Origin of the sequence: Streptomyces sp. NPDC001373, from assembly GCF_042895815.1 — a bacterium.
In the GTDB taxonomy this organism is placed as follows: Bacteria; Actinomycetota; Actinomycetes; order Streptomycetales; family Streptomycetaceae; genus Streptomyces.
The window spans coordinates 1-55,285 of record NZ_JBIAWQ010000011.1; the positions used below are offsets into that span (position 1 = coordinate 1).

The 55,285-nt window shown below is 74.0% G+C and carries 53 protein-coding genes and 2 pseudogenes (1 of these 55 cut by a window edge); 26 read left to right on the plus strand and 29 right to left on the minus strand.

Translation table 11 applies throughout. The features are described from left to right. Positions 1–100 precede the first annotated feature (100 nt). A pseudogene (locus ACFY15_RS23765) lies at positions 101–340 on the plus strand (Scr1 family TA system antitoxin-like transcriptional regulator); the annotation flags it as partial. Further along, positions 337–519, plus strand: coding sequence for a DUF397 domain-containing protein (locus tag ACFY15_RS23770; RefSeq protein ID WP_390687780.1), 183 nt, complete (start codon positions 337–339; stop codon positions 517–519). The pseudogene ACFY15_RS23765 and the gene ACFY15_RS23770, both read left to right, overlap by 4 nt. Here the strand turns inward: ACFY15_RS23770 and ACFY15_RS23775 are convergent. Together ACFY15_RS23775 and ACFY15_RS23780 are read right to left on the minus strand one after the other, a co-directional pair. Beyond that, entirely contained in the window at positions 516–854 is a 339-nt protein-coding gene (locus ACFY15_RS23775; protein ID WP_390687781.1) for a hypothetical protein, read from the minus strand. The genes ACFY15_RS23770 and ACFY15_RS23775 overlap by 4 nt on opposite strands. Before the next feature lie 353 nt (positions 855–1,207). Beyond that, on the minus strand, positions 1,208–1,876 hold the full coding sequence (locus tag ACFY15_RS23780; RefSeq protein WP_390687782.1) for a DUF4097 family beta strand repeat-containing protein: 669 nt from the start codon (positions 1,874–1,876) through the stop codon (positions 1,208–1,210). Positions 1,877–2,118: 242 nt separating this feature from the next. Here ACFY15_RS23780 and ACFY15_RS23785 point away from each other — a divergent pair, with 242 nt between their 5' ends. Continuing rightward, a complete protein-coding gene (locus ACFY15_RS23785) occupies positions 2,119–2,490 on the plus strand; it encodes a VOC family protein (protein WP_390687783.1) in 372 nt (123 codons plus the stop codon). A 316-nt stretch (positions 2,491–2,806) separates the two neighbouring features. After that, entirely contained in the window at positions 2,807–3,205 is a 399-nt protein-coding gene (locus ACFY15_RS23790) for a VOC family protein (protein WP_390687784.1), read from the plus strand. Positions 3,206–3,241: 36 nt separating this feature from the next. Here ACFY15_RS23790 and ACFY15_RS23795 read toward each other — a convergent pair whose 3' ends face one another. Further along, positions 3,242–3,541, minus strand: coding sequence for a hypothetical protein (locus tag ACFY15_RS23795; protein ID WP_390687785.1), 300 nt, complete (start codon positions 3,539–3,541; stop codon positions 3,242–3,244). Between the two features lie 134 nt (positions 3,542–3,675). Between ACFY15_RS23795 and ACFY15_RS23800 the strand changes: the two genes are divergently transcribed. Both ACFY15_RS23800 and ACFY15_RS23805 read left to right on the plus strand, forming a co-directional pair. After that, entirely contained in the window at positions 3,676–4,020 is a 345-nt protein-coding gene (locus ACFY15_RS23800; protein WP_390687786.1) for a type II toxin-antitoxin system RelE/ParE family toxin, read from the plus strand. Between the two features lie 22 nt (positions 4,021–4,042). Beyond that, entirely contained in the window at positions 4,043–4,402 is a 360-nt protein-coding gene (locus ACFY15_RS23805) for a helix-turn-helix domain-containing protein (RefSeq protein ID WP_390687787.1), read from the plus strand. Between the two features lie 66 nt (positions 4,403–4,468). On the opposite strand, the pseudogene ACFY15_RS23810 reads toward ACFY15_RS23805, so the two are convergent. The 6 genes and pseudogenes from ACFY15_RS23810 to ACFY15_RS23835 form a co-directional block, all read right to left on the minus strand. Continuing rightward, positions 4,469–4,849 (minus strand): annotated as a pseudogene (locus ACFY15_RS23810) (amino acid transporter); the annotation flags it as partial. 143 nt (positions 4,850–4,992) lie between these two features. Continuing rightward, the gene (locus ACFY15_RS23815; protein ID WP_390687788.1) at positions 4,993–6,489 is read right to left on the minus strand and encodes an aldehyde dehydrogenase family protein; all 1,497 of its coding nucleotides are present in this window, start codon (positions 6,487–6,489) and stop codon (positions 4,993–4,995) included. After that, a complete protein-coding gene (locus ACFY15_RS23820) occupies positions 6,486–8,228 on the minus strand; it encodes an amidohydrolase family protein (protein ID WP_390687789.1) in 1,743 nt (580 codons plus the stop codon). The genes ACFY15_RS23815 and ACFY15_RS23820 overlap by 4 nt, the downstream gene beginning before the upstream one ends. Before the next feature lie 341 nt (positions 8,229–8,569). Continuing rightward, a complete protein-coding gene (locus tag ACFY15_RS23825) occupies positions 8,570–9,691 on the minus strand; it encodes an LLM class flavin-dependent oxidoreductase (RefSeq protein ID WP_390687986.1) in 1,122 nt (373 codons plus the stop codon). Positions 9,692–9,826: 135 nt separating this feature from the next. Continuing rightward, on the minus strand, positions 9,827–10,636 hold the full coding sequence (locus ACFY15_RS23830; RefSeq protein ID WP_390687790.1) for an SDR family NAD(P)-dependent oxidoreductase: 810 nt from the start codon (positions 10,634–10,636) through the stop codon (positions 9,827–9,829). Between the two features lie 10 nt (positions 10,637–10,646). Next, the gene (locus ACFY15_RS23835) at positions 10,647–11,675 is read right to left on the minus strand and encodes a TIGR03619 family F420-dependent LLM class oxidoreductase (protein WP_390687791.1); all 1,029 of its coding nucleotides are present in this window, start codon (positions 11,673–11,675) and stop codon (positions 10,647–10,649) included. Between the two features lie 282 nt (positions 11,676–11,957). On the opposite strand from ACFY15_RS23835, the gene ACFY15_RS23840 reads away from it, so the two are divergent. Further along, positions 11,958–12,617 (plus strand): hypothetical protein, encoded by a 660-nt coding sequence (locus ACFY15_RS23840; RefSeq protein ID WP_390687792.1) that lies wholly within the window; start codon positions 11,958–11,960, stop codon positions 12,615–12,617. Here ACFY15_RS23840 and ACFY15_RS23845 read toward each other — a convergent pair. After that, a complete protein-coding gene (locus ACFY15_RS23845) occupies positions 12,589–13,485 on the minus strand; it encodes a L,D-transpeptidase family protein (protein ID WP_390687793.1) in 897 nt (298 codons plus the stop codon). The genes ACFY15_RS23840 and ACFY15_RS23845 overlap by 29 nt on opposite strands. 886 nt (positions 13,486–14,371) lie before the next feature. On the opposite strand from ACFY15_RS23845, the gene ACFY15_RS23850 reads away from it, so the two are divergent. After that, a complete protein-coding gene (locus ACFY15_RS23850; protein WP_390687794.1) occupies positions 14,372–14,812 on the plus strand; it encodes an NUDIX hydrolase in 441 nt (146 codons plus the stop codon). Between the two features lie 7 nt (positions 14,813–14,819). On the opposite strand, the gene ACFY15_RS23855 is transcribed toward ACFY15_RS23850, so the two are convergent. The 3 genes from ACFY15_RS23855 to ACFY15_RS23865 form a co-directional block, all read right to left on the minus strand. After that, the gene (locus ACFY15_RS23855; protein ID WP_390687795.1) at positions 14,820–15,389 is read right to left on the minus strand and encodes a DUF6434 domain-containing protein; all 570 of its coding nucleotides are present in this window, start codon (positions 15,387–15,389) and stop codon (positions 14,820–14,822) included. Positions 15,390–15,398: 9 nt separating this feature from the next. Beyond that, positions 15,399–16,034: a hypothetical protein gene (locus ACFY15_RS23860; protein WP_390687796.1), complete on the minus strand. Its 636-nt coding sequence runs from the start codon at positions 16,032–16,034 to the stop codon at positions 15,399–15,401. Between the two features lie 131 nt (positions 16,035–16,165). Further along, entirely contained in the window at positions 16,166–17,008 is an 843-nt protein-coding gene (locus ACFY15_RS23865; RefSeq protein ID WP_390687797.1) for a trypsin-like serine peptidase, read from the minus strand. A 91-nt stretch (positions 17,009–17,099) separates the two neighbouring features. On the opposite strand from ACFY15_RS23865, the gene ACFY15_RS23870 reads away from it, so the two are divergent. Continuing rightward, positions 17,100–17,243, plus strand: a complete 144-nt coding sequence (locus ACFY15_RS23870; protein ID WP_390687798.1) for a hypothetical protein — start codon at positions 17,100–17,102, stop codon at positions 17,241–17,243. 57 nt (positions 17,244–17,300) lie between these two features. Here the strand turns inward: ACFY15_RS23870 and ACFY15_RS23875 are convergent, their stop codons facing one another. Continuing rightward, positions 17,301–18,521 (minus strand): amidohydrolase family protein, encoded by a 1,221-nt coding sequence (locus tag ACFY15_RS23875; RefSeq protein WP_390687799.1) that lies wholly within the window; start codon positions 18,519–18,521, stop codon positions 17,301–17,303. A 153-nt stretch (positions 18,522–18,674) separates the two neighbouring features. On the opposite strand from ACFY15_RS23875, the gene ACFY15_RS23880 reads away from it, so the two are divergent. The 3 genes from ACFY15_RS23880 (at position 18,675) to ACFY15_RS23890 (ending at position 23,134) form a co-directional block, all read left to right on the plus strand. After that, positions 18,675–21,662: a BTAD domain-containing putative transcriptional regulator gene (locus ACFY15_RS23880; RefSeq protein WP_390687800.1), complete on the plus strand. Its 2,988-nt coding sequence runs from the start codon at positions 18,675–18,677 to the stop codon at positions 21,660–21,662. A 189-nt stretch (positions 21,663–21,851) separates the two neighbouring features. Continuing rightward, positions 21,852–22,058, plus strand: a complete 207-nt coding sequence (locus tag ACFY15_RS23885; protein WP_042809668.1) for a hypothetical protein — start codon at positions 21,852–21,854, stop codon at positions 22,056–22,058. Between the two features lie 347 nt (positions 22,059–22,405). After that, positions 22,406–23,134, plus strand: a complete 729-nt coding sequence (locus ACFY15_RS23890; RefSeq protein ID WP_390687801.1) for a class I SAM-dependent DNA methyltransferase — start codon at positions 22,406–22,408, stop codon at positions 23,132–23,134. Here the strand turns inward: ACFY15_RS23890 and ACFY15_RS23895 are convergent. Both ACFY15_RS23895 and ACFY15_RS23900 read right to left on the minus strand, forming a co-directional pair. Next, complete coding sequence (locus ACFY15_RS23895) at positions 23,131–25,359, minus strand: HEAT repeat domain-containing protein (RefSeq protein ID WP_390826037.1); 2,229 nt, start codon at positions 25,357–25,359, stop codon at positions 23,131–23,133. The genes ACFY15_RS23890 and ACFY15_RS23895 overlap by 4 nt on opposite strands. 43 nt (positions 25,360–25,402) lie before the next feature. Beyond that, positions 25,403–27,313 carry a LamG-like jellyroll fold domain-containing protein gene (locus ACFY15_RS23900; RefSeq protein ID WP_390687802.1) on the minus strand — a complete coding sequence of 637 codons (1,911 nt, stop codon included), beginning with the start codon at positions 27,311–27,313 and terminating at the stop codon, positions 25,403–25,405. A gap of 163 nt (positions 27,314–27,476) precedes the next feature. Between ACFY15_RS23900 and ACFY15_RS23905 the strand changes: the two genes are divergently transcribed. Further along, complete coding sequence (locus ACFY15_RS23905) at positions 27,477–28,253, plus strand: hypothetical protein (protein WP_390826038.1); 777 nt, start codon at positions 27,477–27,479, stop codon at positions 28,251–28,253. 525 nt (positions 28,254–28,778) lie between these two features. On the opposite strand, the gene ACFY15_RS23910 is transcribed toward ACFY15_RS23905, so the two are convergent. Next, positions 28,779–30,632 carry a FadD3 family acyl-CoA ligase gene (locus ACFY15_RS23910; RefSeq protein ID WP_390826039.1) on the minus strand — a complete coding sequence of 618 codons (1,854 nt, stop codon included), beginning with the start codon at positions 30,630–30,632 and terminating at the stop codon, positions 28,779–28,781. A 98-nt stretch (positions 30,633–30,730) separates the two neighbouring features. Between ACFY15_RS23910 and ACFY15_RS23915 the strand changes: the two genes are divergently transcribed. The 5 genes from ACFY15_RS23915 to ACFY15_RS23935 all read left to right on the plus strand — a co-directional run bounded on the left by ACFY15_RS23915 (position 30,731) and on the right by ACFY15_RS23935 (position 34,417). Next, entirely contained in the window at positions 30,731–31,882 is a 1,152-nt protein-coding gene (locus tag ACFY15_RS23915) for a lipid-transfer protein (protein WP_390687805.1), read from the plus strand. A gap of 25 nt (positions 31,883–31,907) precedes the next feature. Beyond that, entirely contained in the window at positions 31,908–32,366 is a 459-nt protein-coding gene (locus ACFY15_RS23920; RefSeq protein ID WP_390687806.1) for a Zn-ribbon domain-containing OB-fold protein, read from the plus strand. Continuing rightward, positions 32,363–33,139 carry an enoyl-CoA hydratase/isomerase family protein gene (locus ACFY15_RS23925; protein WP_390687807.1) on the plus strand — a complete coding sequence of 259 codons (777 nt, stop codon included), beginning with the start codon at positions 32,363–32,365 and terminating at the stop codon, positions 33,137–33,139. Before ACFY15_RS23920 ends, ACFY15_RS23925 begins: the two co-directional genes overlap by 4 nt. Positions 33,140–33,391: 252 nt before the next feature. Further along, complete coding sequence (locus ACFY15_RS23930; protein ID WP_390687808.1) at positions 33,392–33,838, plus strand: SRPBCC family protein; 447 nt, start codon at positions 33,392–33,394, stop codon at positions 33,836–33,838. A 75-nt stretch (positions 33,839–33,913) separates the two neighbouring features. Further along, positions 33,914–34,417, plus strand: a complete 504-nt coding sequence (locus ACFY15_RS23935) for a hypothetical protein (protein WP_390687809.1) — start codon at positions 33,914–33,916, stop codon at positions 34,415–34,417. Positions 34,418–34,438: 21 nt separating this feature from the next. On the opposite strand, the gene ACFY15_RS23940 is transcribed toward ACFY15_RS23935, so the two are convergent. The 4 genes from ACFY15_RS23940 to ACFY15_RS23955 form a co-directional block, all read right to left on the minus strand. Further along, on the minus strand, positions 34,439–34,888 hold the full coding sequence (locus ACFY15_RS23940; protein ID WP_390687810.1) for a hypothetical protein: 450 nt from the start codon (positions 34,886–34,888) through the stop codon (positions 34,439–34,441). A gap of 159 nt (positions 34,889–35,047) precedes the next feature. After that, complete coding sequence (locus tag ACFY15_RS23945; RefSeq protein WP_390687811.1) at positions 35,048–35,545, minus strand: peptidylprolyl isomerase; 498 nt, start codon at positions 35,543–35,545, stop codon at positions 35,048–35,050. 147 nt (positions 35,546–35,692) lie between these two features. Next, complete coding sequence (locus ACFY15_RS23950) at positions 35,693–38,167, minus strand: PQQ-binding-like beta-propeller repeat protein (RefSeq protein ID WP_390687812.1); 2,475 nt, start codon at positions 38,165–38,167, stop codon at positions 35,693–35,695. 193 nt (positions 38,168–38,360) lie between these two features. After that, entirely contained in the window at positions 38,361–39,251 is an 891-nt protein-coding gene (locus ACFY15_RS23955) for a VOC family protein (protein WP_390687813.1), read from the minus strand. Between the two features lie 340 nt (positions 39,252–39,591). On the opposite strand from ACFY15_RS23955, the gene ACFY15_RS23960 reads away from it, so the two are divergent. Beyond that, the gene (locus tag ACFY15_RS23960) at positions 39,592–40,239 is read left to right on the plus strand and encodes a TetR family transcriptional regulator (RefSeq protein ID WP_390687814.1); all 648 of its coding nucleotides are present in this window, start codon (positions 39,592–39,594) and stop codon (positions 40,237–40,239) included. Positions 40,240–40,293: 54 nt separating this feature from the next. On the opposite strand, the gene ACFY15_RS23965 is transcribed toward ACFY15_RS23960, so the two are convergent. Together ACFY15_RS23965 and ACFY15_RS23970 are read right to left on the minus strand one after the other, a co-directional pair. After that, positions 40,294–40,779, minus strand: a complete 486-nt coding sequence (locus tag ACFY15_RS23965) for a nitroreductase family deazaflavin-dependent oxidoreductase (protein WP_390687815.1) — start codon at positions 40,777–40,779, stop codon at positions 40,294–40,296. After that, complete coding sequence (locus ACFY15_RS23970; RefSeq protein ID WP_390687816.1) at positions 40,779–42,041, minus strand: acyl-CoA dehydrogenase family protein; 1,263 nt, start codon at positions 42,039–42,041, stop codon at positions 40,779–40,781. Before ACFY15_RS23970 ends, ACFY15_RS23965 begins: the two co-directional genes overlap by 1 nt. Before the next feature lie 157 nt (positions 42,042–42,198). Between ACFY15_RS23970 and ACFY15_RS23975 the strand changes: the two genes are divergently transcribed. Together ACFY15_RS23975 and ACFY15_RS23980 are read left to right on the plus strand one after the other, a co-directional pair. Then, positions 42,199–43,410 (plus strand): acetyl-CoA acetyltransferase, encoded by a 1,212-nt coding sequence (locus ACFY15_RS23975; RefSeq protein ID WP_390687817.1) that lies wholly within the window; start codon positions 42,199–42,201, stop codon positions 43,408–43,410. 187 nt (positions 43,411–43,597) lie between these two features. Next, positions 43,598–44,437, plus strand: a complete 840-nt coding sequence (locus ACFY15_RS23980) for a PhzF family phenazine biosynthesis protein (RefSeq protein WP_390826040.1) — start codon at positions 43,598–43,600, stop codon at positions 44,435–44,437. A 27-nt stretch (positions 44,438–44,464) separates the two neighbouring features. Here the strand turns inward: ACFY15_RS23980 and ACFY15_RS23985 are convergent, their stop codons facing one another. Continuing rightward, positions 44,465–45,040 (minus strand): hypothetical protein, encoded by a 576-nt coding sequence (locus tag ACFY15_RS23985; protein ID WP_390687819.1) that lies wholly within the window; start codon positions 45,038–45,040, stop codon positions 44,465–44,467. 65 nt (positions 45,041–45,105) lie between these two features. On the opposite strand from ACFY15_RS23985, the gene ACFY15_RS23990 reads away from it, so the two are divergent. Further along, positions 45,106–45,771, plus strand: coding sequence for a pyridoxal 5'-phosphate synthase (locus ACFY15_RS23990; protein ID WP_390687820.1), 666 nt, complete (start codon positions 45,106–45,108; stop codon positions 45,769–45,771). A gap of 157 nt (positions 45,772–45,928) precedes the next feature. Here ACFY15_RS23990 and ACFY15_RS23995 read toward each other — a convergent pair whose 3' ends face one another. The 3 genes from ACFY15_RS23995 to ACFY15_RS24005 all read right to left on the minus strand — a co-directional run bounded on the left by ACFY15_RS23995 (position 45,929) and on the right by ACFY15_RS24005 (position 47,630). Beyond that, positions 45,929–46,339: a Zn-ribbon domain-containing OB-fold protein gene (locus ACFY15_RS23995; protein WP_390687821.1), complete on the minus strand. Its 411-nt coding sequence runs from the start codon at positions 46,337–46,339 to the stop codon at positions 45,929–45,931. Further along, the gene (locus ACFY15_RS24000) at positions 46,336–46,788 is read right to left on the minus strand and encodes a DoxX family protein (protein WP_390687822.1); all 453 of its coding nucleotides are present in this window, start codon (positions 46,786–46,788) and stop codon (positions 46,336–46,338) included. Before ACFY15_RS24000 ends, ACFY15_RS23995 begins: the two co-directional genes overlap by 4 nt. 68 nt (positions 46,789–46,856) lie before the next feature. After that, a complete protein-coding gene (locus ACFY15_RS24005) occupies positions 46,857–47,630 on the minus strand; it encodes a maleate cis-trans isomerase (RefSeq protein WP_390826041.1) in 774 nt (257 codons plus the stop codon). 171 nt (positions 47,631–47,801) lie between these two features. Here ACFY15_RS24005 and ACFY15_RS24010 point away from each other — a divergent pair, with 171 nt between their 5' ends. The 3 genes from ACFY15_RS24010 (at position 47,802) to ACFY15_RS24020 (ending at position 52,555) form a co-directional block, all read left to right on the plus strand. Beyond that, the gene (locus ACFY15_RS24010) at positions 47,802–48,959 is read left to right on the plus strand and encodes a flavin-containing monooxygenase (protein ID WP_390687824.1); all 1,158 of its coding nucleotides are present in this window, start codon (positions 47,802–47,804) and stop codon (positions 48,957–48,959) included. Between the two features lie 255 nt (positions 48,960–49,214). Next, positions 49,215–51,449, plus strand: coding sequence for an acetate--CoA ligase family protein (locus tag ACFY15_RS24015; RefSeq protein ID WP_390687825.1), 2,235 nt, complete (start codon positions 49,215–49,217; stop codon positions 51,447–51,449). A 293-nt stretch (positions 51,450–51,742) separates the two neighbouring features. Further along, positions 51,743–52,555 carry an enoyl-CoA hydratase/isomerase family protein gene (locus ACFY15_RS24020; RefSeq protein WP_390687826.1) on the plus strand — a complete coding sequence of 271 codons (813 nt, stop codon included), beginning with the start codon at positions 51,743–51,745 and terminating at the stop codon, positions 52,553–52,555. A 128-nt stretch (positions 52,556–52,683) separates the two neighbouring features. On the opposite strand, the gene ACFY15_RS24025 is transcribed toward ACFY15_RS24020, so the two are convergent. Further along, positions 52,684–53,475, minus strand: a complete 792-nt coding sequence (locus ACFY15_RS24025; protein ID WP_390687827.1) for a VOC family protein — start codon at positions 53,473–53,475, stop codon at positions 52,684–52,686. Positions 53,476–53,689: 214 nt separating this feature from the next. Here ACFY15_RS24025 and ACFY15_RS24030 point away from each other — a divergent pair, with 214 nt between their 5' ends. After that, complete coding sequence (locus tag ACFY15_RS24030) at positions 53,690–54,307, plus strand: flavin reductase family protein (RefSeq protein ID WP_390687987.1); 618 nt, start codon at positions 53,690–53,692, stop codon at positions 54,305–54,307. A 51-nt stretch (positions 54,308–54,358) separates the two neighbouring features. Here ACFY15_RS24030 and ACFY15_RS24035 read toward each other — a convergent pair whose 3' ends face one another. Further along, a protein-coding gene (locus ACFY15_RS24035; protein ID WP_390687828.1) for a Zn-dependent alcohol dehydrogenase crosses the window boundary here: on the minus strand, positions 54,359–55,285 show its 3' portion. The gene runs 150 nt beyond the window's last position; only the last 927 of its 1,077 coding nucleotides appear in the window; its start codon lies beyond the right edge, outside the window — the gene reads right to left on this strand; its stop codon occupies positions 54,359–54,361.

Below are 55,285 nucleotides of genomic sequence, written 5' to 3' on the forward strand. Positions count from 1 at the left end.
CAAGCTCCGCTGCTCGACCACCCGCATCACGAGCCTTGTTCAGGCTGTCCTCACCCTGCATCTGGCCAGCTCAGGCTGAAGATGGAAAAGGCTCAATGTCGACCTGCAGATGATGCCGCTGGTCAGCCCCCATCACGCAGGTCTCGGCGGCCCTTTCTGCGTCCTGGAAACCACGGAGCACGAGTGGGCCGGCTATAGCGAGGGCCAGCAATTGGGCCGCGTTCTCTTCGACCCGAAAGACATCAGCGTGCTCCACCAGCGGTATGCCAAACTTCGCATCCAGGCCCTCAATCCTGAGGACAGCACGGGCCTGTTGATGCGAAGGCGAGGCTCCCTGTGAACAGCTCCCAGCTCCGGTGGTTCAAGAGCAGCTACAGCAGCGGGGACGGCGACAACTGCGTCGAGGTCGCCACCTGCACCGACACCGTCCACATCCGGGACTCGAAGCTCACGGCCGGCCCGGAGCTGAAGGTCGGCCCCGCCACCTGGACCGCCTTCCTGGACGGGGTCACCGCCTAAGGCGGCGGAATCGGCCCCGGCGCCGCCACTCCAGGGGCCGGACGCCAGAAGCGCCCGTCAGGCAGGGCCTGACGGGCGCCGAGGAAGTAGTCGGCATCGCGCTGGAACCGGACACCCGGCACGGCGCGGCGGACGTGCGCCCACATACTCGGCGCCACACGGTACTCGCCCGCCACCATCCAGGGATCGTCCCCCAGCACGAAGAGGTGCCTGATCTTCAGGAACTGGTCCCGGGACAGCGAAACGGACTCGACTATCTCCTCGTCCGCGTCACCGAAGCCGGTCAGGTCCCAGACGAGGTTGTAGCCGTCGGCGAATGGATAGTCGCTGCTCACCGACTCAAGCTAGGCCGCGGCCGCGTGCACCCGCACCTTCTTTTACAGCGGGACGGGGGCTTCGGCCGGGGCTGGGGCGGTGCACCCCGCATCGGGGTCGGTGGAGTGTCGGAGGCTTCCCGCCAGTCCACTGTCCTTCCGGTCCGGCCCGCCGGGCATCCGGCCCCGGCTGCGAGCCACCCGGCCACCCCGGGCAGACGGCCGCCCCAGATCGCTACGCGCTCCCCCATATCCCGGCGTCTGACAAGGCCGTCTGGGGCTGATACCCGCGCCGAAGGACGACCAGGACGTCATTCGGTGCCGATAGCCGCAGCTCAGGGTGACCGGAGGCCGGGATTGGGCTGTTCGGGGTGTCAGTTGCTGCGGGCGGTGATGTCGCCGTAGGCGGTGGTCGCCTGGATGGTCAGGGCGGCGGCGCCTTCGGCGTTCTGGAGGGAGTTGCTGATCCGGCCGTAACCGGTGCCGGCGTCCAGGGAGGCGGTGACGCCACGGGCGGCGCCAACCGTGATGTTGCCGTGCTGGGTGGTCAGGGTGACCACACCGCCGGTGGCCTCGGCGATGGCGATCTCGCCCTTCTGGGTGCTGAGATCCGCCGGGCCGCCCAGGCGGCCGAGGGAGATGTCGCCGGACTGGACGGTGACGCGGGCGGAGGCGGTCTCCTCCAGCTGGACCTGGGACTGGGCGGCCTCGATGACGACGTCACCCAGCCGACCCGCGCCCTGGAGCTCGGCGGCGGCCACCTTGGCCTCGACGTGCGAGCCGGCGGGCAGCTGGACGGTGACCTCCACGAAGCCGGAGTTGCCGGTGACCGGGTTCTTCGCCGGGGCGGCGACCACCCGGAGGACCCCGTCGGCGTACGCGACCTCGATCAGCTCGGCGGCCTTCACGTCGCGGCTCTTCGAGGGATCCGCGGGGCGGACCTCGACGGTGGCGTCCTTCCGGTCCCCGGCGGTGATCTGCACGCGACCCGCAGGGATGTCGAGGACGGCGGAGACCGGGGTGGCCGTGGCGAACGTCTGCATGATGCTCTCCTTCATCGGTATCGCGCGCCCTTCCGGCCCGCTACTTTCTGACACGAGAAACGCTACGTTGCATTCCAAGACCTGACAACATCTTCGTTGCGAAAGATCTAGATAAATGCAGGTCAGACTCCTGCAATCGTTGCAACGGCCCTGAATTCAACGCAACGAACTGATGTCGCACATTGCAATGGAGTGCAGGTAAACGCTATGCCCGAGAGCATGAGGACGGCTAGTGTGCGTCCATGGCTTCTCTCATACGGCACATCACCCTCGACTGCCACGACGCTTACGCCCTGGGCCAGTTCTGGGCGGAGGTCCTCAACGGGACCCTCGACAAGGACGACAAGCCCGGTGACCCGATGGCACTGCTCACCACGGAGGGCGGGACGCTCCTGTTCATCCAGGGGCCCGACACCAAGTCCGTGAAGAACCGGGTGCACTTGGACATCCAGCCGCAGGACCGTTCCCGCGACGAGGAAGTGGAACGCCTCCTGGCCCTCGGCGCCACGCTCGTCGGCGACCACCGCAAGCCCGACGGAACCGGCTGGGCGACCCTCGCCGACCCCGAGGGCAACGAGTTCTGCGTGGAACGCAGCGCGGCCGAGCGGAACTAGCCCACACAAAAGGCCCCGACCTCCCTGAGGAGGCCGGGGCCTTGATTGAGCGCTGGGCAGGCCTTGCACCTGCATCCCCCCACAGGAAGTGGGGTGCCTTTCCTTGGACCACCAACGCCAGTCTCACCGCCGGTTTCCCGGCTGCAAGCTCGAGATCGACTTTACACGAGAACCAGCCCTGAAACCATCACAGCCGATCAAGAAGCGGAATCCGCCCGCCATCTGACGATCCCACCATCCCCGAAGCCCCCGCGCCACCTGACAGATCGGCCCGGCACCCCACCCCGAACGCCCCCGGCCGCCGTAGCCTCCCGGCATGATCGATGCACACACCCACGTACGCGTCGCCCGCCCCTCCCGCGACCTCGTCGCCGCCGAGCGGTTCTACGTCGACGGGCTCGGGCTCGACGTCCTGTGGCGGACCTCGGGGCACGTTCCCGGGGAGCACGACCTCGTCATGGTCGGCCCGGCCGGCGGCGGGTGGCACTTCGAGCTCACCCGTGACCCCGAGAACCCGGTCGACCCCTCCCCCACCGTGGACGACCTGTTCGTCGTCTACCTCGGCCAGGCCCCCGACGCGGCCCTCGTGAGCCGCCTCGTCGCCTGCGGTGGGGAGCAGGTCCCGTCCCACAACCCGTACTGGGACGAGTACGGCGTCACCGTCGCCGACCCCGACGGCTACCGCCTCGTCCTCTGCTCCCGCACCTGGGGCTGACCGGCCCCCGCCGCCGACGGCGCGGGGGCGGGCGCGTCAGCCCGCCGACGGGGCGTGGGGCAGGCCGCCGCTCAGGGCGGTGTCCGCGCCCGCGAGGGAGCCCTGGGTGGACTTGGTGGCGCTGCCGGCGGCCGCGGTGGTGACGGCGAGGGCGGTCTTCGTGTCCTGCACCGCCTGGCCCGGGTGACCGGCGATGTCGACGACGCGCTCGACGACGGGCTGGGCCTGGCCCTCGGCGACGGGGCCGTCGGCGGCGTGCGCGGCGACGGGGGTGAGGGTGAGGGCGGCGCCGCCGGTGAGGACCAGGGCGGACAGGGTGCGCTTGATGGCAGTCATGCCCCGCCCAACGACCCCGCCGCACCCCGGGTCACCGCCCACCCTCTCGTTGGTGTGACGCTCCGCCACACCAGGACCCTCGGATATGCCTCTTGCGTAATATGCCCCTCCTGGCATACTCGGAGGGAAGGTGTGTGGACTGGGAAGTGATCGTCGTGGAGCCCGCCCTCTCCTGGCTGCACGCCCTGCGTCAAAACGACCGCCCTACGCTCCTCCAGATCAGCAAGGCCATCACAGCGCTGCGACAAGAGGGTCCGGCGATGGGACGCCCGCTCGTGGACACGGTCAAGGGGTCCCGTCTGCCCAACCTCAAGGAGCTCCGTCCCGGATCGGCCGGTGGCAGTGAGGTGCGGCTGCTGTTCGTCTTCGATCCGCTGCGGCGCGCGGTGTTCCTCGTCGGGGGCGACAAGGCCGGCGACTGGCACGGCTGGTACCTGTCGGCGGTTCCCCGGGCCGAGAGGCGTACGAGGATTACCTGACGGAACTGGAGGAGGACACCGCATGAGCCACAGCCAGGGCAAGGATCGGATGACCGAGGGTGGGCCGAAGGCCGCCCGCTGGGACGACCTCGTCGAGGAGTTCGGCTTCTCCGCCGCAGAACGGGAAGAGGTCGACCGGGGCGCGGCGGAAATGATCGCCGCGGTCCGTGCGCACCGCCTGGCAGAGGTCCGCAAGCGCCGGTACACGACGCAGGTCCAGGTGGCCGAGGCCATGGGGGTCACCCAGGCGCGGGTTTCCCGGATCGAGAACGGCCAGCTGGAGCGCAGTGAGGTCGAGACCCTTGCCGCGTACGTCCGCGCCCTGGGCGGCAAGCTGAAGATCGTGGCCGAGTTCGGGGACGAGCAGTACGTCCTCGGGTGACGGGCGCCCCGGCCAGGGTGCCGCGGCCGGACCGGCGGTTCCCCAGCGGGGCCGCGGCGCACGCCCTCAGTCCTCCACCCCCAGCGAGGGCGTGGACTTCGTCAGGACCTCGCCGCGGAAGAAGGCCGGGCTGCGGCGTTCGGTGATCAGCATGATGACCACGCCCAGGGCCGGCAGGCCGACGCCGATCACGAAGACGCTGCCGACGCCCAGGCCGGGGATGGCGGAGCCGGAGCCGTACGACGGGTCCCAGGCGTCCGTGAGGGTCTTGCTGAAGACCGCCGCCAGCAGCAGGCCGCCCAGGACCGGGAAGACGCCCTTGAAGAACAGGTCGCGGGCGGAGCGGCGCAGGTCGCCCCGGAAGTACCAGGCGCGGGCGAAGGCCGTCAGGGAGCAGTAGAAGCAGATCATCAGGCCGAGCGCGAAGATCGTGTCGGTGAGGACGTACGCGGGATTGCATGATCGTTCCACGTCCACGGGCTTGATTCGCAGGCCCCGGACACGGTGTTCCGGAATGCGGAAACCGCACCGGCGACCGAAATGTCCGTTTGGAAAATTTCCCGAAACAATTTTCCGAGGCAGCTTTCCGCCTAACCCGCCCACACGATCGACTGCACCTCGCTGTAGGCGTGCAGCGCGTACGAGCCCACGTCCCGGCCCACCCCCGACCGCTTGAAGCCGCCGAACGGCGCCTCCATGTTCCGGCCGATCGTGTTCACCCCGACCCCGCCCGCCCGCAGCCGCCGCGCCACCCGGAAGGCGCGCGCCGCGTCACCGGACCACACGTAGCTGATCAGCCCGTAGTCGCTGTCGTTGGCCAGGGCCACCGCCTCGTCCTCGCCCCCGTCGAAGGGGACGACCACGACCACCGGCCCGAAGATCTCCTCCCGCACCACCCGCATGTCGTTGGTGCAGTCCACCAGCAGCGTCGGAGCCACGTAGAAACCGCGCCCCTCCCCCACCACCGGCCGCTCCCCGCCGTACGCGATCCGCGCCCCCTCCTTGCGGCCCAGCTCCACGTACGACTCCACCCGGTCCCGGTGCGCGGCCGAGATCACCGGCCCGACCACCGTCCCCTTCACCGCCGGATCCCCGACCTTCATGAACGCCAGGTACCCCGTCAGCTTCTCCACCAGCTCCGCGTATACCGACCGGTGCACGATCACCCGGGTCGGCGCCGTGCAGATCTGCCCGCTGTAGAAGGAGAAGGTGGTGCCGATGCCCGTTACCGCCGCGTCCAGGTCGGCGTCCTCGAGGACCACCGCCGCGCCCTTGCCGCCCAGCTCCATCAGCTGCCGCTTCATGGACCGCCCGCAGACCTCCGCGATGCGCTGCCCCACCCCCGTCGAACCGGTGAAGGACACCATGTCCACGTACGGGGAGTCCACCGCCGCCTCGCCGACCTCCACGGCCTGCCCCGAGACCACGTTCACCACCCCCGGCGGGATCCCGGCCTCCGCCAGCGCCTCCGCCATCCGGAACACCGACAGCGGGTCCTGCGGGGCCGGCTTGACCACCACCGTGTTCCCCATCGCCAGCGCCGGCGCCACCTTGCCCGCCGGATTCGCCCACGGGTTGTTGTACGAGGTAACGCAGGTGACCACCCCGACCGGCTGGCGCACCTCCAGCGCGCCCAGCACGCCCGCCCTCCCCATCGGTCCGGCCTCGGTGACCTGCGGCGGAAGGCCGCGCTCCACCGGCTCCAGCGCACCCCTCGCGTACCGCCGGAACCGTGACACCCCCACCCCGACCTGCATCCCGCGCGCGATCCCCGTCGGGGCACCCGTCTCCGCCCGGGCCAGCTCCGCCCACGGCTCGAACTCCCGCTGGATGACGTCCGCCGCCCGGTCCAGGATCGCCGCCCGCTTCTCGGGCCGCGTACGGGACCAGCCGCCGAAGGCCTCGGCCGCGGCGCGGGCGGCCTCCTCGACCTGCGCCCGCGAGGCCTCGGGGGCCAGGCCCACCACGGACTCGTCCGCCGGGTTCACCACCTCGTAGTGGCCGCCGTCGGGCTCGACCCACTCCCCGCCGATGTACAGCCGCTGCGCCCTTGCCTCCGCCCGCGTCCGCGTCCGCTCCCCGCTCATCGGGTGCTCACCGTCCTCGTGTCCCGGCCCGACCGGAGGACGATGCCCGGGACCGCGCCGGTCACCTCGTCGTCGCGGATGGTCTCGACCCCGTTGACCCGTACCGACACGATCCCGATCGCCCGGGAGTCCAGGCGCGGGCTGTCCCCGGGCAGGTCGTGGACCAGGGTGGCCGGCCCGGCCTCGATGCGCTCCGGGTCGAAGAGGACCAGGTCCGCGTGCCAGCCCTCGGCGATCCGGCCGCGCTCGCGCAGCCCGAACAGCCGGGCCGGGTCGTCCGTCAGCATCCTCACCGCCTGCTCCAGCGGCACCAGCCTGCGGCCGCGCAGGCAGTCACCGAGGAACCGGGTCGTGTACGGGGCCCCGCACATCCGGTCCAGGTGCGCGCCCGCGTCGGAGCCGCCGAGCAGGACGTCCTCGTGCTGCCAGGTCTCGGCGCGCAGGGCCCAGGTCGCCGGGTCGTTGTCGGTGGGCATCGGCCACAGGACGGTGCGCAGGTCGTCGTTGGCGCAGATCTCGACGAGGCACTGGAAGGCGTCCTGTCCGCGCTCGGCGGCGATGTCGTTCACGACGCGCCCGCTGAGCCCCTCGTTCTCCTTGCTGTACGTGTCGCCGATGACGTACCGCCCGAAGTTCGCGAGGCGCCGGAAGACCCCGGCCTCCTTGCTGTCGGCGCGGCGCAGCATCTCGGCGCGGACGTCCGGGTCGCGGAGCCTGGCGATCCGCTCGGGGACGGGGAGCCCGAGGACCTCGCCCCAGCCCGGGATGAGGTTGAGGGCGCAGAAAGTGCCGAGGGACATGTTCATGGGGGTGAGGATCGGCATGGTCAGCGCCACGATCCGGCCGCCGGCCCTGCGGGCGCGCTCGCTGGGGACCAGCTGGCGCGGGACCCGTTCGGGGACGGCGGCGTCGATCGTGAGCACGTTCCAGTTGAGGGGCCGGCCGGCGGCCGCGCTCATGTCGACGAGGAGGTCGATCTCCTCGTCGGAGAACTGGTCGAGGCAGCCGGCGACGATGGCTTCGAGCTGGGTGCCCTCGTGCTCTCCGACGGCCCGGGAGAGCGCGAGGAGCTCGGCGGGCCCGGCGTGCCGGGAAGCGACGGGGTTGCCGTCGCCGTCGGCATGGGTGGAGGACTGGGTGGTGGACAGGCCCCAGGCACCGGCGTCCATGGCCTCGTGGAGCAGGGCCAGCATCCGGTGCAGCTGGTCGGGGGTGGGGGCGGCGGCGCCCGTGGCGTCCTCGCCCATCACATGGCGGCGCAGGGCGCAGTGGCCGACCATGAACCCGGCGTTGACGGCGATCCGCCCTTCGAGCGCGTCGAGGTACTCGCCGAACCCCGCCCAGGACCAGTCGACCCCTTCTTCGAGAGCGGCCAGGGCCATGCCTTCGACCTTGCTCATCATGCGGCGGGTGTAGTCGGCGTCCTCGGGGCGGTCGGGGTTGAGGGGGGCCAGGGTGAAGCCGCAGTTGCCGCCGGCGACGGTGGTGACGCCGTGGTTCATGGAGGGGGTGGCGTACGGGTCCCAGAAGAGCTGGGCGTCGTAGTGGGTGTGGGGGTCGACGAACCCCGGGGTGAGGACCAGCCCGGTGGCGTCCTCGCTGGTGCGGGCCTCCTCGTCGACGGTGCCGGGGGCGGCGACGACGGCGATGCGGCCGTCGCGTATGCCGACGTCGGCGACGCGGGCGGGGGCGCCGGTGCCGTCGACGACGGTCGCTCCGCGGATGAGGTGGTCGAGCATGGGGTTCCCTTCCGTCCTGGTGTCCCTGTGCCGTTGCCCTGCCGAGCCGGGGGGTGCGGTGTCACGGTGCGGTGCGGGGGGGCGGTGCGGGGGGTGCGGTGTCGCGGTGCGAGGGGGCGGGGGGCGGGCCGCTGCGCGGGGCGGGGTCCCCTGCCCGCCCTTCGCCCGTTCCCCCGGGGCTCCGCCCCCGGACCCCGGTGCAGGCGCTTCGCGCCCGGTGCGCTCGAACGCCGCGCGGGCTGGACCTGTCCAGCCCCGCCGGCGCTCGATGCGCTGGGGGTCCGGGGGAGGAACGGCGAAAGGGCGGGGCGGGGAGAAACACCCCCCGGCCCGGCCCCCCGCTACGCGGACTGGCGGAAGCGGGTCGTGCGGTGGACCGGGTCCGTGTCGATGTGCGGGATGACGTGCTCGCCGATCAGCTTGATCGTCGTCATCGTGTCCTCGTACGACACCCCGGTCGGCAGGCCGAAGGACAGCTGGTCCGCCCCCGCCTGCTCCCACCGCTTGCACTGGGCCCGCACCTCCGACGGGTCACCGCAGATCAGCAGTTCCTCCGCGATCAGGAGCTCGATGATCTCCGCGTTGTACTCCGGCAGGGTCTCGGGCCACTGCGGGATCGCCTCCGGCCGCGGGAACGTGTCGTGGTAGCGGAAGACCAGCGACTGGAAGCGGTTCATGTTCGCGTTGACCGCGATCTCGACCGCCTTCTCGTGCGTCTCCGCACAGATCGCGGTCGAGGTGACCATGACGTTGTCGTTCACGAAGGCGCCGATCGCCCTGGCCTCCTGGATCGCCGTCTTGTACTGCTCCAGCACCCACTCCATGTCGGAGACCTTCTGGACGCTGAAGCCCAGCACCCCGAGGCCCTTCTTCGCCGCCATCGCGTACGAGGAGGGGGAGCCGGCGGCGTACCACATGGCCGGGTGGGCCTTGCCGTACGGCTTGGGGAAGATCTTGCGCGGGGGCAGCGACCAGTGCTTGCCCTGGAACCCCTCGTACTCCTCCTGGAGGAACATCTTGGGGAATTCCGCGATGGTCTCCTCCCAGATCTCCTTGGTGTGGTTCATGTCCGTGATGCCGGGCAGGAAGCCGAGGATCTCGTGGCTGCCGGCCCCGCGCCCGGTGCCGAACTCGAAGCGGCCCTTGGAGAGGTGGTCGAGCATGGTGACCTTCTCGGCGACCTTCACCGGGTGGTTCACCGGGGCGAGCGGGTTGAAGATGCCGGAGCCGAGGTGGATGCGCTCGGTGGCGGCGGCGAGGTAGCCGAGGAAGACCTCGTTCGCCGAGAGGTGGGAGTACTCCTCCAGGAAGTGGTGCTCGGAGGCCCAGGCGTACTTGAAGCCGGACTGGTCGGCCTGGATGACGTACTGGGTCTCCTCGAGCAGCGCCTTGTGCTCCGCCTCGGGGTCGACCTTGGACCGCGCCTCAGGCACGTATCCCTGCACGAAGAGCCCGAATTCCACGGGGTTCACCGTCCTTAGGTTTCTGACGTTGCGTCAGATTCGATGGGTCCGACTGTTCCACCGCGCGGTGGGGGCGTCAAGAGCGGTGGCGGGCACATCTGATGAGCCGTCAGATATGGGCTGGGGCGGGGTCCCTCAGAGGATGCTGACCCCCGCCATCCAGCCCCCGTCGATGACGAACGGCTGGCCGGTGATGTACGAGGAGTCCTCGGACGTCAGGAACAGCGCCAGCCTCGCGATCTCCTCCGGCCGCCCGACCCGCCCCAGCGGCACCACCCGCCGGTACAGGTCCGCCATCGACTCCCGGGCCTCGTCCGTCAGCCCGGCCGGGTCCAGCAGACCCGGGTTGGCCATGGGGGTGTCCACCGCGCCCGGGCACATGGCGTTGACCCGGATGTTCTTCGCGGCCAGCTCCAGCGCCGCCACCCGCGTCAGCCCGAGGATCGCCGCCTTCGTCGCCGCGTAGGCGCCCACGTACGCCATGCCCGTCAGGCCCGTGTACGAGGAGGTGTTGACGATCGTGCCGCCGCCCGCCGCCTCGATCTCCGGGGCGATCGCCTTGATCCCGAGGAAGGCGCCGACCTGGTTCACCTGCACCACCTGCCGGAACTCCTCCAGCGGGGTCGAGGTCAGCTCGTTGAACCGCAGGATGCCCGCGTTGTTGACCAGCCCGTCGACCCGGCCGAAGGCCTCCTTCGCGACGGCCACGGCGGCCGCCCAGTCCTCCTCCCGGCTCACGTCCAGCCGGACGTACCGCACCCGGTCCCCGCCCCACTCCTCGGCGGTCTCCTCCGCGATCTCCTCGGCGACGGCGGCACCCTGCTCGTCGAGCACGTCGCCGAGCACCACCCTCGCCCCCTCGGCGGCGAAAAGCCGCGCCTCCTGCTCCCCCTGGCCCCGCGCCGCACCGGTGATGACGACGACACGCCCGTCCAGCTTGCCCATGGCTGCTCCCTCAGTCGGTCGGATCGGTCGGACGGGCCGGGCCGACGGGGGCGCCCGGGTCGATCGGGCCGCTCCCGTCGCCCGGGCCGCTCCGGCCGTCGAGCAACGGGGCCACCTCGGCCCCGAACGCCGTGATCTGGTCCACCAGCTCGGCGCGGTCGCGGCTGCGGAAGCGGACCTGGATCTGGTCCACGCCCAGCGCCCGGTACTCCCGCAGGGACTCGGCGAGCGCCTCCGCCTTCCCGGTGAGCGTGCGCCGGCCCGTGTCCCAGCCGGGCTCGCCGACGTAGAGGGGCTCGGCGATCGCCCCCACCTCGAAGGGTCCCTCCACCCCGGCCGCCTCCCGCAGTTCGCGGATCCGGGCGACCTGCGCGGGGATCCGGTCGCGCGGGTCGCCTTGCGGGAGCCAGCCGTCCCCGCGCACGGCGGCCCGGCGGACCGCGGCGGGCGAGGACCCGCCGACCCAGACGGGTATCCGCCGCTGGGCGGGGCGGGGCAGCTGGCCAAGGTCCCGGAAGGAGAACCGTTCCCCCTCGAACTCGGGGAACTCCTCCGGGCCGAGGGCGGCGCGCAGCGCGTCCAGGGTCTCGTCGAGGACCGGCCCGCGGCCCTCGAAGTCCGCCCCGAGCACCTCGAACTCCTCCCGCACGTGCCCGGCCCCGACCCCGAGCACCAGGCGGCCTCCGGAGAGGTGGTCGAGGGTCGCGTACTGCTTGGCGGTGGCCAGCGGGTGGCGCAGGCCGACGATCGCGACGTGGCTCAGCAGCCGCACCCGCTCGGTGACGCCCGCCAGGAAGGCCAGGGTGGCCACCGGGTCGTACCAGACGGTGCCCATGGGCCCGGCGAGCCTGCGCGGGATGGCCACGTGGTCGCAGGTGGCCAGGTACCCGAAGCCGGCCCGGTCGGCGGCCCGCGCCACCGCGACGAGATCCGCCGCGCCGGCCGAGGCCTCCCAGGGCTCGGCGTAGATGGTGCTCTGCGACTGGACCGGGAGCTGCATCCCGTACGCCAGCCGGCCTTCCGGAAACACGCGTGCCATGGCCGTCCGTCCCCGTCTCGTGGTGGTGGATCGTGAGGGTGGTGGATGGTGGTGGTGGATGGGGGTGGTGGTGGATGGTGGTCGCCGCCGTCGTCGCCGTGTTCTTCGCCCTCGTCCCCGGCCGTGCGCGGTGCGGGGGCGGTGGCGACCGCCGGAACGGCGCACCTGCGTCGCCGGGTCATCGTCGTAGCTGACGGGCCGTCAGGCAAGGCGTCGGGCGGGACCGGAGGGAACAGGCGCGACCGTTGGCCCCGCGCGGCGCAGCGCCTAGGGTGTGCGCCCGTGGAACTGACACTGACCCTCGTCAGCGGGCTGGCCTGGACCCTCGTGTACGTCGAGGCGATCCGGGTCGGACTCCGGGACCGTACGTACGCCGTCCCCGTCGCCGCCCTCGCGCTGAACCTCGCCTGGGAGGCCACCTACGCCGTCGGCGACCTCCGCTCCGGCCTCTCCCCGCAGGGCGTGGTCAACGTGGTGTGGGCCGCCGCCGACCTGGTGATCGTCTCCACGTACCTGCGGTACGGGCGTGCCGAACTGCCCGCCTTCGTGACCCGGCCGGTGTTCGCGGCGTGGAGCGCGCTCGTCTTCGCGACGGGCTTCGCCGTGCAGTGGCTGTTCCTCGCGCAGTTCGGCGCACACGACGCCTCCCGCTACGCCGCCTTCCTGCAGAACCTGCTGATGTCGGGGCTGTTCCTGGGCCTGTACGCCGCCCGGCGCGGCCCGCGCGGGCAGTCGCTGCTGATCGCCGTCGCCAAGTGGCTGGGCACCCTCGCGCCGACCGTGCTGTTCGGGGTGATGGAGGGGTCCGGCTTCATCCTGGGGCTGGGCGCGCTGTGCTCCGTCTTCGACCTCGCGTACATCGGGCTGCTGGCCCTGGGGAAGCGGTGGGACGCGGGACCTGAGGGAGCAGCGCTCAGAAGCCGGCCGGACCCATCGCGATGACCGGGTGGGCCGCCGGGTCCAGGGTTTCAAGGAGCTGCTTCATCGCCGCCTTCGGCAGACCGACGCAGCCATGGGAGGGGCCGTCGTGGTCCACGTGGAGCCAGATGTTGCCGCCCCTGCCCTTGCCGTCCGGCATGACCGGGTCCAGCGGGGACACGCCCTGGCGGCGGTTGTAGTCGATGGCCACGACGTAGTCGAAGGAACCGGCGAGGGACTCACCGTTCACCCCGAGGCCCGTGGCGACGAAGCCGGAGTCCCGGTCGTACGGGAGCTTGGTGCCGGGCGGCGCGGAGAGCAGGCCCCCCGCGTCGCTGAGGGAGAACACGCCCTGCGGGGAGGTCAGGTCCCCGTACGCGCGCTCGGTGGACCAGCCCTTGGCACCGTTGCGGGCCGGCCACTGCGCTGCCCGGACCCAGTCCGCGCCGGGCGCGGGGCGGGTGTACAGGGCGGCGGTGGACTCCGAGGAGTCCTTGGCCTTGCCTGTGACGAGGACCAGCTGGCGCGCCTCGGCCGGGATACGGGCCCGGGTGGACTCGCTGAGGGCGGCCGCCGGGAGCCCCTGGAGGACGTCGGGACGCCGGCCGCCGCGCGCGGCGTGCTGCGGGGCATCGGCGTGGACCTTGGGGCGGCCGTCGGAACGGGCCGGCGGCACGGGCGCGCCGGGCTGCTCGTAGAGGGCGTGCACCCATCCGGCCCCGAAGAGCAGCAGCCCGGCGGTGGCCACCAGCACCAGCGCCCGGGACGGCCGCCCGGCCGCCGCCCCCCGCCGCCGGGCGGACCCACGGCGCCGCCCGCCGCGTTCCGGCGTACGGGCACGGGGGCTGGAGGCGGGACCGGTTCCGGATCCGGCGCGGCGGTGCTTGCTCATCCCACCGACGGTACATCAGCTGATCACGTCCACCGGCGATCCGGGTTCCGCTTCCAGGAGGGGTTACCCCGATGGGGGGTTGGGGTGGGGCGGCGGTGGGGATGTCGGGCGGTGGCTTCGGCCGGGGGTGGGCGGTGCACCCTGCGCCGGGGCCGGTACCCGCACCGAGGGACGACCAGGACGCCATCCGGCACCGCAGGACGCGTCAGCTCGCTACGCGCTCCTCCGATGTCGGCGACTGCGGCAGTCGTGGGTCGATGGCGGCGGCAGATGACGAGCAGAGGGCATACAAAAGACCCCACCCTCCATAAGGAGGATGGGGTCTTGATTGAGCGCTGGGCAGGCCTTGCACCTGCATCCCCCCACAGGAAGTGGGGTGCCTTTCCTTGGACCACCAACGCCAGTCCCACCGCCGGTTTCCCGGCTGCGAGCTCGAAATGAACTCTACCCCGAAGATCAGTTCCAGACCACCCCTGACCGCCGACAAGCGGAGGCTGACGGCAATCTGATTGCGCCGCCACCCCCGCGGTTGGCTTCGGGGCATCATTTTGTGCAGGTATGGGCCTGGACTGACCGTCAGATGCCAGGAAAGGAGGAGTGACTGGCGGTCGGGCGACCGGTGGCGACCGATGGCGCCCGGGTGCTCCTTTGCCGCGACCGCCGTCCGTCAGACGCCGAGAAGTGGAACCCCATGACGATCCGAGGCCCCGGAAGGACAGTGGACCGGCGGGAAGCCCCCGACACCCCACCGGCCCCGGCACAGGGTGCACCGCCCGCCCCCGGCCGAAGCCCCCGGCCGACATCCACACCACCCCGGGCCCTTGAGCCCACCCCGCCCCATTCCCGACCCCTCCCGCCCGCCCCGTCCCCGCCGTACGCTGCGTTGATGAGAACTCCACGTCAGGCAGCGCGCATTGTCGTCCTCTCCCCCGGCGGATCGGTGTTCCTGTTCCGGGAGAACAACGTCGAAGTCGGCATCCACTGGTTGCCCCCGGGCGGCGGGATGGATCCCGGTGAGACCCCCGAGGAGTGCGTGCGGCGGGAGCTGCGCGAGGAGACAGGGTGGACCGACCTGCAGCCGCAGCGGCTGCTGTGCACCTGGGAGCACGACTTCACCCACGAGGGCATCCCCGTCCGGCAGCACGAGCACATCTACGTCACCACGGGCCCACGCCGGGAGCCCGTGCTCGAAGACCCCGGCATCCACTGGCAGTGGGTCTCCCCGGAGCGGCTGGCCGCCCTCGGTGAGCCGCTCTGGCCCCCGCGTCTGCCTGACCTCCTCGCCGACGCCTCGGCCGCGCCGGTCCACCTGGGTCTGGTGGGGTGACGGGGGGTCAGCGCGGCGCCGAGCGGTGGGTGCGCCAGGCGGCCAGGGCCTCCCCCCTCGCGCCGGCGGGGTGGTCGGCGTGCCAGGCGCGCAAGAGGTGGTTGAACTCGAACTGTGCGCCGATCTCCCGGGGTTCGGCAGCGGCCGCCCGGGTGGCGTGCCAGTGGGCGACCGCTTCGCCCAGGGTGCGGCCCGCGTTCTCCGCGACGTACACGCGCATGCACCCGTCGAAGTGGAACGCCGGGCCGATCTCCCGCCGGAAGAACTCCCGTAGCACCTGGCTGCACGGCTGCCCCTCGGGGATGACCGTCGAACCGTCCACCGGGGCGGACAGCCGGCGGGCCGCCGCGGGGCGGCGGGGCGGGGCCGCGGAAAGCGGCCTGCCGTCGAGCGCGGCCCGCAGCCGCTCCGTGAGTGCGGCCTTCCCGCCGCCGCGCGGTACGTCGAGCCGCCGGGCGAGCGCGTTCAGCTCGGCCAGCGTCCAGTACCAGCGGGCGGGTTCGTCGCCGGTGAGGGCGGGCGTGAGGGGCGGGCGCCCCTCCGTGGGGTCGACCGACAGCCCGGCATTCGAATCCATGTTCCCATGCTAGGCCCCGGACGTGACGGCACCCGGGGCGCTGAGGCGGTAGCCGCCCGCCGTCAGCCCCACGTCGGGCGTCGTGGTCGAGCAGCGCGGCATGTCCTGGTCACCGACCGGGGCGATGATGCCGATGCGCGCCGCGTCGCCGCCGCCCGGGCGGGGGACGTGGAAGCTGAGGCCCATGCGGGCGGGCAGGGGCTTGCGGTGGAGGTACTCCTGCCACGCCGGTCCGGCGTCGACGAGCCGGCCCGTCACGGACACCTCGGTGCCGTCCACGCGCAGGCAGTCGACGCGGAAGTCGCCCCAGTTGAAGTTGGCCGGCTCCCCGTCCTTGGGGGGCGAGTAGTGCTGGATGCGGAAGGCGCCCCAGGAACGGTCGGCCGTGGAGGGTCCGGACGGCGTTCCGGGCCCCGGCTGCGTGAACAGGCCGTGGGCGTCGACGGAGATCCGGACGTCGTCGCGGGGGTCTCCGTAGGCCATGCGGCCCCAGCCGCTGATGCCGCCCACGGCGGGAACCGCCGCACCCGGGGCGGCGGCCGGAACCGGAGGCGAGTCCGCCGCCGAGGCGGGAAGGCACGCCGTGGCGGCGAGGGCGGCGGCAAGGGCGAGGGGAACGGCGAGGCGCAGGGCGGTCCGGTGCACGGCGGTGGTCTCCTCCGGGAGCGGCGGTCGGGTCGTTCCCGATCCTGCTCGGAAGGCCCGTGCCGGTCATCGGGCGCGGGAGGGAGGCGTCCTCCCCCGCGCGGGGGAGGACGGGTGCGCCGGGCGGAGGGTCAGCGCTTGGGAGCGGTCGCCCTGGCGTAGAGCTGGGCGGCGTAGTCGCCGAGGACGGTGCTGGTGGAGACGTCGTCCGTGTCGCCGCCCGTCAGAATGCCGATGATCTTGCCGTCGCGGCCGAGCCAGGCGCTGCCGCTGGTCCCGCCCGGGAAGTCGGAGCAGTCGAAGCGCTGCTCGCGCTCGCTGGTGCGGACGGCGACGGCCGTGCAGGTGCGGGGGACCTTGCGGTCGGCGGGGTAGCCGGTCACCGTGACCTCCTCGCCCGCGCGGCCGGTGGTGTCGAGGGGGGCGCCGCCGGTGAGGTCCTCGATGTTGCGGCCCTTGTCGTCGGGGGCGACGCGGGCGAAGGCGAGGTCGTAGTCGTCGTCCGTGTCGTCGGCCCAGCGCTTGTCCTCGTAGACCTGCTCTATCTTCCAGACGCCGTACGGTGCGACACCGTTCGCGTACGCGGGTGCGAATACCGCACCGCCGTCGCGGGTCTGTTCGCCCTCCAGGAGGCAGTGGCCGGCGGTGATGAGCAGGTTCTTGCCGGGGCTGCGGACGACCGTGGCGGTGCAGAAGTGGTCGCCGTCCAGGCCACCGGTGAACAGGGCGCCGGTGAAGGTGGCGGCGTTGCCCGGCTTGGGCGTGACGGGGGTCGACTGGGGCTTGCCCAGCTGGGGCTTGGACGCTTGCGAACGCGAAGGCCCACTCGGCGATCCGGAGGGTGCGGCCGACTTGGCGTGCACGGGGGCGGCCCCTTCGGGCGGCGGCACCAGCTCGGCGACGGCCGCCGAGGCGCCCAGCGCCGCCACGGCGCACAGCACCGCCGTCACCACGGACCGCTTGTCCACCGCCATGATCCCTCCCGCTTTGCCCTGGCGAAGCATGCCCCGGCGACGGGCCGTGGTGCAAGGTCCTGACCTCGCGTGGCGCTGGGATGGCGGGATCTTGGCTCCGGTGAAGGCCTTCGCGCTGATCGAGGACGCGAGCCGCTTCGCGGCGCTGCGCCGCCCGGACCGCTTCCCGGAAGTGCTGCCGGCGCGCGTCCGCCCGGTGGTGACGGGCGGGCGCGCGGCCTCCGCCGCGGGCTGAGGCCGGCGCCGCTCCGCGCCGGCAAGGGGGTGGGGGCCTGGCCCCGTTGCCGCCGCCTCAGGCCCCCGGCCACAGCCCTTCCGGGGTGAGCCCCAGCAGGTCGATGGCGTTGCCGCGCACGATGCGCTCCACCACCTCCGCGTCCAGGTGCCCCATCTGGGCCTCGCCCACCTCGCGCGACTTGGGCCAGGTGGAGTCCGAGTGCGGGTAGTCGGTCTCGTAGAGGACGTTGCCGACACCGATGGAGTCCAGGTTCCGCAGGCCGAAGGCGTCGTCGAAGAAGCAGCCGAAGACGTGTTCCGCGAAGAGCTCGGACGGCGGGCGGTGGACCTTGTCGGCGACACCGCCCCAGCCACGGTTCTCCTCCCAGACCACGTTCGCGCGTTCCAGGATGTAGGGGATCCAGCCGATCTGACCCTCGGCGTACATGATCCGCAGGTTGGGGAAGCGTTCGAACTTGCCGCTCATCAGCCAGTCGACCATCGAGAAGCAGCAGTTGGCGAAGGTGATGGTGGAGCCGACGGCCGGCGGTGCGTCGGCCGAGGTGGACGGCATGCGCGACGAGGAGCCGATGTGCATGGCGATGACCGTGCCGGTCTCGTCGCACGCCCGGAGGAAGGGGTCCCACTCGTCCGTGTGGATCGACGGGAGCCCCAGGTGCGGCGGTATCTCGGAGAAGGCGACGGCGCGCACGCCCCGCGCGGCGTTGCGGCGCACCTCCTCGGCGGCGAGGCGGGCGTCCCACAGGGGGATGAGGGTCAGCGGGATGAGGCGTCCCTGGGCGAGGGGTCCGCACCACTCCTCCACCATCCAGTCGTTGTACGCGCGGACGCCGAGGAGGCCGAGTTCGCGGTCCTTGGCCTCGGTGAAGGTCTGGCCGCAGAAGCGCGGGAAGGTGGGGAAGCAGAGGGCGGACTGGACGTGGTTGACGTCCATGTCGGCGAGGCGCTCGGGAACCGAGAAGGAGCCGGGGCGCATCTGCTCGTAGGTGATGACTTCCAGTTTGATCTCGTCGCGGTCGTACCCGACGGCGGTGTCGAGGCGGGTGAGCGGCCGGTGCAGGTCCTCGTACACCCACCAGTCGCCGATGGGGCCGTCGTCGCCCCGTGCGCCCATGACGGGGGCGAACTTCCCGCCGAGGAAGGTCATTTCCCTGAGGGGGGCGCGGACGATCCGGGGGCCGGTGTCGCGGAATTTCGACGGGAGCCGGTCCCGCCAGACGTGAGGAGGTTCAACCGTGTGGTCGTCCACCGAGATGATCTTCGGGAAGGTCTCCATGACTCTTACGGTAGCGTCGATCTGACGAACCGTCAGCTATTTGGGCGCCGGTCGTTCGCCGGCCGGGAGCGGATGGCTCCGCCGCGGGCTGACGCGTACGTGCAACACAGGGCAGACTGACCCTTGAACCGACGGAAGGCAGGGGGAGGACAGATGGACGGCGGACCGGCCATCCCGCACCAGCCGAGCGTCTCCGACGGTCCCGGCGCACCCGGAGCACCCGGAGCGCCCGGCGCGCCCGTCCCGGGAGACAACCGATTCGCCGTACTCGGACCCGTCCGGGCCTGGCGCGGCGGCGAGACCCTGCCCTCCGGCAGCCCGCAGCAGCGCGCCCTGCTCGCCGCGCTGCTCCTGCGCGACGGCCGCACCGCCACCGCGCCCGAACTGATCGACGCCATCTGGGGCGAGGACCCCCCGCAGCAGGCCCTCGCCACCATCCGCACGTACGCCTCGCGGCTGCGCAAGGTCCTCGACCCCGAGCTGCTCGTCAGCGACGCCGGCGGCTACGCCATCCGGCTGCGCCACCAGGAGGCCCTCGACCTCGGCATCGCCCGCAGCCTCGCCGCCGACGCCGACCGGGCCCGCACCGCCGGGGACCGCGCCCTCGCCCGTACGCTGCTGGCCCGAGCCCTGGACCTGTGGGACGGCGAACCCCTCGCCGGGGTCCCCGGCCCGCACGCCGAGACCGAGCGCACCCGGCTCACCGAATGGCGCTTCCAGCTGCTGGAGACCCGCCTCGACCTGGACCTGGAGGTCGGCCACCACGCCGAGGCCGTCTCCGAGCTCACCGCCCTCACCGCCGCCCACCCGCTGCGTGAGCGGCTGCGCGAGCTGCTCATGCTCGCCCTCTACCGCAGCGGCCGCCAGGCCGAGGCCCTCGCCGTGTACGCGGACACCCGCCGCCTCCTCGCCGAGGAACTCGGCGTGGACCCGCGCCCCGAGCTCGCCGCCCTCCAGCAGCGCATCCTGAACGCGGACGCGGAACTGGCCCGCGCCGAGGACCCCGCCCCGACCGCCTCCCCCGTCCCCGTACGGCCCGCCCAGCTGCCCGCCACCGTCCCGGACTTCACCGGCCGGGCCCCCTTCGTCGCCGAGCTCGGCGAGATCCTCTCGGGCTCCGACGGGCAGGTCATGGCCGTCTCCGCACTGGCCGGCATCGGCGGCGTCGGCAAGACCACCCTCGCCGTGCACGTCGCGCACGCCGCCCGCCCGCACTTCCCCGACGGCCAGCTCTACGTCGACCTCCAGGGCACCGAACCCCGCCCCGTCCTGCCCGAGGCCGTCCTCGGCTCCTTCCTGCGCGCCCTCGGCACCCCCGACAGCGCCATCCCCGACTCCCCCGCCGACCGGGCCGCCCTCTACCGCTCCACCCTCGACGGCCGCCGCGTCCTGGTCCTCCTCGACAACGCCCGCGACGCCGCCCAGGTCCGCCCGCTGCTGCCGGGCACCGCGGGCTGCGCCGCCCTCGTCACCAGCCGGGTCCGGATGTCGGGCCTCGCCGGCGCCCATCTCGTCGACCTCGACGTGATGAGCCCCGAGGAGGCCCTGCAGCTGTTCACCCGCATCGTCGGCGGCGAACGCGTCGGCGCCGAACGCCAGGCCGCCCTCGACGTCGTCGGCGCCTGCGGGTTCCTGCCGCTCGCCATCCGCATCGCCGCCTCCCGGCTCGCCTCCCGCCGCACCTGGACCGTCTCCGTCCTCGCCGCCAAGCTCGCCGACGAGCGCCGCCGCCTCGACGAGCTCCAGTCCGGCGACCTGGCCGTCAAGGCCACCTTCGAGCTCGGGTACGGCCAGCTGGAGCCCGCCCAGCAGCGCGCCTTCCGCCTGCTGGGCCTCGCCGACGGCCCCGACATCTCGCTGGCCGCCGCAGCCGCCGCCCTCGACCTGCCCGAGCACGACACCGAGGACCTCATGGAGGCCTTGGTCGACTGCTCCCTCCTGGAATCCGCCGCCCCCGGCCGCTACCGCTTCCACGACCTCGTACGCCTCTACGCGCGTGCGTGCGCCGAACGCGACGAGCAGCCCGCCGACGGACGCGAGGCCGCCCTCGACCGGCTCCTCGACTTCTACCTCGCCACCGCCTCCCGCGTGTACGCCCTGGAGCGGCCCGGCGACCGCCTGCCCGCCCACCTCTCCGGGACCCGCCACCCCGGACTCGTCCTCGCCGAGCCCCGCGCCGCCCTGGACTGGCTGTTCGCCGAGGCCGACCCGCTGCTGGCCTGCGTACGGCAGTCCGCCGGGCGGCCGGAGGCCCTGCGCAGGGCCGTGGACCTGCTCTGGGCGGCCAAGGACCTCGCCGAGTCCGGCGCCAACTCCAAGCAGTACGAGTCCGCGGCCAAGACCCTGTGCGAGGCCGCGCGCGCCGCCGGCGACCCGCGCGCGGAGGGCCGGGCGCGGACCACCCTCACCATGGTCCACCTCTTCGCGGGCCGGTTCGCCGAGGCCGACGACCAGGCCAGCCAAGCCATGGACCTGGCCCGGCTGGCCGGAGACCCGCTGCCCAGCTGCTGGGCACCCAACGACCGCGGGATCATCGCCCTCTACCAGGGGCGGCACGCCGACGGCGAGCGCTTCCTGCTGGAGGCCATCGAGAACTTCCGGGCCGACGGCAACAACATCGGCGAGGCCAGCGCCCTGTGCAACCTCTCCCGGATCCACGTCGTGCTCGGCCGGCTGTCCAGCGCCATCGACCTCGCCGAGCAGGGCATCGCCATATACGACCGGATGGGCCTCACCCTGCGCCTGGCCAACGGCCGCTACGCGCTGGGCATCGCGCTCACCCAGGCCGGCCGGCTCACGGAGGCGCTGGAGCAGCTCGGCGAGGCGCTGTCGCTGTTCCACGACAACCGTCAGCCGCTGTGGGAGGGCGTGACGCACTTCCGGCTCGCCGAGGCCCATCTGGCCGCCCTGCGGCCCACCCTGGCCGCCAAGCACGCCGAGCAGGCCATCGCGCTGCGCGGGATCGGCGGTGAGTGGCGCCGTGCGACGGTGCTGACCGTGCTCGGCAAGGCGCTGCGGCGGCTGGGCCAGCCGGACCGGGCGCGGGCGTGCTGGCGGGACGCGGAGACGGTGTTCCGCCAGCTGGGGTCGGCGGAACTGGCCGAAGTGCAGGCGTTGCTGGCGTCGGAGCTGGCCGCCTGACCTGCGGAGACAGCCGATGGACGGACACGTTCATCGTTCGTTTATCGCCGCGCGGCAGGATGAGTGCATCGACCCGGGGCGTCGGGGGGCACTCGGGCCGGCTGGTTGCACAACCCGTTCGGCGGTCCACGGGGGAATCGCCGAACGGGCGACCACCATCAGGCGCCACACACGATCAGGAGAGAGTCGATGGCGACGAACGAGAACATCCTGCCGCTCGACGGCGACATCAGACCGCTCGACAATCACGCCTCGGGCGCCGACATCAACCCGCTGGGCGACCCGGCGGCCGAACCGCCGGTCGTGGTCAAGCCCGGCGACAAGCCGCAGGACAACCACGCCTCGGACGTCGACATCGTGTCGATGGACAACCACGCGTCCGGTCCGCGCCCGTAACGGCACGGCGTACGGGGAAGCGTACGGGGGGCCTTGAGCGGTCGTACGGGGGACGTACGGGGGGACCGCCCGAGGACGTACGGGGAGAACAGCGGGGGAACCACGGGGGAGCACCAGGGGGGATGCACCACCGGTAGGGAACACGGGGGGACCGTACGGGCGAGCCCACGGGGGATTCGGGGGAATCCGGGCGAGCCGGTAGGGGAGAACGGCGGTCGCGGTGGCCGGAGGGGGACCACCGCGGCCGCCGCACGCCCACGTTCCGGCGCCCCCCGCGATTCGGCGCCCCCGCGATCCGGTCCGCCGGTCCGGCCCCGGGCCCGCCGCCCCGTCATTAGGCTGGGCCCGTGTTCACCTCCCAGGGCCCGAGCCTGCGCGAACTGGCCGTCCAGGCCCTCTCCTCCGTCGAGCGGGGCTACGACCTCCTCGCCCCCAAGTTCGACCGGACGCCCTTCCGCACCCCGGACCGGATGCTCGACGCCGTCGAGGAGGCCCTGGCCCAGGAGGAGGGCTCCTTCGGCTCCGGGCTGGACGTCTGCTGCGGCACCGGCGCCGGGCTGGGCATGCTGCGCCGCCTCTGCCGCGACCGGGTCACCGGGGTCGACCTCAGCGCCGGCATGCTGGCGCAGGCCCGGCGGGCGCACCCCGAGGGCGTGGAGCTCGTCCGGGCCGACGTACTGGCCCTGCCCGAACGGCTCTGGAACACCTACGACCTCGCCGTCAGCTTCGGCGCCTTCGGCCACTTCCTCCCGGCCGAGCGGCCCGCCCTCTTCGGCGCGGTCCACCGTGCGCTGCACTCCGGCGGGGTGTTCGCCTTCCCGGTCGGCGCCCCCGTCCCCCTGGCCTCGCCCGTGTGGTGGGCGGCGGCCGGGTTCGACGCGGCGATGCGGGTCCGCAACGCGGTGTGGCGGCCTCCGTTCGTCATGTACTACCGCACCTTCCCCTTCGGCCCGGTCCGCGCGGACCTGAGGGCGGCCGGCTTCACCGTGGAGACGGTCCCGCTGACGCCCTTCGGCCGGCGCGGGGACGGCAGCCCGCGCTGGCGGCTGGTGCTGGCCCGCAAGCCCCGCTCCTAACCCGCGAGGCGTTCACGGAGCGTGCGGCACAGGTGCTGGACCTCTTCGTCGTGGGCGATGCTCCCGAAGCGGCCGGTGCGGCGGGGCAGCGCCAGTTCCTCCTCGACGCGGGGCAGGGCCGGTGCTGCGGCCGGGCCCATTCGGGACAGGCAGGCCAGGACGTGGTTGGAGGTCGCGCCGTTGCCGGCCCAGGCGGCCAGCAGGGCCGGTACGAGGGCCCCGGCCTCGGCCTCGCCGCCGATCTCCCACAGCGCGGCCGCCGCATGGATCCGCGTCCAGTCGTACGAGGCGGTCAGCATCTCCCTCAGGCGCGGCGCCGCCGCCCCGGCGGGCGGGCCGACCAGGGCGAGCACCTCGGCCGCCTCGCGGAGCCGGTGCCCGTCGAGGAGCGCGACCAGCCTCGGGACGGCGTCGGCGGGGTCGCGCGCGAGCGCCCACAGGGCGGCGGTGGCGGCCGCGCGGAGGTCCACGTCCTGCGCGTCGGCCAGCGGGCGGACCACGTCCAGGGCGGAGGCGGCGGCGGTGCCGAAGGAGGCGAGCGCCTCCAGGGCGGAGGCGGCGGGGCGCCACTGTTCGTGCCGCACCGCCGCTGCGACGGCCCGAGCGAGCGCGGGGACGGCGGCGGGGTCGCCCAGTGCGGCCAGGGCACTCACCAGGGCGCCCGCACTCATGCCGGTCCGCTCCTTGGCGAAGTCGACGGCGTCCAGGAGGCGGGTCAGCCGGGGCACCAGCTCACCGGCGGCGGCCGGGCCAAGGCCGCCCGCGACCTGCACCGCGCGCCAGGCGTCGGTGCCACCGTCCAGGGCCGTGAGCAGGCTCGGCAGGGCACGCGGGTCGCCGAGGCGGGCCAGTGTCATGACGGTTTCCTGGTGGGCGCGGCGCAGCTGCGGCCGGGGGGACGCCCAGACGTCCGGACCGTGCATGTCCCGGTGTCCGGCGACGCAGCCGGCCAGGGATTCGCGGGCGGGCTCGGCGACGGGGCCCAGGGAACGGAGGCACTCGGCCGCGGCGGCGGTGGTGTAGGGGTCGCGGGGCAGCAGGCACTGTGCGACGAGGGCGACCAGCGCGGTGTGGTCGCCGCGCCAGGAGCCGATCAGGTCCTTGGCCATGGCGATGGCGTCGTAGCGGGTGGCCGGGTCCGGGCTGCCCAGCTGGGCGGCGAGCAGGGCGGTGCGCTCGGCGACGCGGTCGTCGAGGACCGTGTGGAAGGTGCGCAGGAGGGAAGTGGTGGGGGCGTGGACGCGGCCGTGCCGGTCGAGGTCCTCGAAGGCGGCGGCTATCTGCGGGGGGACGTCCTGGGCCGGGGGCTTGTCGGCGGGGGCGTCCTCCCGCGGGGCGGGTGCGGCCTGGGCCTCGTCGGCGGGGGCGTCCTCCCGCGGGGCGGGTGCGGCCTGGGCCTCGTCGGCGGGGGCGTGCTCCCGCGGGGCGGGGGCGGCGCAGGCGCAGGTGGTGGCGGCGCAGCCCTGGGTGTCGGGGGTGTCCGGCGGGGGTGCGAGGCGGCCCAGGAGGTCGATCGCCGTCGGTACGGTGTCGGCCGCGATGTCCTGCGGGGCGCAGCGGGCGCGGTGGACGAGGGCGCCGAGCCGGATGCCGGGGTCCGCGGCGGGGTCGTCGGCGAGGATGTCGAGCCAGGCGGTGGCGGCGGGCCGGGCGGCGGGGAGGCGCAGGGCGAGGCTCGCCATGGTGCGGATGACCAGCAGCCGTTCCTCCGTTCCGGATTCGGCGGGCAGCCGTTCCCGGAGGATCGCCACGGCCCGGTCGGCGTCGTCGAGGAAGAGGCCCACTCCCCCGATCCCCGCGTGCCGTACGCCCGGGTCCGAGTCGGCGGCGTAGCGGACGAAGGCGTCGGCGCGGGCCCGGAGCAGGGCCATGGCGTCGGCGGGGGCCGTGGACTCGGTGCCGTCCGGGGCGAAGCGGATGCAGTCGTCGTCGCGGTCGGCGGCTTCACGGCCGATGCTGAGCAGCAGCGCGGCGACGGCGGCCCGGTCGGGGGTGGCGGGGTCGTCGGTGAGTCCGAGGAGGAACGGCAGGCCGGCGACCGTACTGGGGTAGATGTCGCCCTGGTGGTGGACCGCGCTGTAGAAGCCGGCGAACGACTCGCGCCGTACGTCGGGGTCGGGGTCGGCCATGCCCTTCAGCCATCCCGGAATGTCACCGCCGGGGCCGTAGGCGTGGCCCATCGAGGTCCAGTCGATACCGTCGAGGTCGTCGAGCTCGTTGATCATGTACGGCACTATGGCAAGGCGCACTGACAGCCCGGGGGGGCGGTCACCGGATGCTGTCGAAGGCGAGGTGGACGCGTTCCTCGTCGGTGACGTCGTGGCCGTCGCGCAGGCGGGCCATGTCGTTGCGGGACAGGGCGCGGCCGTAGATGCGCACGTCGTCCAGGGCGCCGGCGTAGAAGGCCTTGTAGTCGGGCCGGGTGCCGAGGTGGATGGTGAAGGCGCCGCCGGGGCGGAGGTCGCCGGCGGGGCCGGTGGGGGTGGCGGCGGTGGCCGGCGCTCTGCCGTCCACGGAGAGTTCGAGGCGGCCGCCGCTGCGCTGGAGGACGACGTGGTGCCACGTGTCGTCGTCGGTGCGGGTCGGGGAGGTCACGGTGACGGGGCCGGTTCCGGCGCTGACGGTGGCTTCGAGGCGGCCGGTGGCGGGGTCGGCCTCGATGCGGAACTGCTTGGCGGCGGGCCCCTGGCCGTAGGCCCACAGGAGGGGCCGGCGCAGGCCGCTGCCCCGGTCCTGGCCGCGGGTCTTGTACTGGACCCAGGTGGCGACGGCGAAGTCCTCGGCGCCGACGCGCAGTTCGTCGGGGCAGTCGATCAGGCGCAGGAAGTCGTCCTTGCCGTCGAAGCGCATGGCCTTGCCGCCGTCGGGCCGGTTGCCGAGGCGGGGGGCGCCGTGGACGACGGCGTCGTCGCGGTACGGGCCGGTGTCGGCGGTGCGGCGGGGGGTGAGGTCCTCGGCGGCGGCCCGGAGTTCGGGGAGGCCGAAGGCGGTGAACTTGATGTAGCCGTGGGGGGTGCCGTTGGCGGTCTCGTAGAGGAGGCCGACGCGGCCGCCGGGCAGGGCGGCCATGTCGGAGTAGCCGGCGCGTTCGCGCAGGACGACGGCGCCGTCCTGCGACCAGGTGCGGCCCTCGTCCCGCGAGGTGCGGACGGCCAGGGTCCAGCGGTCGGAGGACTCGGCGCCGGGTCGGCTGGGCGCTGTGAGGAGGAGGGGGCCGCCGGGGAGCTGGAGTACGGAGCCGGAGGCGGGCGGGGCGGGGAGGTCGGCGACGGGGGTGAATCCGGGGGCGGGGAACTCGGGGGCGGAGGCGTCCTCGACGGTCGCGGACAGGCGGTGGTCGGGGGTGCCGCAGGTGGCGGTGGAGCGGGCGTTGAGGTAGATCCGGCCGTCGGGGAGCTGGGTGAGGGCGGGTTCGCTGGGGGCGGGGGTGCCGGCGGGGGCGCTCCAGCGGGCGCCGGGCGCCCAGGTGAGGCCGCCGTCGTCGCTGTAGAGGAGCTGGGCGCCGGATGCGTCGCTCCCGGTGCGGTAGTCGGAGCCGATGACGAGGCGGCCGGGGCGGTCGGGGCGGGTGGGGGTCATCTGGACGCCGCGGCCGGGGCCGACGGAGACCCAGGCCCAGTCGGGGTCCTTGAGCTGGGGTTGCGGGTCGGGGTCGGTGGTCCAGCTGGCGCCGTCGTCGGTGCTGTGGGCCAGGCGCAGTTCGCGGGGGCCGCGGACGCGGTTGCCGTCGGCGTCGGCGGTCCAGGTGCTGTAGGCGTGGAGGAGGGAGATCCGGCCGGAGGCGGAGTCGACGACGGGGGCGGGGCTGCCGTAGGCGCCGGGGTCGCCGTCGCCGCGGATGACCTGGAGGGGTCCCCAGGTGCGGCCTTCGTCGGTGGAGCGTTTCAGGACGAGGTCGATGTCGCCGATGTCGGCGCAGCCGGAGGTACGGGCCTCGGCGATGGCCAGCAGCGTGCCGTCCTTGGTGGTGGTGAGGCTGGGGATGCGGTAGCAGTCGTAGCCCTCGGTGAAGGCGTTGAAGGGGGCGGAGACGGCTGCGGTCAGTCCGGGCTGGTGTGCGGGCGCGGGACCGTCGGCGTCCGCCTTCCCGGGTGTGCCGGGCCGCAGGACGAAGGCCAGGAGGAGGGCCGCGGCGAGGGTCAGCGCGAAGGCGGCGCCCGCCCGGGTCCCGGCACGCACCGAGCTCTCCCGCCGGATTCGTTCGACTGTTTGACGCACACTCACCCGTGCAGGCTAACGCGGTGGCCCCCGGTCGTGATCAGGGACGCGTCGGGGTCGTCTCGGGGTGGGGGTGGGGGTGATGCCGGATCCGGGGCGGACGGGCCCCGGAGAGGATCGGGGCATGACCAACAGAGCGTCTGAGTACGGGATTTCGGGACCGACGGCCGAGGGCACGCCGGACGGGGGCACGCCGGACGGGGGCACGCCGGACGGGGGCACGCCGGCCGGCCCGGGGCGGCCGTGGGGGCGGCGGCGGACCGAGTTCGTTCGAGTGGCCTTCGTCGCGGGGCCGCTGTGCATGCTGGCGTACGGGGTGGTCCGGCTGGCCGACCCGGACCACGGGCCGGGCCCCGCCTGGACCGTCGGACACCTGTTCCTGACCGCCGGGGTACTGCTGTTCGGGGCTGTGTTTCTGGGGCTGCGGCGGCTGGCGGCGCCGGTGGGGCCGGCGGGCCGTGTGGGGGCCGGGGTGGCGACCGGGCTGGGGCTTGCCGGGGTGGCGGCGGTCGTGGCCCAGGCGGTCATCGACCTGGCCGTCGGCTTCCGGTCCGCCGACCGGGCGGGCATGAACCGGCTGTTCGAGGACATCCAGAGCCGGCCCGGTGTGGAGCCGGTGGTGTACTCGGTGGTGCCGGTGCTGTTCTACGTGGGCCTGCTGTGGATCGTGACGCAGCTGGCGGTGCGGCGGCGGACCGGGGTGTGGCGTCCGGTGGCGGTGCTGGCGGGCACGGTGGTGATGGCCGTCAGCCTGGACCTGATCCCGCTGGGTGCGCTCCTGTTCTCCGCGGCCCTGGCCCCGCTGGGCCGCGACCTGGCCGCCCGCGAGTGCGCCGCCCGCGCCGACCTGGCGTACACGGGCGGCACCCCGTACCCGGCCGGGCTGCGGGCGGTCGCGTGACGCCCGTCGGCCCGGCCCCGGGGTCCGGGGCCGGGCCGACGGGAGCCGGGGCCGGGCCGACGGGAGCCGGGGCTCAGCTCAGTGCAGGGGGGGTAGGTCATCCGGGTGCCGAGCGTCCGTGTGGCGGGCCCGGTGACGCGGGTGGCCGTCAGCGTGATGCCGGAGGCGGAGAGGTTGTTGCCGTTCGCGTCGCAGATCCGCAGGGTGATCGTGACGAAGCCCAGCAGGCGGGGCGGCCGGGCCGGGTCGTAGAGCAGGCAGATCCGGTACGCGACGGTGTAGGTGACGTTCCTGGTCGACGGGTTGGTGGCGACGTCCTTGGCGTTCACGGTGAACGTGTGTGCGCCGAACGCCGACGTGTCGACCGCACCGCCGTCGGGCACGGTGCCGACACAGCTCGCCAGTCCGGACGTGGCGTCCGCGCCCGCGTAGGAGGCGCTGACCGGCCGGCGGAAGAGGTAGGTGCCCGCCGTCCCGGACGGCACTCCGATCGCCACTCCGGTGGGGAACCTGGCTCCGTCCGGCCTACCGGCGGGCGCGCAGCTCGGTCTTGAGGACCTTGCCGCTCGCGTTGCGCGGCAGGTCGGGGACGAACTCCACCGCGCGGGGCACCTTGTAGTTGGCCATCTCGCGGCGGGACCAGGCGATCAGGTCGTCGGCGGTGAGGGTGGAGCCGGGGCGGCGAACGGCGTAGGCCTTGCCGACCTCGCCGAGCCGGGGGTCGGGGACGCCTACGACGGCGACGTCGGCGATGTCGGGGTGCAGGCCGAGGAGTTGCTCGATCTCGGCGGGGTAGGCGTTGAAGCCGCCGACGATGAACATGTCCTTGATCCGGTCGGTGATGCGCAGGTTGCCGTGCGCGTCGAGGACGCCGACGTCGCCGGTGCGCAGCCAGCCCTCGGGGGTGAGGGTGCGGGCGGTGCCCTCGGGGTCCTCGAAGTAGCCGCGCATCACGTGGTGGCCGCGGACCCAGACCTCGCCGGGGGTGCCGGGGTCCTGCGCGGCGCCGTCGGGGCCGGCGATCCGCAGTTCGGTGCCGGGGATGGCGCGGCCGGACGTGGCGGCGATGACGTCGGCGGGGTCGCCCCGGCGGCACATGGTGACGATGCCGGCCGCCTCGGAGAGCCCGTAGGCGGTGAGGACGGTGGCGATGCGCAGTTCGGCGCGGAGCCGTTCGACGAGCTGGAGGGGGACGACGGCGGCGCCGGTGACGACCAGGCGCAGCGCGGAGAGGTCGTGGTGGTCGCGCTGGGGGTGGTCGAGGAGGGACTGGTGGAGGGTGGGCGGCCCGGGGAGCACGGAGATCCGCTCGGCGGCGATGTTGGCGAGGGCGGTGTCGACGTCGAAGACGGGCTGGGGGACCATCGTGGCCCCGCGCATCAGGCAGGCGATGATCCCGGCCTTGTAGCCGAAGGTGTGGAAGAAGGGGTTCACGATGAGGTAGCGGTCGCCCTCGCGCAGTCCGGCGAGCTCGCTCCAGACGGCGTAGCAGCGCAGGGTCTGGGCGTGGGTGATGACGGCGCCCTTGGGGCTGCCGGTGGTGCCGGAGGTGAAGACGATGTCGGAGGGGGCGTCGGGGGGTATCGCGTCGGCGCGCGTGCGGACCGCGGAGGCCGGGACCCGGTCGCCTCCGGCGAGGAAGTCCTTCCAGGTGCGGAAGTCGGAGGGGGCGTCGTCGGCGAGGACCACGACCTGTTCCAGGTGGGGCAGTCCGGGCAGCGGTCCGCTGCCGGGCCCTTCGGCGGCGGCGCGGCGCAGGGAGGCGACGTAGGAGGTGCCGAGGAAGGTGCCGGTGACGAAGAGCAGGCGGGCGCGGCTGCGCCGGAGGACGTAGGCGGCCTCGGCGCCCTTGAAACGGGTGTTGAGGGGGACGAGCACCGCGCCGGCGGTGACGGCGCCGAGGGCGGAGACGATCCAGTCGACGGTGTTGGGCGCCCACACGGCGACGCGGTCGCCGGGTTCGACGCCGGCGGCGAGGCAGGCGGCGGCGGCCCGTTCGACGCGGTCGCCGAGCTGGGCGTAGTCGAGGCGGGTGCGGCCGTCGACGACGGCCTCGCGGCCGGCGTGGCGGCGGGCGGCGTCCCGTACGAGGGCGGCGACGGTCCCCCAGCGCAGGTCCCCGCGCGGGTCCGCCGCGTCCGCCTCGGCCGCGTCCGGCGCGCCCGCGTCCGGCGTCCCCGCGTCCGGCGTCCCCGCGTCCGGAGCGTCCGTGCCCAGCGTCCCCGCGTCCGGCGCGCCCGCGTCCGGCGCGCCCGCGTCCGGCGTCCCCGCGTCCGGCGCGCCCGCGTCCGCAGCGTCCGTTCCCGCAGCGTCCGTTCCCGCTGGTCCGAGCCCGAACGCGCCGGTGCCGCCGTGGTCCTCGTGGCCGCCTCGCTCCATCGCCCGCCCCTCCCCCTGGAACCCAGTAGCTGACTATCCGTCAGATTAGCTGTAGCCTTCGCGGCTGTCAGCAGTACCGGCGCACCGCGGAGGTGGCGATGGCGGCAACGCTCAAGGACGCTACGGCAATCGTCGGCATCGGCCAGACCCCCTTTGCCAAGCGACTACCCGCGCCGGAGAAGGAACTGGCCTGCCGGGCGATCCTGGCGGCGCTCGCCGACGCCGGCATCGACCCCGGCGAGGTGAACGCCTTCGCCTCCTACACGATGGAGGAGACCGACGAGGTCGAGGTCGCCAAGGCCATCGGCGCCGGCGACGTCACCTTCTTCTCCAAGGTCGGCTACGGCGGCGGCGGCTCCTGCGCCACCGTCGGGCACCTCGCCGCCGCCATAGCCACCGGCCAGGCCACCGTCGGCGTCGCCTGGCGCTCCCGCAAGCGCGGCTCCGGCCCGAGGCCCTGGAAGAACACCACCGTCCAGCTGCCCACCCCCGGCCAGTGGACCCGCCCCTTCGGGCTGCTGCGGCCCGCCGACGAGATCGGCATGCTGGCCCGCCGCTACATGCACGAGTACGGGGCCACCCGCGACCACCTCTTCAACGTCGCGATGGCCTGCCGCAACCGGGCCAACGAGAACCCCGCCGCGATGATGTACGAACGCCCGCTGACCCGCGAGATGTACATGACCTCCCGCATGATCAGCGACCCGCTCTGCCTCTTCGACAACTGCCTGGAGACCGACGGGGCGCTGGCCTGCGTGATCGTCTCCGCCGAGCGCGCCCGCGACTGCCGCCAGAAACCGGTCTACGTGCACTCCGCCGCCCAGGGCCTGCCCGCCCAGCACCACGGGATGGTCAACTACTGGAACGACGACCCGCTGTCGGGGCCCGCCTGGACCGCCGCCCGGCACCTGTGGAAGCAGGCCGACTTCGGGCCCGCCGACGTGGACGTCGCCCAGATCTACGACGCCTTCACCCCCCTGATCCCGCTCTCCCTGGAGGGCTACGGCTTCTGCGGGCGCGGCGAGGGCGCCGCCTTCACCGAGGGCGGGGCACTGGAGATCGGCGGCCGGCTCCCGGTCAACACCGGAGGCGGCGGGCTCAGCGAGGCGTACGTGCACGGCTTCAACCTGATCAACGAGGGCGTCAAGCAGCTCCGCGGCACCTCCACCGCCCAGGTGCCGGACGCCGCGACCTGCCTGGTGACGGCGGGCGAGGGCGTCCCGACGTCCGCGATCCTGCTGCGCGCCTGAGCCCCCTTCCCCGAGGAGCCGCACGATGACCACCGCCCCCGGCGCCGACGAACTCCAGCTCCTGCTCCCCGTCCCCGACGAGGACGGCGCCCCCTTCTGGGAGTACGCCGCCCGCGGCGAGCTCCGCGTCCAGGCCTGCGCCTCCTGCGGCAGGCTCCGCTTCCCGCCCCGGCCCTGCTGCCCGTACTGCCGGTCCTTCGACTCCGAGTGGCGCCTGATGAGCGGGCGGGGCCGGATCTGGTCCTACGTCCTGCCGCACCCCCCGCTGCTGCCGGCGTACGCGGCGCAGGCCCCGTACAACGTGATCCTGGTGGAGCTCGCCGACGCCCCGCACATCCGGCTGGCCGGGAACCTGGTCGCCTCCGCCGGTGCCCGGCTCGACTCCGTGGACCCGTCCCGGCTGCGCATCGGCGCGCGGGTGCAGGTGGTGTTCACCGAGACGGGCGGGACGGCCGTGCCGCGCTGGGTCCTGGAGCGGCCGTGACCCTGCGGGTGGAGCGGGAGAAGGAGAGCGGGGTCGCGGTCGTCACCCTGGACCGGGAGGCGCGGCACAACGCGGTCGATCTGGCGACGGCGGCGGAACTGGCCTCGCTGTGGCGGGAGCTGCGCTTCGACGAGGAGGTGCGGGCGGTGGTGCTGACGGGCGCGGGCACGGCCGCGTTCTGCACCGGCATCGACCGCTCGGCGCAGGTGCCGCAGCCGACCTCCCCGTACTCGGTCGACGACCCGCTGATCGCCATCGGGCCGAAGGCGAACGACCTGTGGAAGCCGGTGGTCGCCGCGGTCAACGGCATGGCCTGCGGCGGGGCCTTCTACCTGCTGGGCGAGTCGGAGTTCGTCGTGTCGGCGACGACCGCCACCTACTTCGACCCGCACACCTCGTACGGGATGGTCAGCGCCTACGAGGCCGTGTACATGGCCCAGCGGATGCCCTTCGGGGAGGCCGCCCGGATGGCCCTGATGGGGACGGCGGAGCGGCTGTCCGCGCGGCGGGCGTACGAGATCGGCCTGGTGTCGGAGCTGGCCGAGCCCGGGGAGCTGCTCTCGGCGGCGGTGCGGTCGGCGCGGACCCTGGCCTCGTTCCCGACCGAGGGCGTCCAGGGCACCGTACGGGCCCTGTGGTCGGCGAAGCAGGCGGCCCTGCAACAGGCCCTCGCCCAGGCCCCGGCGCTGATCGCGCTGGGCAACCTGCCGCCCGGCCGCCAGGCCGAGCTGTTCGCGGGCCGCCGGCCGGGGACGGAGTTCCGGCTGCGCTGATCAGGGGGCCGGCCCGGCAGTCCTCGATCAGGGTCCCGCCGACGCCCTCGCGGCGGAGGGACACGGAGAAGGTGGCCGGGCGGTCGAGCCGCCCAGCCGGCACGGCCCGAGTCCCTCCCCCTGAGACAAACGGCGGTCACGCTACCGGCAACCGCCGGATCCGTGGTTGCATCCCAGCACCGAACCCGGCGGCAGCCGCACACCCCCGCGTCCCTTCGGTGAGCACCACGTCACCACGAGGAACACGGGCCCATGCGACGCAACATCACCACCGAGATCACCATCGACGCGACCCCCGAGGAGGTCTGGGAGGTCCTGACCGACCTGCCCCGCTACTGCGTCTGGAACCCCTTCATCCGGCAGGCCGACGGGGAGGTCGCCCCCGGCGGGCGCCTCCGGCTGACGATGTACGCCGCGTCGGGCAGGCCGACCACCTTCCGCCCGACGGTGCGGATCTGCGTGCCCGCGGCCGAGCTCCGCTGGTCGGGGCACTTCCTCGTCCGCGGGCTCTTCGACGGCGAGCACTACGTCCGGCTCTGCGAGGGTCCGGGGCGCACCACCCGGGTGGAGCACGGCGAGCGCTTCCGGGGGCTGCTCGTCCCCTTCGTCGGCAGACTGCTGGAGGGGACGGCCCGCAACTTCACCGCCATGAACGAGGCCCTGCGCGCCCGCGTCGAAGAGACCCGCGCCGCCTCCTGACGCCACGGCCGGCGTGCGGGCCCGGGGGTGCCGGGCTAGCGTCGGGATCATGATCCCCACCCCGGAGGGCCGGGCGTGATCCGCAACGCAATCGGCTCGCTCCTGGGCCTGGCAGGAGCGGCCGCCGCCGTCTGGAGCCCCTTCCGCGCCTGGTACGACGGCCGGCCCGGCCGCCACTACCGCGTCGAGGAGCTGTTCTCCGGCGTCACCAGCGACCCGCCCGCGCTGCTGGGCTCGCTGCTCCTGCCGATGCTCTGCGCCGCGCTCCTCGCGCTCTGCGCGGTCCTGCGGCGGTCGCGGCCGCTCATGGGGCTGGCGGGCCTGGTGGTGCTGGGCGCGGCGGTGCTGTGGATGGTCCGCCAGGGCCAGGCGGCCGGGGGCCTGGCGGTCGGCCTCGACGGGGAGGGCCTGGGCGAGGGCGTCGTCTGCGCCGTCGGGGCGGGCGCGCTGCTGCTCCTGGCGGCCGTGGTCATGCGCGGCCGGCGCCGCCGGCCGCGGGGCCGCGAGCTGGACCTCGAACCGGTGCCGCCCCGGCCGGCCGCCGGACCCGAGCCGTGGGGGCCGGGCGGCCGATGCTAGGCGGGCCTTGGGAGGAGCCGGTCAGACGATCCTGCCGACCTGGCAGCGCTGGACGTCGTTCACCCTGGCGGGGCTGGCCATGGGGACGGTGACCGTCTGGGTCTCGCGCGGCTTCAGCGTGACGCGGACGGAGGTCCGGTCGACAGTGCCCGTGTTGCCCTCGAAGGTGAGCGGTACCTCGACGGTGCGCTGGGTGTCCAGGTCCGAGGTGACCTGGAGGACGGCCCTCGTGCGGCCGGGCGCGGCGCAGGAGACGACCGTGGCGTGCGCGGGCGCGTCGCTCTTCTTGCTCTTGCCGCTGCCGGTGCTGCTGTTGCTGCTGTCGTTGGTGCTGCTGTGGCTGCTCTTGCCGGACGAGCAGCCGTGGCCGCCGCTGCCGCCGCCGTGCCTGCCGTGGGCGGAGAAGCCGGTGAGCGAGAGCACGACGCCCACGAGTACTGCCGTGAACCTGATATGACGACCGGCCACCATGGCGCGATTCCTTCCCCCGAGGACAACAGCCGATCACGCTACCAGGGGCCACCGACAGCACGGCGGCCGCGCGCGGCGGCCCGAACGGCGGCGGCCCCGCTCCCCGGGGAGGGGGGCGGGGCCGGCCGGTGTCCGTGGAGACGGATCGGGCGAGACGGATCAGGCGGCGTCGACGACGCCGGAGGCCGCGATCTCGATCTTGGCGCGGGTGGCGCCGGAGGGGGAGCCCAGGGACTCGATCTTGTCGACCACGTCCGTGCCCTCGACGACCTTGCCGAAGACGACGTGCTTGCCGTCGAGCCACGGGGTCAGGACGGTGGTGATGAAGAACTGCGAGCCGTTGGTGTTGCGGCCGGCGTTCGCCATCGAGAGGAGGTACTTGCTGTCGTGCTTCAGCTCGAAGTTCTCGTCCGCGAACTTCTCGCCGTAGATGCTCTTGCCACCGGTGCCGTTGTGGTTGGTGAAGTCACCGCCCTGCAGCATGAACTGGGGGATGACGCGGTGGAAGCCGGAGCCGGCGTAGCCGAAGCCGTTCTGGCCGGTGGCGAGCTCGCGGAAGTTCTGGGCGGTCTTCGGGACGACCTTGTCGAACAGCTCGAAGACGATGCGGCCGGCCGGCTTGCCGTCGATGGTGATGTCGAAGAATACGTTGCTCATGGGTCCCATCCTGTCACTCCCGGTGCGGAACGCGACCCGGCGGGGCCCTGGAGCACCCTGACGGAGGGCCCGTTCGGGGTGTTCCGGGCGGGTTCGGACTGCGTTCGGTCGGGGCCGGAGGGCGGTCCGCGCCCCGGCCCCGGCCGGTCAGCCTCCCGTGCGGGTGCCCGTGCCCTTGGCGGCGTCCAGGGCGTACACGCAGCGGTCCTTGCTGCACGCGTACACCACGCCCGCCTCCGCCACCGGCGCGCCGGTGATCTCGCCGCCCGTGGCCAGCTTCCAGCGCAGCTGCCCGCCCGCCGCGTCCAGGGTGTACAGGCAGTGGTCGGCCGAGCCGAAGTGGACCCGGCCGTCCGCGACCACCGGGGGCCCGGTGATCTCACCGCCGGCCGCGAACCGCCACTTCGGGGTGCCGGTGACCGCGTCGAGCGTGTAGAGGGCGCTGCCCGCGCCCAGGTGGACGTTGCCGCCCGCCACCAGCACCGGGTCCGCGGCCGGGCGCGGTTCGGTGGCGATGCGCCAGCGGTCCTTGCCGGTGGCCGCGTCCAGGGCGTAGACGGTGCCCAGGTAGTCCGCGAGGTACACCCCGCCTCCCGTGACCGCAGGGCCCGGCGCGAACGCGGGCGGGGCGAGGAAGACGGCGGGCGCCTCGAAGTGCCAGCGGACCCGGCCCGAGGCCCGGTCGACGGACAGCACGCGGGTGCCGGCGGCCACGTACACGTTGCCGTCGGGGGCCGGGGTGACGCGGACCGGGACGTTGCCGCAGGAGGCCGCGTCCCCGACCGGGTACGACCAGGCCTCCAGCCCGGAGCGGGCGTCGAGGGCGCGCAGCCGGGCGTCCTGCCAGACGTAGACCGTGCCGTCGTGGAGGACGGGGGCCGCCTCCGGCGTCTCGAAGTCGGACTGGGCGCCGGTCAGCTCCCACAGCTTCTGGCCGTTGGAGGCCTCCCAGCCCTGGACGCCGCCGCCGCGCGTGGCGGTGATGACGGTGCCCCTCTCGGCGCGCAGCGCGTACACCCACGCGTCGGCGTTCAGCCGCCAGCGCTCGGAGCCGTCCGTGGCGTCGAGGGCGAAGAGGGAGGGGCCGTCGGAGGCGTGGATGCGGCCGTCGGCGACCGCCATGGACCAGGCGACGTCACGGGTCTTGAACTGGCGCCGCCCGCTGCCCACGTCCAGGGCGTGCACTTCGAAGGAGGTGACGTACAGCAGGTCGCCCGCGACGGTGGGGGTGCCCCAGACCTCGTTCGACATGCGGAAGCGCCACGGCCGCCACCGGCCGCTGTCCGGCGACGGCCCGGGGGCCGGTACGGACGGGGTCGCCACCGGGGCGGCGGCGGACGCGGAGACGCCGGCCGGCGGGCGCACCCAGCCGGTCGCCGAGTGCGCGGAGGCGTGCCCGGCCGGGGCCGAGGCCGTCGCCCGCGGGCCGGGCCCGATCGGCACCGGGGAGCCGCCGAGGCGCACCGGCGCGCCCGGCAGCGAGGACGCCGGGGCCATCGGCGGGCGGTCCGGGCGCGGCGGCAGGGCCTGCCCGGTGCGCGGGTCGGTGAACGGGTCGGCGGTGCCGCGCGGGGGCCGGCGGTGCGTGGTGGGGCCGGAGACGGGCGGTGCGGAGACGGGCCCGGGGGCGGGCCCGGGGGCGGGCCCGGACGCGGAAGCGGACGCGGATCCGCCCCGCGGGGGCTGGGAGGGGCCGCCCGGGGCCGGGACGCCGGCGACGGACGTACGGTTGCCGGCGCGCCGGGCCTCGATCATCGCGACGGCCCGCACCGGGAGCCACGCCGAGGCGGTGCCGCTGTCGTCGCCGCCGTCGAAAAGGTGCGGCGCGAGCTGTGCCTGGAGGTCGGCGGGGGTCGGGCGCTGGGTGGCGTCCATCTGCATGCAGGAGTCGATCAGCGGCCGCAGCTCGTCCGGGAGCCCGTCGAGGTTGGGTCCCTCGCGCAGCAGCATGAACACCGTCTCGACCGGGTTCGCCCCGTGGTACGGCGGGTGCCCGGTCGCGGCGAAGACGAGGGTGGAGCCGAGCGAGAACACGTCGCTGGCGCCCTTGACGCTGCGTGAGTCCTTCGCCTGCTCCGGCGACATGTAGGCGGGGGTGCCGACGGCCACGTTCGTCATCGTCAGGCGCGTGTTGGACACGCCGCTCGCGATGCCGAAGTCGATCACGCGCGGCCCGTCCTCGACGACCAGCACGTTGGACGGCTTCAGGTCCCGGTGGACGAGGCCCGCCCCGTGGATGGACTGCAGCGCCTCCGCGATACCGGCCGCGAGCCACCGGACGGCCTGCACGGGCATCGGCCCGCACTCGTTGACGATCTCCTCCAGCGAGGGCGCCGGCACGTACGCGGTCGCCAGCCACGGCACGGCCGCGCGCGGGTCGGCGTCGACCACGGCCGCCGTGTAGAAACCGGACACCGCCCGCGCCGCCTCGACCTCGCGCGTGAACCGCACGCGGAACAGCTGGTCCTCCGCGAGCTCCGTGCGCACCGTCTTGATCGCGACCCGCCGACCGGACGCCGACCGCGCGAGATAGACCAGCCCCATGCCGCCGGCGCCGAGCCGTCCCAGCACCTCGAAGGGGCCGATCCGTCTCGGGTCGTGCTGCGTAAGCTGCTCCACCACTCGCCTCCACACCTCCCCGTACGAGCCCTCTGCCCGGGCCCGCTCCTGCAAACAGCGCGTCCACCAGCGCGCGGCACCGCGGACGGCCGCCCGGCGTCCCGTACGGCATCGCCGGCGGGGACGGCACCCCGTCCCGCCGCGTGCGGCGTCCGACTCCGGGCCCGTGGCCAGGAGTCGCGCAGTCCCGATTCTGTCAGGCCCGCGCCTGGTCCGGCCCCGGCTCCCGGCCCCCATTCCCGCGCGACTGCGACAGGAGGGCGAAGACGGCCCCCTGATTGTCGGCGACGACGGCGATCCGGCCGTACGGCGTGTCGAACGGATCGGCCGTGACGCGCCCGCCGAGGCGCCGCACCGTGGCCACGCTCGCGTCGCAGTCGGGGACGGCGAAGTAGGCCAGGAAGTGGGCGGGCATGATCTCCGGGAAGGCGTCCGTGATCAGGCTGCGCCCCAGGACGGCGGTGTCGGCGCCCGGCGTGCTGCCGGGCGGGGACCACAGGCGGTACTCGGCGCCGGAGGCCGCTCCGGTGGTTCCCGCGGTGCCGGTGGAGCCGGTGGTGCCGGTGGTGCCGGTGCCGTCTTCGGTGTCGTACTGGTCCTCGGGGACGTAGCCGAAGACGGTGGCGTAGAACACGTCCACCGCGTCGCGGGCGCGGGTGTAGAGCTCGGCCCAGCAGTACGTGTACGGCTCGTCCTGGGCCTCGAAGCCGTGGTGGGTGCCGGGCTGCCAGAGCCCGAAGACGGCTCCGCCGGGGTCGGCGGCCATGGCGGCGGTGCCGTAGGGGCCGACGGGCTGGGGGTCCATCACCATCTGGCCGCCCGCGGCGCGGATGCGGGCCGCGCAGGCGTAGGCGTCGACGGTGTACAGGTAGACGCCCCAGACCGTGGGCATGCGGCCGTCGGGCTTGGGGGCGAGGGCGGCGACGTTGCGGCCGCGACTGTAGGCCTGGGTGTAGCCGCCGTACTCGGGTCCCGCACTGTCCGCGAAGGTCCACCCGAAGAGCTCGCCGTAGAAGCGCTTGCCCGCCTCGACGTCGGGGAGCGAGGCGTCGACCCAGCAGGGGGACCCTTCCGCGAATGCGATCATGGGGAGGTTCCTTCCGTTGCGCTGGGTCTCGCAGGGTTTCTCACGGACTCGCCGGAGATGACGGGGGTGGTGGGGTTGGTCGCCTTTCCCGGTTTCGCCCCTGGTGGACAGGATCCTCCTGAAAAGTTGTCCACACCCTGTTGACAAGACTATTCGGGGGATGAGCGGTGACAGGAGCAGGGCCTCCGGTGTCACGTCTGCCCCGCGACTGCCCGGCAATTCGGCTGAAATCTGCCGTAGCCCGATGCCCCGCGGCCGCTCCGGGGCTGGTCGGCGGGCCCGTAACCCCATTTGCAGGCGGCCGAATAGCGCTCCGGAGCCCCCTCGGTAAGCTGACGGCATGACAGGACAAGTACGCACCGTCGACGGGCGTGTCGCCGGCCGGCGCGGCCAGGCGACGCGGCAGAAGCTGCTCGACTGCCTCAGCGAGATGCTCAGCTCCTCGCCGTACCGCGACGTCAAGGTGATCGACGTCGCGCGCAAGGCCGGTACCTCCCCCGCGACCTTCTACCAGTACTTCCCGGACGTCGAGGGTGCCGTCCTGGAGATCGCCGAGCACATGGCCACGGAGGGCGCCCAGTTGACGGCGCTCGTCGAGGGCCGCAGCTGGGTCGGCAAGGCCGGCTGGGCCGCCGCCGAGGAACTCGTCGAGGGATTCCTGGACTTCTGGCGGCGCAACGACGCGATCCTGCGCGTCGTGGACCTCGGCGCGGCCGAGGGCGACAAGCGGTTCTACAAGATCCGCATGAAGATCCTGAACTCCGTCACCAACTCCCTTACGGAGTCGATGAAGGAGCTCCAGGCCAAGGGCAGGGTCGACAAGGACCTCAGCCCCGCCGCGATGGCGGGCTCCCTGGTGGCGATGCTGGCCGCGGTCGCCTCGCACCAGAAGGGATTCCAGACCTGGGGCGTCAAGCAGGCGGAACTCAGGCCGAACCTGGCGCTGCTCGTCCACCTGGGCATCACCGGCAAGAAGCCGACCAGGTGACGGCGGACCCCTGCGAGGGGTCCGCCGCCGGCGCTGGTTCCCGTACGCCTGCGGTCAGCGCCGCTCCAGGCGGAACAGCCTGATCTCACGCTCGATGCGCGCCTGGTACGTCGCGTACGGCGGCCAGAACCGCAGGACCGCCTTCCACGCCTCGGCCCGTTCGGCCCCCTCCAGCAGGCGGGCCCGTACCGCGATGTCCCGCCCCTGCCAGTTCACGTCCGCGTCCGGGTTCCTGAGCAGGTTCCCGGTCCAGGCCGGATGGCCGGGGCGGCCGAAGTTGGAGCCGATCAGCAGCCAGCTCGCGCCTCCGTCCTCCGGCATGCAGGCGAGCGGGGTGGTGCGCGGCTCGCCGCTCTTCGCCCCCCGGGCGGTGAGGATCACGCCCGGCAGCATGCGGGCGCTGAGCAGCACCTTCCCTCCGGTCAGGCGGTGCACCGCCTTGTCCATGGCGGGGATGAAGTGCGGTGCGATCTTCGCGAAGAGGAGGGTCGAGGAGACCTTCTGCATGAGCTTGACGGGGAGGGTCGCACCGGGAGCCATCAGACGGCCGCCTTCTGTGGAGTCGCGGAGGTGGCCGCGGGGGTGGGGGTGGCCGCGGGCGTGGTCGCGGGCGTCGCCGGGTCCGGGGCGTCGAAGAGGCCGGCCCGCTGCGCGGCGTGCGCGCGGAGCCGGTGGACCGGGCCGAAGAGCAGCTCGTCGGCGGCCGCCCGCTTGAAGTAGAGGTGGGCGTCGTGCTCCCAGGTGAAGCCGATGCCGCCGTGCAGCTGGATGGCCTCGCCCGCGGTGATCCGCAGGGCCTCCAGGGCCTGGGCGAGGGCGAGGGCGCCCTGTTCGGGGTCCCATGCGGCGTAGTAGGCGGCGGAGCGGGCCGCCTGGACCTGGACGTGGAGGTCGGCGAGGCGGTGCTTGACCGCCTGGAAGGAGCCGAGGGGCCGGCCGAACTGCTCGCGCCGGCGGACGTGCTCCACCGTGCGGTCCAGCGCCCGGCCCGCCGCGCCGACGGCCTCGGCGGCGAGGACGGTGGCGGCGTGGCGGCCGGTGGCGGCCAGGGCGGCGAGGGTGGCGGCCCCGCCGTCCGCCCGGTGGGGCTCCTCCCCGAGCAGCCGGGCCTCCACGTTCCGCAGTTGGACGCGGCCCTGGGGGCGGGTCTCGTCGAGGGTGGTCCGGCGGGCCCGCACGAGGCCGGGCGCGTCCCCCCGGACGACGAACAGCAGGGTCCGGGCCCGGGCGAAGCCGCCGGTGTGCGCGGCGACCAGGAGCAGGCCGGCGCTGTGCCCGTCGAGGACCTGGGCCACCTCCCCGTACAGCCGCCAGCCGTCGGCGTCGGCGCGCGCCTGCACCCCGCCCGCACGGCCCCCGCCGGCCCAGTCGCCGGGAGCGTTGTCCCCGGTCAGGGCGAGGGCGGTGGCCAGGGCGGGGCCGGGGACGGCGAGCGCGGCGGTCAGTTCCCCGGCCGCGAGCGCGGGCAGCAGCTCCGCGCGCTGGGCGGCGGTGCCGAGGGCACCGATCAGCGGGGCGGCCAGGACGGCGGTGGCCAGCAGCGGCGAGGGCAGCAGCACGCTCCCGGTCTCCTCGCAGGCCAGCGCCAGGTCGGCCGGGGTGCAGCCGACGCCGCCGTACTCCTCGGCGATGGCGATGCCGGGCAGGCCGAGCTGCCGGGAGAGCCGCTGCCACAGCTCGCGGTCGTGTCCCGCATCGGTCCGGACGGCGGCTTTGACCTCGTCCGGGCCGCAGTGTTTGCCCAGGATCTCGCGCAGGGTACGGCGCATCTCGTCCTGTTCCGCGGTGAAGGCGGCATCCATCGTCGGGCTCCTCCCCGTATCTGACGGGGCGTCATGTTAGGGCGGCGGGATCGAGATGCACAGGGGCGGGACGGGTGTCGTCGCGGAGGTGCCGACGGGGGCCGCCGGCACGCGGGGGGGCTAGCACCTGACGCATCGTCAGCTGTACCGTCCCCCCATGCCTGGACCCCTGTCTGAACCCCCCGTGCCCGTCTCCCCCGCCGCACCCCGCCGCCGGGTCGCGGTGGTCGGCGTCGCCCTGTCGGACTGCGGCCGGGTGGACGGCCCGACCCCCTACGCCCTGCACGCGCAGGCCGCCCGGCGGGCGCTGGCCGACTCCGGCCTGGACCGCTCCGTCATCGACGGCTTCGCCTCGGCGGGCCTCGGCGTCCTCGCGCCGGTGGAGGTGGCCGAGTACCTCGGGCTGCGGCCCACCTGGGTCGACTCCACCTCCGTCGGCGGATCGACGTGGGAGGTGATGGCGGCCCACGCCACCGACGCCATCGCCGCCGGCCACGCCAACGCCGTCCTGCTCGTCTACGGTTCCACGGCCCGCGCCGACATCAGGGCCCGGCGGCGTACGTCGAACCTGTCGTTCGGCTCGCGGGGGCCGCTCCAGTTCGAGGCGCCGTACGGGCACACGCTGGTGTCGAAGTACGCGATGGCCGCGCGCCGGCACATGCACGCCTTTGGGACGACACTGGAACAGCTCGCCTCGGTGGCCGTCCAGGCCCGGGCCAACGCGGCGGCCAACCCGGACGCGATGTTCCGCGACCCGATCACGGTCGAGGACGTCCTCGCCTCGGAGCCGATCGCCGACCCGTTCACCAAGCTGCACTGCTGCATCCGCTCCGACGGCGGCTGCGCGGTGCTCCTGGCGGCGGAGGACTACGTCCCGGACAGCGCCAAGGCCCCCGTCTGGATCCTGGGCACGGGTACGTCGGTGTCCCACACGACGATGTCGGAATGGGAGGACTTCACCGTCTCCCCGGCCGCCGTCTCGGGCCGCCTGGCCTTCGCCCGCGCGGGCCTCACCCCGGCGGACGTGGACCTCGCCGAGATCTACGACGCCTTCACGTACATGACGCTCGTGACGCTGGAGGACCTCGGTTTCTGCGCCAAGGGGGAGGGCGGCGCCTTCGTGGAGAAGGGCCGCCTGCTGCGGGACGGCGACCTCCCGGTCAACACGGACGGCGGCGGCCTCTCGGCCTGCCACCCGGGCATGCGCGGCCTGTTCCTCCTGGTGGAGGCCGTCCGCCAGCTCCGCGGCGAGGCGGGCCCGGACCGACAGGTCACGAGGCGCGACGGCACCCTCCCGGAGGTCGCCCTGGCCTCCGGCACCGGCGGCTGGTTCTGCTCGTCGGGGACGGTGCTGCTGGGGCGGGGGTGAGCTGGATCCGCGGTTCTTCCACGCCGTGCGGCCGAGCCGGGGGCCGGCGGATCGCGCCCGGCTTCGCGGTGGGTGTGCGGACGGACGGGCAGCTGCCCACCTGGGCGAGCACGGGGCCTCCGTACGTCAACGTCCGTACCGCACAAGGGCTTTGACGGGCAAACCGCGACCCCGCTACGTTCTGCCCATGGACCTCCTGCGCTACGTGGCCTTCAGCACCGATCCGCTCGGCGGGAACCCGGCGGGCGTGGTGCTGGACGCCGCCGGCCTGGACGAGGCGACGATGGCCGCCACGGCGGCGGAAGTCGGCTACTCGGAGACGGCGTTCGCCGTTCCCCGGCAGGACGGGGAACTCGACGTCCGCTACTTCAGCCCGCAGAACGAGGTGCCGTTCTGCGGGCACGCCACCATCGCCACCGCCGTCGCCCACGCCCAGCGGTACGGGGTGGGTGAACTGCTGCTGCACACCCAGGCCGGCCCGGTCCCGGTGACCACCTCGGCCGGGCCGGACGGGGCGGTGGTCGCCACGCTGGTGAGCGTCGCGCCGCGTACGGAGGAGATCTCCGAGGCCGATCTGGCGGAGCTGCTGGCCGCCCTGCGGTGGTCGGCCGCCGACCTGGACCCGGCGCTGCCGCCCCGGGCCGCGTACGCGGGGGCCTGGCATCCGGTGATCGCGGCCGCGAGCCGGGAGCGGCTGGCGGACCTCGACTACGACATGGCGGCGCTGGGTGCGCTGATGGCGCGCCGCGGCTGGACGACGGTCGCCCTGGTACGGCGCGAGTCGCCGACCGTCTTCCACACCCGCAACCCCTTCCCGCCGGGGGGTGTGGTGGAGGACCCGGCGACGGGCGCGGCGTCCGCCGCGCTGGGCGGGTACCTGCGGAGCCTGGGTCTGGTGGAGGTGCCGGCGGTCCTCACCGTCCACCAGGGCGTGGACATGGGGCGGCCGAGCCTGATCACGGTGGGCGTGCCGGCGGATCCGGCGGCGGGCATCGAGGTGACGGGGACGGCGGTCCCGATCGCCTGACCGTACGGGCGCGGGGCCTGGGCCCCGCTACCAGTCCAGCGTGTCCAGGGGCCTGCCGTCCGGGGCGATGCGCAGGTCGTGGTGGTGGTGGTCGAGGTCGATCAGGCGGATGCGGGACGGGTCCCTCCATTCGGCCTGGAGGACGCCCCTGGGGTACTGGGAGACGTACGAGGCCACCGGCCAGCGGCGCGCCGTCGGGAAGGAGCCGGCGTCGACATGGATGCTCCAGACCGGGTCGGTCAGCCCCGGCCCCCGTTCCACCACCAGCCGGCGGGCGGAGCCGTCCGGGGCGGGGACGTCCCACTCCAGGTCGGGGAAGGGGTCGGACATCACCGCGTACGCCGGAACGGCCAGCACCCCGGCCACGGAGGCCCCGGCCAGGACGAGGCCGGCGGCCTTGCGCAGCGCCGGGCGGCGGGAGGCGAGCAGGGCGGCCGCGGTGAGGGCGAGGACGGCCAGGGCGGCGAGGAGCACGGGGTGGTCGAGCTCGGCCGCGAGGACCGGGCCGCCGGGCCGGTGGTAGTGCGCGGCGACGGGCGCGGCCAGGACCGGCACCGCGGCGAGCGGGACCAGCGTGCGGGCGGCGGCTCTGGGGATGTCCATGGGGGCACCCTAGGGTGCCCCACGCAGACGGCCGAACCCACGGCCCGGGTCACTAGCCTGTCGCCATGACCGGCGATTCCGAGTTCCACGAGCTCCTGCACTCCCTGCGCGTCTGGGACACCGCGCTGCCCGCCTTCGACCCGGCGTCGGCGCCCGGGCAGCCCCTGGAGCTGTTCCGGGAGTGGTTCGTGCACGCCGCCCGGGCGGGGCAGGTGGAGCCCCACACGATGAGCCTGGCGACGGTGGACGCCGACGGGCGGCCCGACGTGCGGATCCTGATGCTGCACGAGGCGGACGCGCGGGGCTGGCACTTCGCCTCGCACGCCACCAGCGCCAAGGGCCGTCAGCTGGCCGGGCGGCCGGAGGCCGCGCTGGTCTTCTACTGGCCCGCGGTGGGACGGCAGGTCCGCCTGCGGGGCCGGGTCACCGCGTGCGGGCCGCAGGAGAGCCGGGCGGACCTGGCGGTCCGCTCGCGCGGCGCCCTGGCGGCGGCGCTGACGGGCCGGCAGAGCGAGGTGCTGGGCTCCCCGCAGGAGCTGGCCGAGGCCTCGGCCGCCGCCTGGGAGCGGGCCGCGGCCGAACCGGACGCCCCGGCCCCGACCTGGACCCGGTACGTACTGGACCCGGCGGAGGCGGAGTTCTTCCAGGGCGACGCCGCCCGCCGCCACGTCCGCCTGCGCTACCGCCGCGACGGGCGGGACGGCTGGACCCGCGAGCTCCTCTGGCCGTGAACGCGCGACGGCGAACCGTTTCAGCCGGTCCGGTGGAACCTCCCTGGTCAGAGGATGTGCGAGAGCGCTTCGCCTGACCTGATCCTGTCCGCCGGACCGCGCCGCGAACAAGAGAGTTGAGGGTTTTCAGAGGTCGATACGCGGATGAACAACCCTTTCATGGGCGGAACACCGCAATCCATACCCCTTCGGCCGCCTCCCGGAAGGCGACCCGCAGCGGCATGCCGATGCGCAGGTCCTCCTCCACGCAGTCGACGACCTCCGTCATCATCCGGGGCCCCTCCTCCAGATCGACCACGGCGGCCGTGTACGGGACCCGCGCGCCGAACGGCGGCAGGTCGTTGCGGTGGACCACCGACCAGGTGTGGAGGGTGGCGCGTCCGCTCGCCTCCTCCCAGGCCACCCGCTCCTCGCCGGCCCAGCAGAAGGGGCAGAACTCGCGCGGGTAGTGGTGGGCGCGCCCGCAGTCGGCGCAGCGCCGCAGGAGCAGCCTCCCCCCGGCGGCGGCGTCCCAGTAGGGGCGGGTGAAGTCGTCGGCCTCGGGCAGGTCGTACCGCGCGGCGCTCACAGCAGGATCCCCATCGCGGAGTCGAGGGACCAGGTCTGCCAGGAGACCCCGAAGAGCGCGACGCCCGAGGCGAGCGCCATCATCGAGTTCTGCCCCTGCTCCGCCCAGTCGTGGATCATCAGCACCAGGTAGAGCAGGTTCAGCAGCAGTCCGCCGGCCAGCGCCACCGGGGTCAGGAACCCGAGCACCAGGCCCAGTCCCAGGGCGAGCTCCGCGTAGACGACGACGTACGCCATCAGCCGCGGCCGCGGCTCGACGACGGTAGCGAAGCCCCTCTTGACGAAGGACCAGCGGTGCCTGCCCGCCACGTCGGCGGCCCAGGCGATGCCGGTACCGCGCTCGAACCAGCCCTTCTTGTCCTTGTGCCGCCAGCTCTCCAGCCACCACAGGCCGAGGCCTGTGCGCAGCACGGCGAGCCATTCGGCCCCGCTGAGCCAGATGGTCTGCATGGACCGCCACCCTCCACTCGATCTGACGGTACGTCAGTTCAGCGGATCGACGCCGATCCCGCAAGGCCTCAGACGACCTCCGTGAACAACCGCCCGTACCCCTCGACGCCGTCCGCCCCCACACCCGCCGCGCGCAGGGCGGACCACAGCAGGACCTGGTTCGCGGTCAGCACCGGGCGGCCCAGGGTGGCCTCCAGGGCGGCGATCGCGCCGACCGCGCGGAAGCCGTTCCCCCCGACCACGACGGCCTCCGCCGCGTCGCCCACCCGCTCCGCCACCCAGTCGTGCAGCCCCTGCGGGGTGACCTGCGCCTGCCCGCCGGGCAGCCCGCACGGGGCGGCGTACGGGACCTCGAAGCCGGCCTCCTCGTAGTAGCCGCGGCCCAGCTCGTTCAGGGTCTCGTCGAACCACGGCGGGTCGACGAGGGCGATCCGCCCGACGCCCAGGGCGCGCAGCGCCTCGACGGCGGCCGCGCAGGTGGCCACCACCGGCAGGCCGTGGGCGCGCTCGCGCAGCCGGGCCAGCATGAACCCCTCGCCGCGCGTCCCGATCACGTACGAGGAGCTGGTGAAGGCGTACGCGAGCACCGCCACCGGCGCGGCCGCCAGCAGCCCGGCCGCGTCGTCCACCTGCGGGGGCTCGGCGAAGGCCCGTACGGGGGCCAGCGGGATCGTCGCCTCCATCACGCCGCCGCTCCCCATCCCGCCGAACGGCACCCGCGCGTAGTGCAGGCCCACACCGGACGGGGCCATGGCGCGCAGCTCCGACTCGGGGCCGACGTCGGCGTGGGGGGTGAGGACACCGAGCCGGACGCGCACGTCCCACCCGTCGGGCTGCCACATCACGCACTCCTCTCCACTACCGGAACGCCCCACTTTGTCAGGGCCCACCCCGCTCTGCCGCCGAGCCGCGCCGGGCCCCCGGCCGCCGCCTCCGCCCCCGTGACCGATCCGCAATCGATTCCCTCCTCGTCCGAGACCCATCAACCCTGTGTGTCGATACGCTCACTCCTCATGCCCGCCCCCGCACCCGATCTGACCAGCACCCAGCCGCGCCCCGTGTACGTGATCGGCGCGGGACCCGGCGGACTCGCCGTCGCCGCAGCGCTGCGCGCCCGCGGGGTGCGCGCCGTGGTCGTCGAGAAGTCGGACGCGGTCGGCGCCTCCTGGCGCAGCCACTACGAGCGGCTGCGGCTGCACACCACCCGGCGGCTGTCGGCCCTGCCCGGGCTGGCGATGCCGCGCCGCTTCGGGCGCTGGGTCGCGCGGGCCGACGTGGTCCGGTACCTGGAGAAGTACGCCGAGCACCACGAGCTGGAGCTGGTCACCGGCGTGGAGGTGACCCGGATCGAGCGTGCCGCCGACGGGGACGGCTGGACCCTGCACGCCTCCGGCGGGCGGCTGCTGGCGGCCCGGGCCGTGGTGGTGGCCACCGGCTTCAACCACACTCCGCACCTGCCGGACTGGCCGGGCGCCGACACCTACACCGGGCGGCTGCTGCACGCCTCCGGCTACCGCGAGCCCTCGCCGTACGCGGGGCGGGACGTGCTGGTCGTCGGCGTCGGCAACACCGGGGCCGAGATAGCCGTGGACCTCGCCGAGGGCGGGGCGGCCCGGGTACGGCTCGCGGTGCGCACCGCCCCGCACGTGGTGCGCCGCTCGACGCTGGGCTGGCCGGCGCAGCGCACGGGGATCCTCGTCCGCAGGCTGCCGGTGCGGCTCGTGGACCGGCTCGGGGCGCTGGCCGCGAAGGCCTCGGTCCCGGACCTGTCCGCGCAAGGACTCCCCCGGCCCGCGTCGGGCCTGTACAGCAGGGCGCGCCAGGGGGCCATCCCGGTGCAGGACGTGGGCCTGATCGACGCGGTGCGCGAGGGGAGGGTCGAACCCGTGGCCGCCGTGGCCGCCTTCGACGGCGACCGGGTGCTCCTGACCGACGGGACGGCGCTCACCCCCGACGCGGTGATCGCCGCGACGGGCTACCGCCGGGGCCTCGAAGCCCTGGTCGGACACCTGGACGTGCTGGACGGCCGCGGCCGCCCCCTCGCGCACGGCCCCCGCACCGCCCCGCACGCCCCGGGCCTGTACTTCACCGGCTACACGAACCCGATCAGCGGGATGTTCCGCGAACTGGCCCGGGACGCGCGGCGCGTGGCGAAGGCCCTGTCCCGCTGAGGCACGCCCGCCCGGCGGCCGCACCCCGCGCCGCGGGCCCCCCTCCCCGGTGACCGCCGGCCGGACCCCCGGCCGGCCCCTCGGCCGGATCCGGTCTGGACGGCGCCCGAACACCTCTGCCACGGTTCAGGCACACCACCTCCACCACCTTTCCTGCGCATCCCTGTTCCTGACGGCGCGTCAGTTCAGTAATCTGACAACACGTCAGCTACCGACGACTCCATCGAGGTTCATCGAGCAGGGCGGGGCGAAGCGATGCTTGGATCTACTCACGGCACCCTCACCACCGACTTCCGCGCACGGGTCGAGGCCTGCGGGGAGACCCCCAGGACGGCCGTCCACTCCACGGCGGCACCGGCCGCCGGGAACGCGGCCGAACGGGACGTCAGCGGCCGGCCCCTGCACTCCGACGTACCCGACCTGGACCGGTTCTTCCGGCCGGAGTCCGTGGCCGTCATCGGCGCCTCCGACGCCGAGGGCCGGCCCAACACCGGCATCACCCGGCAGCTGATCGCCTGGGCCGAACGCGTCGGCGCCCGCGTGCACCCCGTGCACCCCACCCGGACCTCCGTCTTCGGACTGGCGTGCCACGCCTCCGTGGCCGAGCTGCCCGACCAGGTCGACCTCGCCGTCCTGCTCGTCGCCGACCCCGTCCCGGTCATCGAGGAACTCGCCGACACCAAGATCAGGTTCGCGGTCGCCTTCGCCTCCGGCTTCGCCGAGACCGGCGAGAGCGGCGCCGCCGCCCAGGCCCGGCTGACCGCCGCCGTCCAGCGCTCGGGGCTGCGCCTGCTCGGCCCGAACACCAACCTCAACGCCTTCGAGGAGTTCCGCGAGGACCTCGACGGCCCGGCCATCGCCCTGATCACCCAGTCCGGCCACCAGGGGCGGCCCGTCTACACCCTCCAGGAGCTGGGCATCCGCCTCTCCCACTGGGCCCCCACCGGCAACGAGGCCGACCTGGAGACCGCCGACTTCATCTCCTACTTCGCCGAGCGGCCCGAGGTCGGCGCCATCGCCTGCTACGTCGAGGGCCTCAAGGACGGACGGTCCTTCCTCCTCGCCGCCGACCGGGCCGCCCGCAACGGGGTCCCCGTCGTCGCCGTCAAGGTCGGCCGCACCGAGACCGGCGCCCGCACGGCCGCCTCCCACACCGGCAAACTGACCGGCGCCGACACCGTCGTGGACGCCGCGATGCGCCAGTTCGGCGTCATCCGCGTCGACGGCCTCGACGAACTCCAGGACACCGCCGCCCTCCTCGCCCGGGCCAGGCCCCCGCAGGCGGAGGGGGTCGTCGTCTACTCCATATCCGGCGGCACCGGTGCCCACTTCTCCGACCTGGCGACCGAGGCCGGGCTCACCCTCCCCACCCTCTCGGACGCCAAACAGGCCGAGCTCCACCAGTGGATACCCCCGTACCTCAACGTCGCCAACCCCGTCGACAACGGCGGCCACCCCGTGGGCGACTGGCGCGGCCGCAAGATCATCGACGCGATCCTCGCCGACCCCGCCGTCGGCGTCCTGATCTGCCCGATCACCGGCCCCTTCCCCCCGATGAGCGACAGGCTCGCCCAGGACCTGGTCGACGCCGCCGAAGCCACCGACAAGCTGGTCTGCGTCATCTGGGGCTCCCCCGTCGGCACCGAGGAGGCGTACCGCTCCACCCTCCTCGGCTCCTCCCGCGTGGCCACGTTCCGCACCTTCGGCAACTGCATCACCGCCGTCCGCGCCTACCTCGGCCACCACCGCTTCACGGCCTCCTACCGCTCCCCCTTCGACGAGGCCCCCCGCACCCCCTCCCCCTCCTACCGCAAGGCCCGGGCCCTGATGCGCCCCGGCCAGCAGCTCAGCGAGCACGCGGCGAAGCAGCTGCTGCGGGCCTACGGGATCCGGGTGCCCCGCGAACAGCTGGTCACCAGCGCGGCGGCGGCCGTCCGCGCCGCCGGCCTGGTCGGCTACCCCGTCGTCATGAAGGCCTCGGGGCCGCAACTGTCCCACAAGACGGAACTCGGCCTGGTCAAGGTGGGCCTCACCTCGGCGAGCCAGATCCGCGACGCCTACCGCGAGCTGACGGACATCGCCCGCTACGAGAACATCCCGCTGGACGGGATCCTGGTCTGCCAGATGGTCGAACGCGGCGTCGAGATGGTCGTCGGCGTCACCCGGGACCCCCTCTTCGGCCCGACCGTCACCGTGGGCCTGGGCGGCGTCCTGGTGGAGGTCCTCCACGACGCGGCGGTCCGCGTACCCCCCTTCGGGGAGGACCAGGCCCGCACGATGCTCCGCGAACTCCGCGGCGCCGCGCTGCTGGACGGCGTACGGGGGGCTCCGCCGGCGGACGTGGACGCGCTGGTGGAGGTGGTGCTGCGGGTCCAGCGGATGGCGCTGGAACTGGGCGACGAGCTGTCGGAGCTGGACATCAACCCGCTGATGGTGCTCCCGCGGGGGCAGGGGGCGGTGGCGCTGGACGCGCTCGCCCTCTGCCACTAGCCTCCGGCGGATCCGTGGTCCCGCTGCGCGAGCCGCTCCCCGCCCCGCCCTTCCCCCGTTCCCCGGGCTGCGCCCGGACCCCCGTCCCCACCGCAGCGCGCCCGCCTGCGGACCGCGTCCTGGGGCTCCGCCCCAGACCCCGCGCCTCAAACACCGGCGGGGCCGGATCGTGCTGCCCCGCACACCGCCCGGCCCGCCAGACCCCGCGAACCCCCGATCCCGCACACAGCAGGCACCGCCCGGCCGACCCAGCGGACGCCGGGCCGGGACAGAGGCCCCCGGAACGGAGACCCATGACGCCCGCCGCCCCCTCGGACGAGATCCGGTACCGCTTCGAGAGCGGTGTCTCCTGGATCACCCTCAACCGCCCCGACGCCATGAACGCCCTCACCCGGGACCAGCGCGAGCGCCTCATCGCGCTGCTCGGCGAGGCCTCCGCCGACCCCGGCACCCGTGCCGTCGTCCTCACCGCCACCGGCAAGGGCTTCTGCGCCGGCGCCGACCTCAGAAGCAGCGGCAGCGGCAGCGGCACCACCGACCGCGTCGCCGGCGACGTGGCCCGCATGATCCGCCTCGGGGCGCAGCGCCTCGTCACCGCGGTCCTCGACTGCGAGAAACCCGTCATCGCCGCCGTCAACGGCACGGCCGCCGGCATCGGCGCCCACCTCGCCCTGGCCTGCGACCTCGTCATCGCCGCCGAACAGGCCCGCTTCATCGAGGTGTTCGTCCGCCGCGGCCTCGTCCCCGACGGCGCCGGCGCGTATCTGCTGCCCCGCCTGCTCGGCCCGCAGAAGGCCAAGGAGCTGATGTTCTTCGGCGACGCCGTCCCCGCCGAGGAGGCCGCCCGCCTCGGCCTCGTCAACAAGGTCGTCCCGGCCGACGGGCTGGAGGCGGCCGCCCGGGAGTGGGCCGAGCGCCTCGCCCAGGGCCCCACCCGCGCCCTCGCGCTCACGAAACAGCTGGTCAACGCCTCCCTGGACAGCGACCGCGCCACCGCTCTGGCCGCCGAGGCCACCGCCCAGGAGCTCAACATGACCACCGCCGACGCGAACGAGGGCGTGGCCGCCTTCGTGGAGCGCCGCACCCCCGAGTACCTCGGACGCTGAGGCGCGGGGCCCGGGCCCGCCGCCCCGCCGCCCCGCCGCCCCGCCGCCCCGCCGTCCCGCCGTCCCGCCGTCCTGCCGCTCCCCCGCCCCGCGGCCCGCGGCCCGCGGCCCGCGGCCCGACCACCCGGCTACATCCGCGGGTCCGGCCTCAGCACCGCGAACACCGCGCCCGCCGGGTCCGCCGCCCAGGCGATCCGCCCGACGTCCGGCACGTTCGCCGCCGGCATCAGCACCACGCCCCCGGCCCCCTCCACCGCCGCCACGGTCGCGTCCGCGTCCGCCACGTGGAAGTACGGCACCCAGCGCGGCAGGAAGTTCGACGCCCCGCCCGCCCCCTCCCCCTGCGGCGCGACCCCGCCGAAGGAGGTGTCCTGCTGGTCGCCCTCGGCGAGGCTCAGCACCTGGTACGTCATCCCCGGCGTCTCCATCTTCGCCGACCGCCAGCCGAACACCCGACCGTAGAAGGTGAGTGCCGCCGCCGGATCCGGCACGTGCAGCTCCACCCACACCAGGCTGTTCTCGGCCGAGGCCAGTTCCAGTCCGACCGTCTTCCCGGGCTGCCAGCAGGCGAACCGCGCGCCCTGCGGGTCGGTGAACTGGGCGAGCCAGCCCTCCCCCATCACGTCCATCGGCACCACCCGCACCTTCCCGCCCGCGCGCAGCACGCCGTCGGCGGTGGCCCGGACGTCGGGGCTCTGGAAGTACACCGTCCAGGCCGAGTCCCCCTCCTCCGTCAGCGGTCCGAGCGCGGCCACCGTCCTGCCGTTCTGCCGGAAGAACCCGTATCCGCCCGCCTCGGGCCCGGCGGAGACGAAGTCCCAGCCGAAGACGGCCCGGTAGAAGGCGGCGGCCACGCCGATGTCGGGGCTGCCGAGGTCGAGCCAGTTGGGCGATCCGGTACGGAAGTCGGTGCCGAGCATCAGGTCCTCCACAGGTAGGCGCCACGCAGTCGCTCGCCACCATGCCCACCCCCCACCCGCCGAAGGGCGCACGGGCCGCCACGGCCGGTCGGATTCACCCGTTCGGCGTCACCGCGTCCGCGCCCCCGCCCGCGCCGCGGGCTTCCCCGCCCACACACCCCTTCTCATCTGACGAGCCGTCAGGTTCAATCGAAGGGTGATGGGACACGCAGGGATGGCGGCCACCGTCGTCCGATACCTCAGGTCAGCCGGCTCCCCCACCTCCGCTGCCGGGGAGCCCGGTACCGCGCAGGTCGACGCTCTTCCGCGCCCCGACCTGCGGGCCGTCGGCGAGGACGAGCGCGCGCCCGTCAGCCCCGCCGAGTTCCGGGCCGTCCTCGGCAACTTCGCCAGCGGGGTCACGGTCATCACCGCGCCGCCCGCCGACGACGAGGAGGGCCCTGCGGGCTTCGCCTGCCAGTCCTTCGCCTCACTCTCCCTCGACCCGCCCCTGGTCACCTTCATGGTGGCCCGTACGTCGACCACCTGGCCGCGCATCGCCCGCGCCGGGGTGTTCTGCGTCAACATCCTGGGCGCCGACCAGGGGGAGCTCTGCCGCGCCTTCGCCGTCAGCGGCACCGACAAGTTCGCCGGCGTCTCCCACCGACCCGCCCCGGCCACCGGGTCCCCGCAGCTCGACGACGTCCCCGCCTGGATCGACTGCCGGATCCACGCCGTCCACACCGGCGGGGACCATCTGATCGTCGTCGGCCGGGTCGAGGCCATGGGCGCCGAGGGCGAGGGCGGTCCCCTCCTCTTCCACAAGGGCCGCTTCGGGCGCCTGGCCGACTGATCCCGGCCGCGGCCCGGCGCGCGTGAGGCACACCGGGCCACCGGCCCGCCCTCAGAACGTGAGCACGCCCCGCGCCACCCGCCCGTGCCGCGCGTCGTCCACGGCCTTCGCGAAGTCCTCCACCGGGTAGACCTCCGTCACCAGCTCGTCCAGCAGCAGCTTCCCCTGCCGGTACAGCCCGGCGTACAGGGCGATGTCGCGCTGGGGGCGCGAGGACCCGTACCGGCACCCCATGATCGTCTTGTCCAGGTACATCGAGGAGACCAGGAACGACGCCTCCTCCTTGAACCCCGGCACGCCCAGCAGCACCGCCTGCCCGTGCCGGTCCAGCAGGTCCACGGCCTGCCGGATCAGCTTCACACTGCCCACGCACTCGAAGGCGTGGTCCGCACCGGTCGGCAGGACCTCCCGGACGGCCGCCGAGGTGTCGGCCAGGGACCCGGCCGCCGAGGCGTCCACGAAGTGCGTCGCGCCGAACCGCCGCGCCACCGCCTCCTTCGCCGGGTTCGCGTCCACGGCCACGATCACCGACGCGCCCGCGATCCGGGCCCCCTGGATGACGTTCAGGCCGATCCCGCCCGTCCCGATGACCACGACGGTCTCCCCGAGCCCCACCCTCGCCCGGTTCAGCACGGCCCCCACCCCGGTGAGCACCCCGCAGCCGATCAGCGCGGCCGAGGTCATCGGGATGTCCTCGGGGATCTTCACCGCCTGCACGGCCCTGACCAGGGTCCGCTCCGCGAACGCCGAGTTCGACGCGAACTGGAACAGCGGCTGCCCGCCGCGCGAGAACGGCCGGTCCGGCATCCCGATCGCCCGGCGGCACATCGTCGGCCGGCCGCGGTCGCAGTCCGCGCAGGCCCCGCAGTTGGCGAGGGTCGACAGGGAGACATGGTCACCGGGCGCCACGTGCGTCACCCCCGGCCCCACCGCCTCGACCACCCCGGCCCCCTCGTGCCCGAGCACCACCGGCGGCGG

Coding starts and splice junctions, on each gene's coding strand:
- ACFY15_RS23780 (WP_390687782.1), bottom strand. CDS start 1,876: ATGCAGACGTTCGCCACGGCCACCCCGGTCTCCGCCGTCCTCGACATC.
- ACFY15_RS23785 (WP_390687783.1), top strand. CDS start 2,119: ATGGCTTCTCTCATACGGCACATCACCCTCGACTGCCACGACGCTTAC.
- ACFY15_RS23790 (WP_390687784.1), top strand. CDS start 2,807: ATGATCGATGCACACACCCACGTACGCGTCGCCCGCCCCTCCCGCGAC.
- ACFY15_RS23795 (WP_390687785.1), bottom strand. CDS start 3,541: ATGACTGCCATCAAGCGCACCCTGTCCGCCCTGGTCCTCACCGGCGGC.
- ACFY15_RS23805 (WP_390687787.1), top strand. CDS start 4,043: ATGAGCCACAGCCAGGGCAAGGATCGGATGACCGAGGGTGGGCCGAAG.
- ACFY15_RS23815 (WP_390687788.1), bottom strand. CDS start 6,489: ATGAGCGGGGAGCGGACGCGGACGCGGGCGGAGGCAAGGGCGCAGCGG.
- ACFY15_RS23820 (WP_390687789.1), bottom strand. CDS start 8,228: ATGCTCGACCACCTCATCCGCGGAGCGACCGTCGTCGACGGCACCGGC.
- ACFY15_RS23830 (WP_390687790.1), bottom strand. CDS start 10,636: ATGGGCAAGCTGGACGGGCGTGTCGTCGTCATCACCGGTGCGGCGCGG.
- ACFY15_RS23835 (WP_390687791.1), bottom strand. CDS start 11,675: ATGGCACGCGTGTTTCCGGAAGGCCGGCTGGCGTACGGGATGCAGCTC.
- ACFY15_RS23845 (WP_390687793.1), bottom strand. CDS start 13,485: ATGAGCAAGCACCGCCGCGCCGGATCCGGAACCGGTCCCGCCTCCAGC.
- ACFY15_RS23850 (WP_390687794.1), top strand. CDS start 14,372: ATGAGAACTCCACGTCAGGCAGCGCGCATTGTCGTCCTCTCCCCCGGC.
- ACFY15_RS23855 (WP_390687795.1), bottom strand. CDS start 15,389: ATGGATTCGAATGCCGGGCTGTCGGTCGACCCCACGGAGGGGCGCCCG.
- ACFY15_RS23865 (WP_390687797.1), bottom strand. CDS start 17,008: ATGGCGGTGGACAAGCGGTCCGTGGTGACGGCGGTGCTGTGCGCCGTG.
- ACFY15_RS23875 (WP_390687799.1), bottom strand. CDS start 18,521: ATGGAGACCTTCCCGAAGATCATCTCGGTGGACGACCACACGGTTGAA.
- ACFY15_RS23880 (WP_390687800.1), top strand. CDS start 18,675: ATGGACGGCGGACCGGCCATCCCGCACCAGCCGAGCGTCTCCGACGGT.
- ACFY15_RS23885 (WP_042809668.1), top strand. CDS start 21,852: ATGGCGACGAACGAGAACATCCTGCCGCTCGACGGCGACATCAGACCG.
- ACFY15_RS23895 (WP_390826037.1), bottom strand. CDS start 25,359: ATGATCAACGAGCTCGACGACCTCGACGGTATCGACTGGACCTCGATG.
- ACFY15_RS23905 (WP_390826038.1), top strand. CDS start 27,477: ATGACCAACAGAGCGTCTGAGTACGGGATTTCGGGACCGACGGCCGAG.
- ACFY15_RS23910 (WP_390826039.1), bottom strand. CDS start 30,632: ATGGAGCGAGGCGGCCACGAGGACCACGGCGGCACCGGCGCGTTCGGG.
- ACFY15_RS23915 (WP_390687805.1), top strand. CDS start 30,731: ATGGCGGCAACGCTCAAGGACGCTACGGCAATCGTCGGCATCGGCCAG.
- ACFY15_RS23920 (WP_390687806.1), top strand. CDS start 31,908: ATGACCACCGCCCCCGGCGCCGACGAACTCCAGCTCCTGCTCCCCGTC.
- ACFY15_RS23930 (WP_390687808.1), top strand. CDS start 33,392: ATGCGACGCAACATCACCACCGAGATCACCATCGACGCGACCCCCGAG.
- ACFY15_RS23940 (WP_390687810.1), bottom strand. CDS start 34,888: ATGGTGGCCGGTCGTCATATCAGGTTCACGGCAGTACTCGTGGGCGTC.
- ACFY15_RS23945 (WP_390687811.1), bottom strand. CDS start 35,545: ATGAGCAACGTATTCTTCGACATCACCATCGACGGCAAGCCGGCCGGC.
- ACFY15_RS23955 (WP_390687813.1), bottom strand. CDS start 39,251: ATGATCGCATTCGCGGAAGGGTCCCCCTGCTGGGTCGACGCCTCGCTC.
- ACFY15_RS23960 (WP_390687814.1), top strand. CDS start 39,592: ATGACAGGACAAGTACGCACCGTCGACGGGCGTGTCGCCGGCCGGCGC.
- ACFY15_RS23965 (WP_390687815.1), bottom strand. CDS start 40,779: ATGGCTCCCGGTGCGACCCTCCCCGTCAAGCTCATGCAGAAGGTCTCC.
- ACFY15_RS23970 (WP_390687816.1), bottom strand. CDS start 42,041: ATGGATGCCGCCTTCACCGCGGAACAGGACGAGATGCGCCGTACCCTG.
- ACFY15_RS23975 (WP_390687817.1), top strand. CDS start 42,199: ATGCCTGGACCCCTGTCTGAACCCCCCGTGCCCGTCTCCCCCGCCGCA.
- ACFY15_RS23980 (WP_390826040.1), top strand. CDS start 43,598: ATGGACCTCCTGCGCTACGTGGCCTTCAGCACCGATCCGCTCGGCGGG.
- ACFY15_RS23985 (WP_390687819.1), bottom strand. CDS start 45,040: ATGGACATCCCCAGAGCCGCCGCCCGCACGCTGGTCCCGCTCGCCGCG.
- ACFY15_RS23990 (WP_390687820.1), top strand. CDS start 45,106: ATGACCGGCGATTCCGAGTTCCACGAGCTCCTGCACTCCCTGCGCGTC.
- ACFY15_RS24000 (WP_390687822.1), bottom strand. CDS start 46,788: ATGCAGACCATCTGGCTCAGCGGGGCCGAATGGCTCGCCGTGCTGCGC.
- ACFY15_RS24005 (WP_390826041.1), bottom strand. CDS start 47,630: ATGTGGCAGCCCGACGGGTGGGACGTGCGCGTCCGGCTCGGTGTCCTC.
- ACFY15_RS24010 (WP_390687824.1), top strand. CDS start 47,802: ATGCCCGCCCCCGCACCCGATCTGACCAGCACCCAGCCGCGCCCCGTG.
- ACFY15_RS24015 (WP_390687825.1), top strand. CDS start 49,215: ATGCTTGGATCTACTCACGGCACCCTCACCACCGACTTCCGCGCACGG.
- ACFY15_RS24020 (WP_390687826.1), top strand. CDS start 51,743: ATGACGCCCGCCGCCCCCTCGGACGAGATCCGGTACCGCTTCGAGAGC.
- ACFY15_RS24025 (WP_390687827.1), bottom strand. CDS start 53,475: ATGCTCGGCACCGACTTCCGTACCGGATCGCCCAACTGGCTCGACCTC.
- ACFY15_RS24030 (WP_390687987.1), top strand. CDS start 53,690: ATGGCGGCCACCGTCGTCCGATACCTCAGGTCAGCCGGCTCCCCCACC.